This is a genomic window from Neobacillus niacini (genome assembly GCF_036961885.1).
GTDB classification, from domain to species: Bacteria; Bacillota; Bacilli; order Bacillales; family Cytobacillaceae; genus Neobacillus; species Neobacillus niacini_H.
Genome location: NZ_JBALNQ010000084.1, coordinates 1 through 47,551 on the forward strand (window position 1 = coordinate 1; position 47,551 = coordinate 47,551).

At 38.4% G+C, this 47,551-nt stretch carries 46 protein-coding genes; 40 read left to right on the forward strand and 6 right to left on the reverse strand.

Annotated features, from left to right (window positions below; all coding sequences use genetic code 11):
- The first annotated feature begins 203 nt into the window (after window positions 1-203).
- The 4 genes from V7124_RS25275 (at window position 204) to gatB (ending at window position 4,075) form a co-directional block, all read left to right on the forward strand.
- Entirely contained in the window at window positions 204-635 is a 432-nt protein-coding gene (locus tag V7124_RS25275) for a YueI family protein (RefSeq protein WP_335408568.1), read from the forward strand.
- A 237-nt stretch (window positions 636-872) separates the two neighbouring features.
- Window positions 873-1,166, forward strand: coding sequence for an Asp-tRNA(Asn)/Glu-tRNA(Gln) amidotransferase subunit GatC (gatC, locus tag V7124_RS25280; RefSeq protein WP_335494512.1), 294 nt, complete (start codon window positions 873-875; stop codon window positions 1,164-1,166).
- A gap of 11 nt (window positions 1,167-1,177) precedes the next feature.
- On the forward strand, window positions 1,178-2,635 hold the full coding sequence (gatA, locus tag V7124_RS25285) for an Asp-tRNA(Asn)/Glu-tRNA(Gln) amidotransferase subunit GatA (protein ID WP_335494514.1): 1,458 nt from the start codon (window positions 1,178-1,180) through the stop codon (window positions 2,633-2,635).
- Between the two features lie 12 nt (window positions 2,636-2,647).
- A complete protein-coding gene (gene gatB / locus V7124_RS25290) occupies window positions 2,648-4,075 on the forward strand; it encodes an Asp-tRNA(Asn)/Glu-tRNA(Gln) amidotransferase subunit GatB (protein ID WP_335494518.1) in 1,428 nt (475 codons plus the stop codon).
- 530 nt (window positions 4,076-4,605) lie between these two features.
- Here gatB and putP read toward each other — a convergent pair.
- The gene (gene putP / locus V7124_RS25295; protein WP_335494522.1) at window positions 4,606-6,084 is read right to left on the reverse strand and encodes a sodium/proline symporter PutP; all 1,479 of its coding nucleotides are present in this window, start codon (window positions 6,082-6,084) and stop codon (window positions 4,606-4,608) included.
- A 220-nt stretch (window positions 6,085-6,304) separates the two neighbouring features.
- Between putP and V7124_RS25300 the strand changes: the two genes are divergently transcribed.
- Window positions 6,305-6,856 (forward strand): thioredoxin family protein, encoded by a 552-nt coding sequence (locus V7124_RS25300; protein WP_420490604.1) that lies wholly within the window; start codon window positions 6,305-6,307, stop codon window positions 6,854-6,856.
- A 36-nt stretch (window positions 6,857-6,892) separates the two neighbouring features.
- Here V7124_RS25300 and plsY read toward each other — a convergent pair whose 3' ends face one another.
- A complete protein-coding gene (plsY, locus tag V7124_RS25305) occupies window positions 6,893-7,519 on the reverse strand; it encodes a glycerol-3-phosphate 1-O-acyltransferase PlsY (protein WP_335408581.1) in 627 nt (208 codons plus the stop codon).
- A gap of 109 nt (window positions 7,520-7,628) precedes the next feature.
- On the opposite strand from plsY, the gene V7124_RS25310 reads away from it, so the two are divergent.
- From V7124_RS25310 to V7124_RS25345, 8 genes are all read left to right on the forward strand, one after another.
- Window positions 7,629-8,411 carry a class I SAM-dependent methyltransferase gene (locus tag V7124_RS25310; RefSeq protein WP_335494527.1) on the forward strand — a complete coding sequence of 261 codons (783 nt, stop codon included), beginning with the start codon at window positions 7,629-7,631 and terminating at the stop codon, window positions 8,409-8,411.
- A gap of 189 nt (window positions 8,412-8,600) precedes the next feature.
- Window positions 8,601-9,116 carry a sigma-70 family RNA polymerase sigma factor gene (locus V7124_RS25315; RefSeq protein WP_420490605.1) on the forward strand — a complete coding sequence of 172 codons (516 nt, stop codon included), beginning with the start codon at window positions 8,601-8,603 and terminating at the stop codon, window positions 9,114-9,116.
- Window positions 9,113-9,577, forward strand: a complete 465-nt coding sequence (locus V7124_RS25320; RefSeq protein WP_335494533.1) for an anti-sigma factor family protein — start codon at window positions 9,113-9,115, stop codon at window positions 9,575-9,577. Before V7124_RS25315 ends, V7124_RS25320 begins: the two co-directional genes overlap by 4 nt.
- Window positions 9,577-10,653, forward strand: a complete 1,077-nt coding sequence (locus tag V7124_RS25325) for a hypothetical protein (RefSeq protein WP_335494536.1) — start codon at window positions 9,577-9,579, stop codon at window positions 10,651-10,653. Before V7124_RS25320 ends, V7124_RS25325 begins: the two co-directional genes overlap by 1 nt.
- A gap of 85 nt (window positions 10,654-10,738) precedes the next feature.
- Window positions 10,739-11,650 (forward strand): LiaF transmembrane domain-containing protein, encoded by a 912-nt coding sequence (locus tag V7124_RS25330; RefSeq protein WP_335494539.1) that lies wholly within the window; start codon window positions 10,739-10,741, stop codon window positions 11,648-11,650.
- A gap of 180 nt (window positions 11,651-11,830) precedes the next feature.
- The gene (locus V7124_RS25335; RefSeq protein ID WP_335494543.1) at window positions 11,831-12,772 is read left to right on the forward strand and encodes a diacylglycerol kinase; all 942 of its coding nucleotides are present in this window, start codon (window positions 11,831-11,833) and stop codon (window positions 12,770-12,772) included.
- Between the two features lie 95 nt (window positions 12,773-12,867).
- Window positions 12,868-13,419, forward strand: coding sequence for a cysteine hydrolase family protein (locus tag V7124_RS25340; protein ID WP_335494546.1), 552 nt, complete (start codon window positions 12,868-12,870; stop codon window positions 13,417-13,419).
- Window positions 13,420-13,477: 58 nt separating this feature from the next.
- Window positions 13,478-14,944, forward strand: coding sequence for a nicotinate phosphoribosyltransferase (locus V7124_RS25345; protein ID WP_335494549.1), 1,467 nt, complete (start codon window positions 13,478-13,480; stop codon window positions 14,942-14,944).
- Between the two features lie 291 nt (window positions 14,945-15,235).
- On the opposite strand, the gene V7124_RS25350 is transcribed toward V7124_RS25345, so the two are convergent.
- Window positions 15,236-15,565, reverse strand: coding sequence for a hypothetical protein (locus tag V7124_RS25350; protein WP_335494553.1), 330 nt, complete (start codon window positions 15,563-15,565; stop codon window positions 15,236-15,238).
- Between the two features lie 175 nt (window positions 15,566-15,740).
- Between V7124_RS25350 and rlmD the strand changes: the two genes are divergently transcribed.
- From rlmD to V7124_RS25380, 6 genes are all read left to right on the forward strand, one after another.
- Entirely contained in the window at window positions 15,741-17,111 is a 1,371-nt protein-coding gene (rlmD, locus tag V7124_RS25355; protein WP_335494556.1) for a 23S rRNA (uracil(1939)-C(5))-methyltransferase RlmD, read from the forward strand.
- A gap of 226 nt (window positions 17,112-17,337) precedes the next feature.
- Window positions 17,338-17,730 (forward strand): YidH family protein, encoded by a 393-nt coding sequence (locus V7124_RS25360; RefSeq protein WP_335494559.1) that lies wholly within the window; start codon window positions 17,338-17,340, stop codon window positions 17,728-17,730.
- Window positions 17,731-18,633: 903 nt separating this feature from the next.
- A complete protein-coding gene (locus tag V7124_RS25365) occupies window positions 18,634-19,026 on the forward strand; it encodes a hypothetical protein (protein WP_335494561.1) in 393 nt (130 codons plus the stop codon).
- Between the two features lie 190 nt (window positions 19,027-19,216).
- Window positions 19,217-19,546, forward strand: a complete 330-nt coding sequence (locus V7124_RS25370) for a hypothetical protein (protein WP_335494564.1) — start codon at window positions 19,217-19,219, stop codon at window positions 19,544-19,546.
- Between the two features lie 622 nt (window positions 19,547-20,168).
- Window positions 20,169-20,888, forward strand: a complete 720-nt coding sequence (locus tag V7124_RS25375; RefSeq protein ID WP_335494567.1) for a hypothetical protein — start codon at window positions 20,169-20,171, stop codon at window positions 20,886-20,888.
- Window positions 20,889-20,890: 2 nt separating this feature from the next.
- Window positions 20,891-21,640 carry a hypothetical protein gene (locus tag V7124_RS25380; RefSeq protein ID WP_335494571.1) on the forward strand — a complete coding sequence of 250 codons (750 nt, stop codon included), beginning with the start codon at window positions 20,891-20,893 and terminating at the stop codon, window positions 21,638-21,640.
- Window positions 21,641-21,895: 255 nt separating this feature from the next.
- On the opposite strand, the gene V7124_RS25385 is transcribed toward V7124_RS25380, so the two are convergent.
- Entirely contained in the window at window positions 21,896-24,595 is a 2,700-nt protein-coding gene (locus V7124_RS25385; RefSeq protein WP_335494574.1) for a putative bifunctional diguanylate cyclase/phosphodiesterase, read from the reverse strand.
- A gap of 418 nt (window positions 24,596-25,013) precedes the next feature.
- Here V7124_RS25385 and V7124_RS25390 point away from each other — a divergent pair, with 418 nt between their 5' ends.
- The 16 genes from V7124_RS25390 (at window position 25,014) to argH (ending at window position 40,368) form a co-directional block, all read left to right on the forward strand.
- Complete coding sequence (locus tag V7124_RS25390) at window positions 25,014-26,393, forward strand: rhodanese-like domain-containing protein (protein WP_335494576.1); 1,380 nt, start codon at window positions 25,014-25,016, stop codon at window positions 26,391-26,393.
- 14 nt (window positions 26,394-26,407) lie between these two features.
- Window positions 26,408-26,872, forward strand: coding sequence for a hypothetical protein (locus V7124_RS25395; protein WP_335494579.1), 465 nt, complete (start codon window positions 26,408-26,410; stop codon window positions 26,870-26,872).
- Between the two features lie 128 nt (window positions 26,873-27,000).
- The gene (locus V7124_RS25400; protein WP_335494630.1) at window positions 27,001-27,672 is read left to right on the forward strand and encodes a TVP38/TMEM64 family protein; all 672 of its coding nucleotides are present in this window, start codon (window positions 27,001-27,003) and stop codon (window positions 27,670-27,672) included.
- A gap of 53 nt (window positions 27,673-27,725) precedes the next feature.
- The gene (locus V7124_RS25405) at window positions 27,726-28,481 is read left to right on the forward strand and encodes a glycine/sarcosine/betaine reductase selenoprotein B family protein (RefSeq protein ID WP_335494582.1); all 756 of its coding nucleotides are present in this window, start codon (window positions 27,726-27,728) and stop codon (window positions 28,479-28,481) included.
- Between the two features lie 224 nt (window positions 28,482-28,705).
- On the forward strand, window positions 28,706-29,983 hold the full coding sequence (locus V7124_RS25410; RefSeq protein WP_335494585.1) for an ABC transporter substrate-binding protein: 1,278 nt from the start codon (window positions 28,706-28,708) through the stop codon (window positions 29,981-29,983).
- Between the two features lie 4 nt (window positions 29,984-29,987).
- Complete coding sequence (locus V7124_RS25415) at window positions 29,988-30,869, forward strand: ABC transporter permease (protein ID WP_335494587.1); 882 nt, start codon at window positions 29,988-29,990, stop codon at window positions 30,867-30,869.
- Window positions 30,857-31,666 carry an ABC transporter permease gene (locus V7124_RS25420; protein ID WP_335494589.1) on the forward strand — a complete coding sequence of 270 codons (810 nt, stop codon included), beginning with the start codon at window positions 30,857-30,859 and terminating at the stop codon, window positions 31,664-31,666. The genes V7124_RS25415 and V7124_RS25420 overlap by 13 nt, the downstream gene beginning before the upstream one ends.
- 5 nt (window positions 31,667-31,671) lie before the next feature.
- Window positions 31,672-32,682: an ABC transporter ATP-binding protein gene (locus V7124_RS25425; RefSeq protein WP_335494592.1), complete on the forward strand. Its 1,011-nt coding sequence runs from the start codon at window positions 31,672-31,674 to the stop codon at window positions 32,680-32,682.
- A 33-nt stretch (window positions 32,683-32,715) separates the two neighbouring features.
- Window positions 32,716-33,309, forward strand: a complete 594-nt coding sequence (locus V7124_RS25430; RefSeq protein ID WP_335494595.1) for a CDP-alcohol phosphatidyltransferase family protein — start codon at window positions 32,716-32,718, stop codon at window positions 33,307-33,309.
- A gap of 344 nt (window positions 33,310-33,653) precedes the next feature.
- On the forward strand, window positions 33,654-34,634 hold the full coding sequence (locus tag V7124_RS25435; RefSeq protein WP_335494633.1) for a tRNA dihydrouridine synthase: 981 nt from the start codon (window positions 33,654-33,656) through the stop codon (window positions 34,632-34,634).
- 193 nt (window positions 34,635-34,827) lie between these two features.
- Window positions 34,828-34,986 (forward strand): DUF1540 domain-containing protein, encoded by a 159-nt coding sequence (locus V7124_RS25440; RefSeq protein WP_335494596.1) that lies wholly within the window; start codon window positions 34,828-34,830, stop codon window positions 34,984-34,986.
- Between the two features lie 90 nt (window positions 34,987-35,076).
- Entirely contained in the window at window positions 35,077-35,859 is a 783-nt protein-coding gene (locus tag V7124_RS25445) for a transporter substrate-binding domain-containing protein (RefSeq protein WP_335494599.1), read from the forward strand.
- 35 nt (window positions 35,860-35,894) lie between these two features.
- Entirely contained in the window at window positions 35,895-36,560 is a 666-nt protein-coding gene (locus V7124_RS25450; protein WP_335408634.1) for an amino acid ABC transporter permease, read from the forward strand.
- Between the two features lie 12 nt (window positions 36,561-36,572).
- Window positions 36,573-37,316: an amino acid ABC transporter ATP-binding protein gene (locus tag V7124_RS25455; RefSeq protein WP_335494601.1), complete on the forward strand. Its 744-nt coding sequence runs from the start codon at window positions 36,573-36,575 to the stop codon at window positions 37,314-37,316.
- A 194-nt stretch (window positions 37,317-37,510) separates the two neighbouring features.
- A complete protein-coding gene (locus V7124_RS25460) occupies window positions 37,511-39,040 on the forward strand; it encodes a Na+/H+ antiporter NhaC family protein (RefSeq protein WP_335494606.1) in 1,530 nt (509 codons plus the stop codon).
- The gene (gene argH, locus V7124_RS25465; RefSeq protein ID WP_335494610.1) at window positions 39,040-40,368 is read left to right on the forward strand and encodes an argininosuccinate lyase; all 1,329 of its coding nucleotides are present in this window, start codon (window positions 39,040-39,042) and stop codon (window positions 40,366-40,368) included. The genes V7124_RS25460 and argH overlap by 1 nt, the downstream gene beginning before the upstream one ends.
- A gap of 116 nt (window positions 40,369-40,484) precedes the next feature.
- Here argH and V7124_RS25470 read toward each other — a convergent pair whose 3' ends face one another.
- Window positions 40,485-42,458: an alkaline phosphatase family protein gene (locus V7124_RS25470; RefSeq protein ID WP_335494613.1), complete on the reverse strand. Its 1,974-nt coding sequence runs from the start codon at window positions 42,456-42,458 to the stop codon at window positions 40,485-40,487.
- A 132-nt stretch (window positions 42,459-42,590) separates the two neighbouring features.
- Entirely contained in the window at window positions 42,591-43,106 is a 516-nt protein-coding gene (locus tag V7124_RS25475; RefSeq protein WP_335408643.1) for a type 1 glutamine amidotransferase domain-containing protein, read from the reverse strand.
- Window positions 43,107-43,361: 255 nt separating this feature from the next.
- On the opposite strand from V7124_RS25475, the gene V7124_RS25480 reads away from it, so the two are divergent.
- The 5 genes from V7124_RS25480 (at window position 43,362) to V7124_RS25500 (ending at window position 47,410) form a co-directional block, all read left to right on the forward strand.
- Entirely contained in the window at window positions 43,362-44,459 is a 1,098-nt protein-coding gene (locus tag V7124_RS25480; RefSeq protein ID WP_335494615.1) for an ABC transporter ATP-binding protein, read from the forward strand.
- Window positions 44,449-45,252 carry an ABC transporter permease gene (locus tag V7124_RS25485; protein ID WP_335494619.1) on the forward strand — a complete coding sequence of 268 codons (804 nt, stop codon included), beginning with the start codon at window positions 44,449-44,451 and terminating at the stop codon, window positions 45,250-45,252. The genes V7124_RS25480 and V7124_RS25485 overlap by 11 nt, the downstream gene beginning before the upstream one ends.
- Window positions 45,253-46,053, forward strand: coding sequence for an ABC transporter permease (locus V7124_RS25490; RefSeq protein ID WP_335494622.1), 801 nt, complete (start codon window positions 45,253-45,255; stop codon window positions 46,051-46,053). It begins immediately after the preceding gene.
- The gene (locus tag V7124_RS25495; protein ID WP_335408651.1) at window positions 46,050-47,126 is read left to right on the forward strand and encodes an ABC transporter substrate-binding protein; all 1,077 of its coding nucleotides are present in this window, start codon (window positions 46,050-46,052) and stop codon (window positions 47,124-47,126) included. Before V7124_RS25490 ends, V7124_RS25495 begins: the two co-directional genes overlap by 4 nt.
- Window positions 47,127-47,230: 104 nt before the next feature.
- On the forward strand, window positions 47,231-47,410 hold the full coding sequence (locus tag V7124_RS25500) for a CBS domain-containing protein (RefSeq protein WP_335494626.1): 180 nt from the start codon (window positions 47,231-47,233) through the stop codon (window positions 47,408-47,410).
- Window positions 47,411-47,551 lie beyond the last annotated feature (141 nt).

Consider the following 47,551-nt stretch of genomic DNA (forward strand, 5'->3'; position numbering starts at 1 on the left):
GCGAGAAATACTGGCGTATAGCGGGAATTTACTCTCGTATAGCGAAGTTTACTCTCGGATGGCGAGGGTTTACTCACGTATAGCAGAATTTACTCTCGGATAACGTGAACTCCCTTAAAAGGAGAAGCCGGTTTTTTGGATATGAACATTTTTTAGGGTAATATCATAGATAATAATAGCCCTTTTAATGGAGTTGATCTAATTTGAAAAAGCCGAGTGTGGAGGAAGTCCTTCAGCAGGGGATTCTTGGCCCTTTGGAAACGAAACCAGATGAAAGGCGGAAGTTTTTAGGAACATTACGTGAGCGAATTATTGTTTCCCTTAAGAAAAGCCAAGTAATAGAAGCAGATATATACCCGCAGATTGAGCAAGAAATGAAAAAAAATCCTCAGGCCAATTTGTTTTTAAATGGAAATATCGACTATTCCGCCCTGTCAAAGTATGTGAAGCTCGCAGCTAAGCACAATCTTGAGCATACAATCGTAACCAATAAGGAACACGATTCAGAAATTGGTTTAGTGCTAGCTATGGACCATGCGATTGACAAAAAAGAAATTTATATTACAAAAAAAGAAATCCATTTACCAGAACCACCAAAGAAAAAAGGTCTTTTCTCGAAACTATTTAAAGCATAATAGCTAATAAAAAGCAGTCTAATGAAAAATTTAGATTGCTTTTTCCCTATCATTAGGAAAAAAAGATTCCAATCAGCACTTTACTAGATTTAACTTCTATCCTTTTTTTCTAACTAGCAATCTAAAAAGTACTTATTTTGCCAATACTGATGAGGGAATCATTGCGGTGAAGCGGAATAGTTTGGTATCATCAGTATTAAATTAACTATTGACTTTAGGGATTGGAGGTAAGTAAAAATGACAAGAATCTCGAATGATCAAGTTAAGCATGTAGCGAACTTAGCTAGATTAGCGATATCAGAAGAAGAAACGGAAATGTTCACGAAACAGCTTGATGCGATTATTACATTTGCAGAACAGTTGAATGAATTAGATACGGCAAATGTTGAACCAACCTACCATGTGCTGGATATGAAAAATGTCTTCCGTGAAGATATTAAGCAAACAGGATTGCCACGTGAAGAAGTTTTAAAAAATGCACCTGATCATCAAGATGGTCAGATTAAAGTTCCAGCAATCATTAGCGAGTAGGAGGAAAGAAAGTGAGTTTATTCGATTATAAAGTTTCAGATCTCCATGAACTTTTACATAAAAAAGAACTAAAAGTCGCTGAGCTCGTTGATGAGTCATACGGACGGATTGCTCAAGTTGAGGATAAGGTTCAGGCTTTTTTAACATTGGATGAAGATAGGGCTCGGCAAACAGCGAAATCCCTTGATGATAAGCTTAGTACGGACTCAAAGAAAGGCATGTTGTTTGGGATGCCAATCGGTCTTAAGGACAATCTGGTGACAAAGGGACTTCGGACAACCTGTGCCAGCAAGATTCTAGAAAATTTTAACCCCATTTATGATGCGACTGTTGTTCAGAAGTTGCAGCAGCAAGAAACGGTAACAATCGGTAAATTAAACATGGACGAGTTTGCAATGGGCTCTTCAAATGAAAACTCCCATTATCAGAAGACGCGCAATCCATGGGATTTTGAACGAGTACCAGGTGGATCCTCAGGCGGATCGGCAGCTTCGGTCGCAGCTGGCGAAGTGCTATTTTCTTTGGGTTCAGATACTGGGGGATCTATCAGACAGCCTGCATCATTTTGCGGAGTAGTAGGGTTGAAGCCAACATATGGACGGGTGTCCCGCTTTGGGCTAGTTGCCTTTGCGTCTTCCCTTGACCAAATTGGACCGATTACAAGAACGGTTGAAGACAATGCGTATCTCCTGCAAGCAATTTCTGGATTAGATCCAATGGACTCCACATCCGCGAATGTGGATGTACCTGATTTCGTTGCAGCCTTAACAGGTGATGTGAAAGGTTTAAAAATTGCTGTACCTAAAGAGTATTTAGGTGAGGGTGTGACAGAAACGGTCCGCCAATCCGTGCTGGATGCTTTAAAGGTGCTTGAAAAACAAGGAGCAGTTTGGGAAGAGGTAAGTTTGCCGCATTCAAAATATGCATTGGCAGCTTACTATTTACTATCATCCTCCGAAGCGTCTGCTAATTTAGCCCGCTTTGATGGTGTTCGCTATGGCTATCGGACTCCAAATGCGGATAATTTACTTGAGTTATATAAGAAATCACGAGCTGAAGGCTTTGGTGACGAAGTAAAACGCCGGATCATGCTCGGTACATTTGCGCTAAGCTCTGGTTATTACGATGCCTATTACAAAAAGGCGCAGCAGGTCCGGACGTTAATTAAGAGGGACTTTGAAAATGTATTTGAAAAATATGATGTTATCATTGGACCAACCACTCCAACACCAGCATTTAAAATTGGTGAAAAAATGGATGATCCGTTAACGATGTATGTGAATGATATTTTGACGATTCCTGTGAACCTAGCGGGAGTACCTGGGATTTCCATTCCATGTGGATTTGATAATGGTCTGCCACTTGGTTTACAAATTATCGGCAAGCATTTTGATGAAGCGACGGTCTATCGGGTAGCACACGCATTTGAACAGGCAACAGATTTTCATAAACAAAAGCCAGGAATATAGGGGGTGAAGACGATGGAATTTGAAACAGTAATTGGTCTTGAAGTGCATGTAGAGTTAAAAACGGAATCAAAAATCTTTTCGGCCAGCCCAAACCATTTTGGTGCCGAGCCGAATTCCAATACGAGTGTGATTGACCTTGGTTATCCAGGCGTGCTGCCAGTACTAAACAAAAAAGCGGTAGAATTCGGAATGAAGGCAGCAATGGCCTTGAATTGCCAAGTGGCCACCCATACGAAATTTGATCGTAAGAACTATTTTTACCCAGATAATCCGAAGGCCTATCAGATTTCGCAATTTGATAAACCGATTGGAGAGCATGGCTGGATTGAAATTGAGGTGAATAGTTATACGAAACGGATTGGCATAACTAGAATTCATTTAGAAGAAGACGCTGGCAAACTGAGTCATGGGAATGGCTATTCATTAGTAGATTATAATCGCCAGGGAACTCCTTTAGTAGAAATCGTTTCTGAACCTGATATCCGCACACCTGATGAAGCCTATGCTTATCTTGAAAAATTAAAATCGATTATCCAGTTTACGGGAGTATCGGACTGCAAAATGGAAGAAGGGTCACTTCGCTGTGATGCCAATATCTCGATTCGACCCGTTGGCCAAGAAGAGTTTGGAACGAAAACAGAATTAAAAAACTTAAACTCTTTCAACTTTGTCCGCAAAGGCTTGGAGTTTGAAGAGGAACGGCAGCGAGAGGTTATCACGCAAGGTGGAAAAATCGATCAAGAAACACGTCGGTTTGATGAAGCGACCGGGGCTACATTACTGATGCGTGTAAAAGAGGGATCCGATGACTATCGTTACTTCCCTGAACCAGACTTACTTGATATTTATATTGATGAGGAATGGAAAGCAAGGATTGCAGCTGAAATCCCAGAGCTTCCGGATCAACGGCAGAAGCGCTATGTAGAAGAACTAGGATTACCTGTATATGATGCCAAGGTACTAACGGGAACAAAAGAAATGTCAGATTTCTTCGAAGGTACTGTAGCGGCGGGCGCAGAGGCCAAATTGGCTTCGAACTGGATGATGGGAGATGTGTCTGCTTACCTGAACGCTGAAGGGAAAGAGCTTCATCAAATTGCCCTAACACCTGAAGGGTTAGCAAGTATGATAAAGCTGATCACTAACGGAACCATTTCTTCAAAGATTGCTAAGACTGTTTTTAATGAGTTGATTGAAAACGGCGGCGACGCTGAAGCAATCGTTAAAGAAAAAGGTCTTGTTCAGATTTCCGATGAAGGGACACTTCTTAAGATTATTTCTGAGGTGCTTGATGCGAATCCACAATCGATAGAGGACTTTAAAAATGGTAAGAGTAAAGCAGTAGGTTTCCTCGTTGGGCAGCTAATGAAGGCGACAAAGGGTCAGGCCAATCCACAATTAGTAAACCAATTATTGAATCAGGAATTAAGCAAAAGATAAAATACGAAGCTGGCAGATATATACTGCCAGTTTTTTTGTCGAAAAAAACTCGACAAATATTTTTGAAGATTTCCCAGGAAAATTCACTAAATATACGGGTTTGAAAAAGACTAATCAAACGTTTGATTAGTCGACATAATTCATCCCTGTTTTCATACGAAAGCTGTTAATAATAAAGGGTTGAAGTACTTTTTAATCAAACGCTTAATTAATAATTACGCTGGCGAATATTGTCGGATGTTTCCTGATTCACTGTTTAGAATGATAATGGACCGATTTTAGAATGATAAATCGACAATAAGTTTATTAGGATTTGAGCAGAAAGCCTATCTTTTAAGCATTTCCTTACTATTTATTCAAATGATTAGTTAAATGACATAATTCTACCCTTTTCAAATGAAAAAACCTTTATTATTAAGGGGAGGATCAAAACTAATCAAACGTTTGATTAACATGCAAAAAGAAGAAATTTGTCAGTCAGAAAGATAAAAAAATACCCAGATTTTAATATCCGGGCATTTCGAAAAATTCTATTCCTTTTCTAATAGGCTGACACTTTCATTAAATTCTTTTTCAATGATATCATTTTTCCTATACGTAATTAAGCTAATGATATAAGAAACAATTAAATTTAAAACAAAACCTGGTACGATTTCGTAAAGTGTTTCACCAAGTCCAACGTTTTTCCAAACAATAACCGTAACAGCACCTACAATCATACCGAAAAGAGCACCCCAGTTGGTCATCTTCTTCCAAAATAAGCTTAGAATAATGATTGGACCAAAGGCAGCTCCGAAGCCTGCCCATGCATATGCTACAAGGTCTAGGATGGTGCTGTTTTGATCAAGAGCTAGGATGGCAGCGACAACAGCTACCAAAAGAACCGCCATTCTTCCTAAGAAGACTAGGTGTTTGTCAGATGCCTTTTTGTTCATAACCACTTTATATAAGTCTTCAACTAATGCACTCGATGTAACGATTAATTGTGATGAAATGGTACTCATAATAGCTGCAAGAATGGCTGCTAAGGCAAATCCAGCGAATAAGGGATGGAATAGAATCTGACTTAGTTCAATAAATACGGCCTCTGGATTCTTTAATACATGCTGTGGATTATTATGGAAGTAAGCAATTCCAATAAATCCAGTACAGATGGTACCAATTAGCGTGAATATCATCCAGCTCATTCCGATGCGACGGGCACTTTTTATTTCTTTTATAGTTGTAATAGCCATGAAACGTACAATGATATGCGGCTGACCAAAATAACCAAGTCCCCAAGCCATAGCAGAAATAATCCCTAAAGTTGTTGTTCCTTTGAAGAAATCAAGGTATGTTGGATCAATAGCACGAATCGTATCGAACGTTTCTGCAGGACCCCCTCCTGCGAAAACTCCAATTGCTGGAACCAGAAGCAGGGCAATCAGCATCATTAATCCTTGAATAAAGTCGGTGTAACTAACAGCAAGAAACCCGCCAAATAATGTGTAAGCAATGGTAACACCACCGACAATTAAAAGGCCTGTAAGGTAGCTTGTTCCAAAGGAACTCTCAAAAAAGACTGCTCCAGATACTAACCCTGAAGAAACATAGAAAGTAAAGAAGACCAGAATAACGATACCGGATACAATCCGTAAGAGTTTGGTGTTGTCTTTAAAACGGTTTTCCAGGTAACTTGGAATCGTTATGGAATCGTTGGCAATCTGAGTATATGAGCGAAGACGAGGTGCAACCAATAACCAATTAAGGTATGCTCCAATTGTTAAACCAATAGCAATCCATGCATCTGCTAAACCAGTTAGATAAATTCCTCCTGGCAATCCCATCAATAGCCAGCCGCTCATATCAGCAGCTCCGGCACTTAATGCTGTTACAGCGGGTCCTAAAGACCTTCCTCCAAGCATATAGTCTGTTAGATTGCTAGTTTTTCTATAAGAATACCATCCAATAAATAGCATCATCGCCAGGTAAATTCCAATGGTTACAAGCTGTAGTATTTCATTGGACATACTATTTCCCCCTTTGTTATGTTAAAATAAAATTAAAATAATATTTTATATATATGAAATATTCTATCAACTGAATTTAACTATATCTACTGCTAATTTTTAACTTTTCTAAAATAGGTTAAAATACTCTTGGAATAGTAGTACAAAAGGTATGAATTCTTTCATTTGTAAGTAGGAAATGAAAGGATTATGATAATAGGCATAGAAGGGAGTGTTTAACTTGAATTTAAATTCTTGGTTTCAAAAAGGTTTAACAAAAGATGAATACATTGGTCAAATGACAAAAAATAAAGAAGGAATGGTTTCTATTTTTGAGCGCTTTGAGTTAGACAATAAGGATAAAAAGAAACTTGAAGCACTCCAGTCAAAGAACCTGAAAGCGATTGTTCTAACAGAGGATTGGTGTGGGGATGCCATGCTAAACAACCCAGTGTTACTAAGAATAGCTGAAGCTGCAAACATGGAAGTTCGGTTTGTACTTAGGGACCAAAATCTAGAGTTAATGGATCAGTATTTAACAAATGGAACCTCTAGAGCGATTCCAATTTTTATTTTCATTGATCAAGAAGGAAATGAAGTGGGAGTATGGGGCCCGCGAGCGACAGAAATACAAGCTCTTGTAGATAAGGGACGGGCTGAACTACCGGATAAGGATGCTCCGGATTTTCAAGAGAAACAATTGGCTTTTTATAAGAGTCTCGGCAAGTCTTATCAGAACGATGCATCGATATGGCAAACCGTTGCCAACAGCATTATACCCGTTCTATTATAATGTAAAAAGAATCCCTGGACAGCAGCCAGGGATTCTTTACGTGTTGAGGTTATTATTTTTTGGAGGAATCCGATCATTAATTAGGTTGCTATCATTGATTTTTGGTTCAATTCCTAAAATGAAGTTTCGAATGTTAGAGCGGTGAAGATAGATTAAAAATATAGTGAAAAATAAAAAAATGAGTTCAAATTCAAGTTCTTGCGAAATAAACGAGTAAACCAACAAGCTTAGACCAACGGAAATGGACCCTAAAAACACGTACTTCGATAAAAAAATCACCAGAAAAAATGTTCCAAAAGCAATTAAAGCCAATGGAAAATTTGCTACTGCAAGAGTTCCAGCAGTGGTAGCAATGGCCTTACCCCCGCGGAATCCAGCGAAAATCGGAAAGCAATGACCTATTACGGCAGCTAGTCCAAAGTAAAGTGGATCAACATCAAGGTTGAAGTATAAAGGAAGTGAAGCAGCGAATGCTCCTTTTCCAATATCAACGAGTACGACGATGATAGCGGATCCTTTGCCAAGGACTCTTAATGTGTTGGTAGCGCCAGGGTTTTTGCTTCCATGATCACGAATATCAACCCCAAAAACAAGCTTGCCCACAATTAGCGCAGTAGGAATACTGCCAATTAGGTAGGAGGAAAGGATTAGCAACCAGACCATATCATCATTCCTTTGTGAGAGTGTTTACATTTACAATAGCATTTTATCATACTTCAATGGTATCATTTTAGTAATTCCTGAAAAAGGAAATATTAAAGGGGCGACCGACATGGAACAGATAAATTTTGGTCAAGTTGCTAAAAGTTATGCGAAGGCAAGAGAAGATATTCCTGCAAGTTTAATGGAAAGTCTGTTTATTCGTGGAATTTCTTTTGATGGAAAAAAGGTGGCAGATATTGGATGTGGAACAGGCGCATTAACAAGAAAAATGTCAATGAGGAAGGCAGACGTTATTGGCCTGGATCCGTCTAATGAATTACTTCAACAGGCATTAACTTTAAATGTGTCAAAAAGTTATAAAATACCTTATGTACAAGGTACCGCTGAGGATACAGGTTTACAAGAATCACAGTTTGATATGGTAACTGTCATGCGCGCCTGGCACTGGTTTGACCGGGAACAGGCCATTCATGAAATAAAAAGAATCCTTAAACCTAAAGGGTTATTACTTGTGATCGATTCGGGTTTCCTTGCAGGTCCACTAGTGGTTGATAAGACATTCGATGTAATTTCTAAATATGTTACCGGTGGATTAAAACCTGCTGGAACAAAAGCGGAATCAAAGCAGAGGATTAATGGCTTCCCAACTGAATGGTTCGGTGAATGGCAAAAGAATGGTTTCGAGCTAAGGGACTTTTATAAACTTAACTATTCCGTTTCCTATACAACAGAGACATGGGTAGAAAAGGTTGAATCGCTCTCCTGGCTCGCAGGATTAGAAGAGAAGGCTAGAGCGAATGCTTTAGTGGAATTAGCAAATTCATTACCAGATACAGACCAATTTGTAATCCCGCATGATTGTAATGTAAGCATACTAAGAATGCTAGATTAAGTCCTAAATAGATAAGTACCAAAACGTGCGTCTATAGCGCACGTTTTTTTATGCTACTATTTTAATTGTGAAAAGAAATTTTTATTAAAGTGTAGGGGTTATTTCAGGTGACATCGTCTATTAAGGTAGAAGGTCGCAGATAGAAAGGGGGAGAGAGCGATTAGTGATTCAGCTTTAATACAAAAAGTGTTGGACGGCAGTGATCATGCCTTTCGCCTTTTGGTAGAGAAGTACCGTAATGATGTGTTCCGGACCGTCTTTGCTGTACTTCGCGATCAAAAGGAAGCAGAAGATGCCGCTCAGGAAGTATTTATAAAACTATATTCCTCTCTCTCCCAATATGAGAATCAAGGTTTTAAAACGTGGATGACCCGGATTGCTGTTAATCATGCCATAGATATTAAACGGAAGCTGGCAAGACGGAAGGAAGAATCAGTCGAGTCCTTGGAACATCCGGCATTAGGGACACCGAAGGATAGTGTCGAAAAGGAATTATTTGAAGGTGAAAGGGTTACTCAGGTTAGGAAACGACTTGAGGAGCTCCCAGAGAATTATCGTGATGTCATTTACGGATTTTATATAGCGGAAAAGAGTTATCAGCAAATGGCTAAGGAACAAAATGTTCAGGTGAAAACAATCGAAACAAAGCTTTACAGGGCACGTGTTTGGATGAAAAAGAATTGGAAGGAGGACGATTTTTCATGAAGCATTTTAGTTATGATGAATGGCTCAGTTACGTTAAAGACGAAATTAATGATCAGGCCCGTGAGGAACTTGAAGGTCATTTGTATTCATGCGACCAATGTCTGGAGCATTATTTACAAGCTCTATCGGTACATGAATCATCACTTCCAATTCTTTCAAATGAGTCAAGCTTTACCGACCTGGTGATGGCTGAAATTTCGAAACAAAAAGAAGTTGTTACAAAACCATTAATAGAGTCGAAAAAGCCATTTTATCAACAGGTTGCTTTTCACTATTTGATTGCAGCCGCTGCAACCCTATTGCTTACTTTTTCAGGAGTGTTTCAATCGCTTGCAACCTATGCAAGTGCTGTCGAGGCACCACAGCATAGTAAGGAAATAAAACCTTCGATAACAGATGAAGTTATTGATAAAACCTTTGCATGGATGGATTCTTTGGAAAAAAAGGAGGCAAATAAATAATGAAAAATTCAACTAAGGCGTTGACGCTATCGCTCTTTCCCGGCCTCGGTCATATTTATTTCGGCAACATGTTCAGGGGGGTGCTATACCTACTAGCCGTTATAGGATGTGCCTTTATTACAGTTGCAGGATTATTCTCTGGCAATGAGGAAATTTCCATTCTTGCCTTTATGGCTGGTATTTTTCTCTACCTAATTAGCTTTATCGACATGGGTGTTCAAATTTCCAAACAGAAAAAGATACTTAAAGCTGCGAATCCGGATGTTCCACCATTGCAAGTAACCCAGGAGTCAGAAAGATTTCATACGATTGTGTTGTCGTTTGTTCCAGGTTTAGGTCATTTTCAGCTTGGACTAATGAACCGTGGGTTGACACTGTTAGCATCATTTTTAGGACTCGCCGTAATGGTGATTTTTATAACTGCGCTGAGTGGCCGTGGTGAGTTTATGGTGTTCCTGTTAGGGCTGCCAATCATTTGGGTGTACGGATTTTTTGACTCGGTGCAACAGGTAAATAAAAAGCAGCGTGGTGAGGAATTAATCGATAAAACGATATTTGAAGACTTTGAAACACGAAGAGAAGATGGAAAAAAGAGCAAATCCATTGCCACTTTCCTTTCCATTTTTCCTGGTGCGGGGCACCTTTATCTTGGCTTGCAAAAACGTGGAATTCAATTAATGGCGGCTTTCCTGTTTTCGATCTACATCTTAGATATTTTACGCCTTGGAATCTTCTTGTTTCTGATCCCGATTATCTGGTTCTACAGCTTTTTTGACGCTATGCAGAAGGTATCCAAATATGGTGAGGAAGAAATCGAGGATGTTCCAATTATTTCTTATTTGATCAATCATCAGAAGTGGGTGGGAATCGGTTTAGTTGTAATGGGGCTGTATTACCTATTCATGAATGTGTTAATTCCTGTTTTCTCTCCGATGATCTCAAATGTTATTCAGATCGATTTAATGTATTGGGTACAAAGATATTTTCAGACGGGGCTTGTCTGTGTGCTGTTAATTGGCGGCGGTATTAGGCTTTTATCTGGCAGTAAGCGAAAAGGGGAGGCAAATAAATCATGAAAAGGTGGAAAAACACACTAACAGGGGTACTCTTAATCGGAGCTGGAATTGGGTTCCTTTTAAGAAAAGGAAAGGGGGGGCAGGAATGAGAACTTGGCGTGTTGGTACGTTTTCGATGGGGGCCTCACTCGTTTTTCTTGGCCTCTTCCTTTTTCTTTCGCGATTTATGGGATTTGATCTTGTCCATGTGATGACGGCTTGGTGGCCGTTACTATTGATTGTTCTAGGGATTGAAATTCTCTTATACTTGTTTTTCTCACGGCAGGAGAAGCCGATTTTAAAATATGATTTTGTTAGTATCCTGTTTGTTGGGGTGCTAGGAATGGTAGGAATCTTGTTCGCGACGCTTAGTGCTACAGGTATTATGGGCAAGGTTGAAGAAGTGGTTGCAAGGGAAGAGCGGTCGTTTGAACTTCCTGATTTCTCCTATCAAATGAATGATAGTATCAAACGGGTAGTGTTACGAACAACAGGCTACCAAACAACAATTGAAGCAACAGATGAAAAAGAAGTATCGATGTTTGGAACGTACCGGACACAAACAGCGAACAAGGAAAAGCTAATTAAGAGTGCGGACGATTATGTGTATGCAAATAAAAAGGGAGATACACTTTATGTTAATGTAAAGACTCTGCCAAACGAGTTGGGACCTTTTTATAGTCATCAAGAAATTGCTTCAACCATTCTTATTCCTAGTGGTGTACAGCTTGAAGTCATTGGAAATGGTAACGATATTACCTTAAATCCACGGTCTCTTGAAAATGATTGGAGTATAAATGGTGCGTCATTCATAGATGTGAAGACTGCTGAAAATAGTAACTTGAAAATTTCTGCTGTTGGTGTAGATGTGGTGAATGGTAAGGATGGAGCGTGGCAAGTAACCGAAACCGGTGACCAGAATGAAGCAATACAAAGAAACGCCGTGTACCAGTCTGGTGAAGGTAACTACCATATTAATATTATGAATACCCATAGTGTCAGTTTAAACATACAGTAATTCGCATCTTATTTTTTGCAAAAAAATAAAAAAAGGGTATGATAGTAGACGGCAGTAAGTTGGATAGACTAATATACATTGCTTGGGTTAATCATTGTAAGCCAAGGTGTTAATTGGTAGAATATAGAAGAGACCCATCATATACCATTTATTGATTTCATAAAAATAGGATGATGAATGATGAAACGTGCACGATTGATATATAACCCGACATCAGGGCGGGAAATTCTTAAGCGCCATCTTGCTGAAATTATGGAGAAGCTTGAAATGGCCGGATATGAGGCATCTTGTCATGCGACAACGGGTGCTGGTGATGCAACGGCTGCTGCTAGAATTGCCGTTGAAAGACAGTATGATATTGTCATCGCAGCAGGCGGAGATGGTACGATAAATGAAGTGGTAAATGGCCTTGCAGAGCAGGAATTCAGACCAAAATTAGGAATTATTCCGGCGGGTACGACGAATGATTTTGCCCGAGCGCTGCACATTCCAAGAGACATTGGGGCAGCGGTCGATATTATCACAAAAGGTGAACGGATACCTGTGGATATTGGTCGAATTAATGATCGATATTTTATAAATATTGCGGGCGGCGGAAGAATCACGGAGCTTACATACGAAGTTCCAAGTAAATTAAAAACGATGCTTGGGCAGCTTGCCTATTATTTAAAAGGAATGGAAATGCTGCCTTCGATTAAAGCAACGGACCTTACAATCGAGTATGATGGAAAGCTGTTTGAAGGGGAAGCGATGTTATTCCTTGTAGGATTGACGAATTCAATTGGCGGCTTTGAAAAGATTGCTCCGGATTCATCGATTAACGATGGTTTATTTTCCTTGCTCATTTTGAAAAAGATTAATTTGGCGGAGTTTGTAAGAGTCGCCACTTTAGCTATTCGTGGTGAACATGTGAATGATCCGAATGTCATTTATGCAAAAGCGAGTAGAATTAAAGTACATTCTACTGAAAAGGTTCAAGTAAATCTTGATGGTGAATTTGGTGGGTTGCTGCCAGCGGAGTTTGCAAACTTGTACCGTCATTTAGAGGTGTTTGTGCCACTCGATGATATTCGCCCTCTTGATAAACCAAGCGATTGGGTACCTGGAACAAGATATAGCTGAAAAAGGCGCGTTCCATTGCGGAGCGGGCTTTTTTAGTTTAAAGGAATAAATGGTTCCTGTAGAGAAATAGTTATAAATGAAGGGGTGGTATCGAAATGAGTAAAAAAGCATTAATTAATATCGATTATACGGTTGATTTTGTAGCGGATGCCGGGGCTTTAACTTGTGGTGTGCCGGGGCAGGAAATTGAGAAGAAGATTGTTCAATTGACGAAGGAATTTATTGATCACGGCGATTATGTTGTTTTTGCTATTGATGTTCATGATGAAGGGGATTCCTATCATCCAGAAACAAAGCTGTTCCCTCCGCATAATATTCGCGGGACTTCAGGCAGAAATTTATATGGCAGCCTTCAAAAAGTTTATGATGAGAATAAGGACTGTGAAAATGTGTATTACATAGATAAAACACGCTATTCTGCTTTCGCTGGAACAGACCTTGAAATCAAACTGCGAGAGCGGGGAATTACAGAGGTGCATCTCGTTGGTGTTTGTACAGATATTTGTGTTCTCCATACGGCTGTAGACGCCTACAATAAAGGCTTTTCGATTGTTGTTCATAAAGAGGCTGTTGCTTCATTTAATCAAAAGGGCCATGAATGGGCATTGGGGCACTTTGTGCAATCGCTTGGAGCTATGGTTAAATAGATTTTATAATGTTAAAATTGGTTAATATGTTGAAAAAGAAGTTTTTCGGAGGGGTATGATGAAAAACATTTATCAGGATGATAGCTTAACGCTGCATACGGATCTTTACCAGATCAATATGATAGAAACGTATTGGAGAGATGGTATACATAATAAACGCGCAGTGTTCGAATTATTTTTCCGTAAGCTCCCATTTGGGAATGGGTATGCAGTTTTTGCTGGTTTAGAAAAGGTGATTCAATTTATCAAGGGCTTCCGTTTTTCTGATGATGATCTGGAATATTTGAAAAATGAGGTCGGTTATGAGGATGACTTTTTAGCTTACTTAAAAGGCTTGCGTTTTACTGGAACAATTTGCTGTATGAAAGAAGGCGAGCTGGTTTTTGGAAATGAGCCGATTTTAAGTGTAGACGCACCGCTGGCTGAAGCGCAGTTGGTTGAAACAGCACTATTAAACATTATTAATTATCAAACATTGATTGCTACAAAGGCATCGCGAATTAAGCAGGTTCTAGGTAATGAAATTGCGATGGAATTCGGTACACGTCGAGCGCAGGAAATGGATGCGTCGATTTGGGGAGCAAGAGCATCTTACCTTGCAGGCTTTGAAGGAACAAGTAATGTAAGAGCAGGAAAGTTGTTTCAGATTCCTGTTTCCGGTACACATGCCCATTCGATGGTACAGGCCTATAAGGATGAGTATACGGCGTTTCGTAAATATGCAGAAACCCATAAGGATAGTGTCTTTTTGGTTGATACCTATGATACACTTCGCTTGGGTGTTCCGAATGCAATTAAAGTTGCCAGAGAGATGGGGGATTCTATCAATTTTATTGGGATCCGCTTGGACAGTGGTGACCTTGCCTATCTTTCAAAGGAAGCACGGAAAATGCTGGATGATGCAGGCTTCAAGGATGCGAAAATCGTTGCTTCAAGTGATTTAGATGAGTATACGATTCTAAATTTGAAGGCACAGGGTGCGAAAATTGATAGTTGGGGAATTGGGACTAAGCTGATTACCGCCTATGATCAAGCGGCTCTTGGGGCAGTATACAAGATTGTCTCGATTGAAGGTGATGACGGTAAAATGGAAGATACGATTAAAATTTCTTCCAATCCAGTGAAAGTCACAACACCAGGAATTAAGAAAATTTATCGAATCATTAATAATAAAAATCACCATGCGGAAGGGGACTATATTGCGCTTGCGGATGAAAAATGCCCGGAGAAGCGGTTGAAAATGTTCCACCCTACGCACACGTATATGAATAAAGTTGTGACAAACTTTACGGCAAAAGAGCTTCATGAAGTGATTTATTCAAAAGGCGAACTTGTTTATGAAACTCCGTGCCTAGAAGAGTCTCGTGAATATTTGAAGCAAAACCTTTGCGCTCTCTGGGATGAGTATAAACGGACCTTGAATCCAGAGGAATATCCAGTCGACCTTAGCCAAAAATGCTGGGATAACAAAATGAGGAATATTGAAGAAGTAAAAGAGAAAGTTGCGGAAATGCAGGCAGAATAGATTTTTGGGAGGCACCCGGATTGGGTGTCTTTTTGGTGGTTCGCGGGATTATTGTGGAAACGTGCGGGATTAATCCGAATTCTCGCGGAATACCACACGAAATCCCGCGGGATTATTTCTAAGATCCGCGGGATTCAACCTTAATATTTTATTTATTTTTAAAAAAATCGATGAAAGCATGGTAAATTTCAATTCCTTGATAGGTCAACATCCCTACAGCAGTTAATGAAAAAACACCGATCATCAAGAAGCGAATCCACATTGATTATTCCCCCTTTTGTAAGATTTAACTTAAGCATCCAGGGGGGAGATAACATAATTCGATTGATGAAAAACAGGTAGAAGGAAAATAAAGTTTTTGTGGTGAATTCTAGAAAAGAATCTTCGATTGGTGATTACGATCGATGACAGTAGTGCTAATACTCCGATTATATCAAACTGAAAAAAATGTTTCTGGTCATCACCAGATTGTGATTTCATACTCCAATCATCAATGACGAGTACTGCTTTATTAGAATGATGTAATTGAATGGATAAATTGGAAGTATGATGAACGGAAAAGAATATGAAGGCAAGCAGCAATGCGATGGGAAGAAAAGATACATTCTTTATCGTAACCACCTCCTTCGAATGGGATTGATATTATTATAAACACTTTTGTTATATTATTAAATCGAAATACTCCGACAATTTGTGCAGGTATAAATGGTATACAATCAATTTATGGATAATTTCGCAATTAGACTGGGTTTATGATACAATCTTGCTAGTCAATTCGGTGTAAAGGAAGTAAAACATGACAAAAACAATACCGGTTAAAAAGAATGATTTTATAGATGTAGTTTTTGAGGATTTAACCCATGATGGTGCTGGGGTCGCAAAGGTTGATGGCTTTCCGTTGTTCATACCAAATGGGCTGCCTGGCGAAAGGGCACAGGTTAAAGTCATTAAAGTGAATAAAGGTTATGGTTTTGGACGGTTAATGGAACTTTATGAAAAAAGCCCATACCGTGTAGAATTACCTATCAGCGAGCTTCATAAGTATGGCGGCTGTCAGCTTGAGCACATTAGCTATGATGGCCAGCTGAAATATAAAGAAAATCAAGTTCGTCAAGTGCTTACCAGGATAGGAAAGTTGGAGGATGTAATCGTGCATCCAATTTTAGGGATGGAACATCCGTGGCACTACCGAAACAAAGCTCAGGTCCCTGTCGGTGAAAAAGATGGTAGGCTGATTGCTGGTTTTTTCAAACCAAGAAGTCATGAAATAGTAGATACAGATGAAAGTCTTATTCAGCTTCCGGAAATTAATGACGCGGTCCAGGTGGTAAAAGAAATATGCAGTGAACTCGGTGTACCAGCGTATCATGAAGAGTCACATAAAGGTGTTCTTCGCCACATCATGGCAAGGTACGGTCAGCAAACAGGTGAGCTAATGATCGTGCTTATTACAAGGACGTCTGATATTCCAAACAAAACGAAATTAGTTGAAGAAATTATTGCGCGGCTGCCAAAGGTGAAATCGATTATCCATAACGTTAATTCCAAACGAACGAATGTAATCCTTGGCGAAAAAACAACCGTTCTTTGGGGAAATGAAGTAATCTATGACTACATTGGTGATGTTAAGTTTGCCATTTCTGCACTATCTTTTTATCAGGTGAATCCTGTTCAAACAAAGGTTCTTTATGATAAAGCACTGGAATATGCAGGTCTCAGCGGCGATGAATCAGTAATTGATGCCTATTGCGGAATTGGAACGATTTCCTTATTTTTAGCGCAAAGTGCGAAGAAGGTTTTTGGCGTAGAAGTGGTTCCAGAGGCAATTGAAGATGCGAAACGGAATGCAGAGCTAAATGGGTTCACAAATGTAGAGTTTGCTGCCGGGGAAGCGGAGGTTGTTATTCCAAAGTGGTATAAAGACGGGAATTCTGCGGATGTACTGGTCGTGGATCCACCACGAAAAGGCTGTGATGAAACCTTTTTGCAAACCATCATCGAAATGAAGCCGAAAAAGGTCGTTTATGTATCCTGTAATCCAGCCACACTAGCGCGTGATTTGCGAATACTAGAGGATGGCGGATATAAAACAGTAGAAGTGCAGCCTGTTGATATGTTTCCGCAGACGACTCATGTGGAAGCTGTCGCAAAAATTGTATTAGCATAAATAAGAGAGCCTTATCCATTGGTGGATAAGGTTTTTTCAGTAATGATAATTTACTAATTAAACTATATAAAATTTACCAATAGGAAATTCGAACGAGAGATTGAGGAATTAGCAGTTTCTGGACAGTGTAAAGACTGGGGAATCAGGATATCGACTCTTTTGAGGTATAAAGACGATATAAGGGTATAAATTAAAAAGGAAATCCTAAATTAAGGAGGAGGAAGCAATGAGTATCGGAAAAGAAATAGAAAAAGAGAAAGACAACATACCAACACTCGACTCGAGGTATATTCAGCAGCATTTAGCAAATGAAAGAACATATTTAGCTTGGATTAGAACAGCTATTGCAATCATTGGAGTGGGTTTCTTAGTTACGAATTTACATTTTAGTATGAAAGAAAGTCTTTCATCCGTTGGGGATTTACTTGCAAATATGATAGGAATTGCTTCAGTTGGTATCGGAATCATTACAATTATTATGGCAACCGTTGTTTATCTAATAAAAATCAATACGATAAATAACCAAACATATACAGCATCAAAAAAATATATTATTACTCTTAGTGTATTAATAATTGTTATTGCCTTATTATTTGGTTCATATTTCTTACTGATATAATAAATAATCTATTAATAAATGGTTTGTTAAATAAAAATATTATTTTTAACTCTTTCAGAAGATTTTTTCCACTAATTTGGAAGGGTGAAAGAGAGATGGGGTATGAGAATGATAAGATAGATTTGCAGAACAGAGTATAGATTTCGATTTCACTTTTACCAAAACCCAAATCTTCCACGACAATAAATTTACTCGAAAAAACTAAAGTTTCGTATTTTAAATGGGTTCAGAGTATTTTTAATCAAACGTTTAGTTGGAATTACAAACTGTAGACATCTGTAAGTATATGTATTTTGATAGTTTCTATTGTCAGATTTGAAGATTGTTCATAACAAACACGCTTTGTATTCGACAAACTCCTTTCCTAAAAATAAGCAAAAGTTCATTTAACTAAAGGGATTTCCATTGATTTAATTAAATGTTTAATTAGTAAAATGGATGGTAACTAAACGTTTGATTAGAATAGTTGTACAGCCTGTCAAATTAGTGTTTAGCTCTTCTTCGTAGGAAGAATTTTGTCGAACAGCTGACTAAGTATTAAAGGGTTAAGGCTTGCTTGATGAATCCCATTTTTACCCAGTTACATCTTCCTAATTAACCCGGAACAGTGTGTTCACATAATTGTAGAAAACCCTTACAAAAGAAAAATTATTATGAAAAGATAGTGTGATATAATTTCATCGGAAGGGAGGTAAAAAATACCAAAGTGGTATAAATATAATCATTTCTTTAAGGTAAGATTCCTTTCTACTAAATCCGCGATTTTCCCCTTTCATTTCTCATCATTTTATATCCACTACTCGTCTTATAATAACCTCCTGTTAAAATGCTGAAGCAAATATAATAATTGAATAATTGGGGATACTGCCGGTAAAATCCAAGTTATAAAAAAGGAGCCGTACTATGCATGCAGTGCTAAATAAGATTATTGAAGGTATTACTGTTTGTTATTCAGAGGTTTTCCCGAATGAAAACAATGAATTTTTTCGCTTTGTTTATATGGGAAAGGCATTTTTGGTTGCTGACACATATTGTATGAATCCAAATTGTACATGCGAAGAAGCAGTTTTAAATTTTGTTCAAGTTTACCCTAGAGGAGATAGGAAAAAAGCTGCCAGTTTTATGGTAAGGCTTAAACTTAACGGCAGGGGATATAAAATTCATGACCGTGGCGAATATAATAGACGTGAAATAAAGGCTATTATGATGCATTTTACCGCGGGTGACACGATCCTAAATATTTCAAATGAACGATATAAGGAAATGAAGGAGAAAGCAAAAGAAATTTTAAGCTAAATGCAGGTACTACTATATCATGTGCCCTGTCTCACGATATGGTAATGCTTTAATGTATCTGAGGCAGGTAAAAAGCAAACCTGAAAGGAGTGATATACATGTAAACTATAGTAAATAGTTTTAATAAGCTCTCATAGGTTATGTATCCCAATTCTGTACGAGAAACCAAATTTGAAGGAGGATGATTAAAATGGGTCATGATATATCAGGATACAATAAAGCAGGAGATGAAATTGCATATGCTCGTTTTAGCATGGGGAATTACAATGCAACCATATTGTACAGTTTACTTGATGCAAATGATTTTTACGCAGGAGTTAGTGGGACAGGCAGGAGCACTACCTTCTCAACAGAACAAATTGAAAAGGCTTTGAAAGCCTACAAGGAATTTTTTCGTACAGGTGACTCCCTGGCAGGGATTGATTTATTGGGGATTGATCAAAAACAAATCCTGAAGTTTATACTTAACTGCTTAGCAACAGTACAAAAAGAAAACAGTGTAAATGTGTATTTTGGCTAATGTGTTGTAAAATACTGCACGGAATATTACCGCTTCAAAGCCTTTCCCAATAACTACTTACTACTTCTTCTATCTTTATTCAATCCCATAAATTGCCCATAATCTCCTAATAAAACCCTGACTCAAACCTTCAATAAACAACTTCCTTTTTGCAAAGACCAATATTAAAAAGAATTATTCAATTCTATAGGAACAGATTAATGGAATATTACTGGTGTTAGATGAAAGCGAAGTACATGGAGTATTCAATCAACGGTCATGGTTAACTTTTAAAATAGGCTCTGTTATAAATTAAAGTCGTTCTGTCTTTGTGGAAAAATAGCAACTAGTCGACCAAATCGTAAAAGATTTGGTCTTTTTGTATTTCTTGTTTATTCAATATCCTCCATTTCCTCAACTCTTTTGTTCTCTCTGCTGTTTTCTCTTTTTAATTAGTCCTTTTGTGTATTCTCTTTCTTGGCAGCTTAGTTGAGCCCCACTAATTCCAATTCTTTGAATGCACTTTTTAAGATAGGGTAGTCCAGAGATAAAAATTAAAAGATTTAGATGGGGTAACTTAATATGGTAAAATAGGGTTGAAATCCCATTGTAAGGATACTGGGAGAATGTGAAGGTGGTTGTATTGACAATAAATTTTGACTTTACTTTTAATGCCATAGCCATACTAATGGGACTCTTAGCATGCAGTGTTATTGGTTATTTTGCCTATCGAATCTATCAAAAACAAGTGGGAAAACCGAAAGTATGGAAGATTCTGATTGTAATGATTATCGGTCTCTTTTCTTTTTCAATTAATTGGAATATGTTTGATACGATGATTAAGATCCCCATTTTACCTTTGGGTGTAGGGACTTTGTATATTGTTCTAAAAGGAAAGGGAGATAGGTGGCAAACTTATCGGTCCTTTGTGTGGTTAGGATTTTTGGCGAATTTTATTTTCCTGCTGTCAACTTTAGTTGCTGTACCAATCCATCATGCCATCTATCACGAAAGCGAACTTTCAGCCTATATCTCAACTGTTGAGAATGCTTCCATTACCCCTATTCATCCTTCTGCAGAGAATCTTTCATTAAATAATAAAAAATTATTGGAGCAACTCCACGAAATGAAACAGGAAACGATCTATAGTGATCAATGGTACGAACAAACCTATATGAATGCTGATTCAACTAATAGGAAGGAACGGTTCCCGTATCAACTCATAGGCACTTCTCCTAAATGGGGAAGTGGTTTCCAAACCATTATTTATCTTGAAGAGGATGGGAAAGGGATCCTACTTTCAACATCTAAAACACAACTTTATTTTCGCTCTGAAATTTCATTAATTGAGGAGGGCGAATAAAAATGACAAAAAAAAAGACATGGGCCCTTGCAGGTTTAGGTGTACTCGGTTTACTGGCATCCTTCATGATATTTTGGTTTTATTTTGCAAAACCTGTTTCTTTTCTAACAAATGGACAACTAGTAAAAGAGATTAATAGGACCTTTCCAGAAGCGTCAGCAAGTGTCATCCAAGACTCAATCTCAGTCGATGAACGCCATGTGGTAGTTCCTTTTATATCGAATGAAGACCATTACGGTCTAAGTTACTGGGTTTGGAAAAGGCATAAATGGACGGTTGAAACGATTGATACAAAAGGGGAACCAAAGATATGGAAGATTAATAGAAAGGATCCTTCATCGTTTCATTTGGTTTGGAATATACATCCTCAAGACCAAGTGAGTTTTATTGCTTATTATTTAATTAGAGACAGAGGGTATCAAATTACAGAGGGGATAGAGAATTACATTCCAAGAGTGCAAATGGAGAAAAAAGTCTCCCTCCAAGAAAAGTCTTATGGAGTGATGGAACTTTCTGATGAATGGCAGTGGCTTATGAATGCTGTGATAGAAGTAGAATTAAAGCAAAAACCTAATTTGTTTTTCGATCCTTTTACCCCTGAACGAAATCTGTTTTTGGGTTGGATTCCATATGATCAATCGGATAAAGAAACTTTTCCAGAAGGTTCTGTAAATGGAAACGTATATTCAAATGGTAAAATGCTCATTGAACATTTGATGATACTGAGTAAAGGAGACCTGGAGATTCCATAACTTTCCTTCAAGAAGGGATTGTTAAATAAATATTATGATTGGGTGATAGAATAATGAGCAATTGGTTGTATACATTTTATATGTTTGTGGTGGGAGTAATATCTTTTATTACAGGTGAAGTTGTTACTTTTATTATGTTGGGTGTTATATTAATTAGTCTTACTAATATTCACTCAACATTAAAGGAGATATTAAAAGTAAATAAGGAAAAAAATAACTAAGAAAACGGTGCCTGACCCCCGCTGCATTAATGCTTTAGCGCGATGGGGGGCAGGCACCGTATTTTGAAGAAGCGAGTGCATTTGAAATCTGATTTTGATTAATTTCCCTTTCCCTTAACAAATTCGCCATTCCAATTTTATTTAATGGACGACTAAAAAAATAACCTTGGAGCTCATCACATCTCATGTGGATTAAGAAGTCCTTTTCGGATTCGGTTTCAACTCCTTCAGCCACAACATTCATCCGGAGACCATGAGCAATGTCTAAAATAGACTGGACAATAAGGGACTTTTTTTCATCCTGATGTATATCTTTTATAAAATGACTATCAATTTTTATCTCATCTATCGGAAGCTGCAGCAGATGAATGAAGGATGAGTAACCTTTTCCAAAATCATCAATCGAGATGTGGACCCCTAAACTTCTTAATTGATTGATGACTTCCACAACCTGGTTTGGATTTTTAATAAAGACGTTCTCCGTGATTTCAAGCTTTAAATATTCAGGACTTAAGCCAGATTCAACTAATGCACGTTCTACTAATGGAATTAAATAATTTTGTTGTAGGTTTATGGCTGAAATATTAACTGAAATGGGTACTTTTCCAAGGGATTCCTCTTGCCATAGTTTATTTTGCCTACAAGCCTCTAGTAATACCCATTCATCTATTTTTGAAATGAGTCCAGTTTCCTCGGCTATAGGGATGAAAGAATCTGGTGATAAATACCCATAGCTAGGATCATTTAAGCGTAACAAAGCCTCCATACTTGAAACTTGTCCAAACTGGAACTTTGGCTGATAAAATAACTCAAAACCGCCTTCATCAATTGCTGTGCGCAAACAATTTTCTATCATTAACCTTTCTTGGAACTTGTCTTTCATCGTTTCATTAAAGAAATGAGCGGCATTGCCACCTTTCTCCTTCGAAACATACATGGCAATATCTGCACATTTGACAAGTGTATCTAAATCCCGACCGTCTTCAGGGTAAAGGCTAATTCCAATGCTTAAAGTATTATATAGGACCTGTTCATTAACTCTGAAAGGGTCAGTGAACTCTTTTTTTATTTTTTCTATAGATAGTGCTACTTCGTCTCGACGGTTAACTACTTGGACGATAACAAACTCATCTCCACCTAGCCGAAAAACCTTTAATTTACGATTTGCTAAAGTATTTAACCTGTTTGCAGTTAACTGAAGGAAGTGGTCTCCAGCATCATGGCCCAATGTATCATTAACCTGCTTAAATTGATTTAAATCAATAAAAATAATGGCCATGCATTCCGACTGAATATGATTGATTAAATCCTTCACATAGCTTTGAAAATAAAGACGGTTCGGCAGGGAAGTTAAGCTATCATAATAGGCTAGTTGGTGGAGCTTATCTTCGGAAACCTTTAATTTATTTGTTTGATCGATAAGAAGCTTGTTCATCTCAATACTTTCTTGAAATAATTCTTTTAATTTTTGTGCCATTTTTTGAAGGTTTTGCGTAAGAGATCCTAACTCTGCAATGTTGCTCTGAGGAAAATCGACCTTTTCTAGATTGAGTAACTTCTGCGGCAAGTCTGTTGTAACGATTATTAGCCGTTGTATATTTTTCATAAACAATCGACTAATAAGTTGAACAAAAATAATGATAAAAACTGAAAAGAAAATCGATAATTTGAGATGGATTAAAAAATCCCTAAAAACCTGGTCCTGATATTGTGAGATTGGATACAGAATAAAAATCTTAATAGGTAATGTATCGATAGTATCTTCATAAACTAATAAGCCAGAACGCCACCTGATTAGTGGCAGGACATTAATATTGTCTTTTGGTAACAATTCATAAAAATGGTTCGTTGTATTGTTAATCTCATAACGATCAATCCAATTGAAGTATTCCTCTTTTCTGTTAGAGATAGTTTCTGCATTAGAGCCGATTATTTTATTTTTAGCATCCGTAATCATAATGCTAAATTGCATTGATGTATGTTTATCTAAAAGTTCATTAATGGTGGATGTATCCTTTAAAGAAGATGTTTCATTTTGGTTATTGTTAACCAATAAATGAATTTCAGCTTTTATTTGGTGAACCACAAGTTCTGCTTGTTTATATGCCTGATTTGTATAAATTTCATGAGCATTCACGGTTTTAATTAAAACACTCAAGAAAAAAGGTATCATGATTGAGAGAATCGTTAAGTGGGATAAAAACTGATGGACAGAAACATTGTTTTTGTTTAATTGGTTGGATTTCATCAGTTTATAAAAAGGAAAATAAGCTAAAAGCATATCTGCTAATAAAACATTAAATAGCCCGTTAAGTATCCCTTTAAACATTTGAAAATATAATGCATCACCGGCAAACGAAGTTTTGCTAGCCAGAAAAGTCGTTATTAGGCCGACGGTCAGCCAGAAAAATAAATCAACATAGAACATTTTCGCTCTTTTTTTTACATGAAAATAAGTACCTACAAAAATAATCTCTAATAATAAGATAACTTTATAAAATAGATTTATGAAATCAAACGGGGGAATCAAAAGGGTTATAAAAATGGCCAAAAGCGCAAAAGGAAGTCCGAATAGTCGCAACAGCAAAAATATAAAAATACTAGCATAAGTAAAAGTAATTCCATATACAAAGGTTACATTATAGAATGTGGAGAAAATGGTTAAGCCGAAAAGAATGAAAAGAAGTAAGATTTCGCTGTTTAATTGCCTTAAGTAAAATTTAATGCCGAACATTGTAATCTCCTACCCGATGGAATATTTATTCTTTAAAAATTGATATATCCCATATTTTTCCCATTAGGTTTTTTTAATAGTTTTGTATATTAGTAATCTTATCAAACTAACTAATGTTTGAGTGTGGTGATTAGGCTATCACTAATCTATATTCAAAAAGGTTTCGAAAAACGGACAAACTTCAGTCACATTAAGGCAATGAACAGCTGAGAAATTTGGGGCCTGACCCACAGTACATTAACGCGTTACCACGATGGGGGTCTGACCCCAAGGTACAAGTTATTGGTTTTTTCGATAGGTTTTCAATAATACTAGTCAAAATATCAATGTGACAAAAAGGTGAAATATCTTAGGCTGAGAATGATTCCTGATATGATAAGTAGGCATCGACGTTATAAATTAAAAGGGAGAGTTCAGAATGTTTAGAGGAAAAAGAAATCCGGTTTTACTCATCATGTTGCTGCTTTTAACTATCTTAAGTGTAACGGCCTGTAATTCAGATAAAGAAGCTCAGCCTGTAAATAAAAATAGTGATGAAGCAAAAACAGCTATTACAACGAAAGAATTACAAGAAAAACTAAATGATGATTCATGGGTAGTTGTTGACACTCGTATTAATGATGCTTTTAACGGCTGGAAGCTGGATGGAGTAGAGAGAGGCGGACATATTGCTGGAGCCGTTGATTTTTCTGCCAATTGGCTAAAAGTAGAAGCTGATAATAAAGAAAAAACATTAGATACAGCGCTTGAAACAAAAGGGATCAGTTCTGATAAAAATATCGTTTTGTATGATGCAAACGGAACGGATGCCAAAGAAGTAGCTGAATATTTAAAGGGAAAAGGCTATGAAAATGTCTTTACGTATGATGTAAAAGAGTGGACTAAAGATGAAAGTCTTCCTATGGAGAACTTTGAAAACTATCATATGATTGTACCCGCAAGTGTTGTAAATGATATTATTGATGGCAAAACACCTGAAACATTTGAAGAAGGAAAAAAAGTGAAAATTGTGGAAGCGAGCTGGGGAGAAGAGAAAGACGGGTATGCTAATGGTCACGTACCGGGGAGCTTCCATATCAATACTGACGACATCGAGCCACCACCAGCATGGATGTTAGCAAGTGATGAGGAGTTAGAAAAAGTTGTCTTAAACTATGGGTTTACGAAAGATGACTCTGTCATTGTCACTTCAGAAAGTCAAATGGCTGCCTATCGTGTAGCTGTAGCTCTTCGTTATGTAGGTATAGAAGATGTACGAGTTTTAAATGGCGGGTTAGGAGCTTGGACTGCAGCTGGCTATGAAGTTGAGACAACTAGTCATAAGCCGAAACCGGTTACTGATTTTGGTGCTCCAATACCTGGGAATCCGGATTTAATCGACACAATCGAAGAAGTAAAAACGGAAGTTCTAGCAAATCCTGAAAAGAATACATTAGTAGATAATCGTACTTGGGAAGAACGTATCGGAGAAACTTCCGGATATTCTTATCATGATAAAAAAGGTCGTATTCCGGGATCTGTATATGGATACGCAGGATTAACAGATGCGAACTCGCTTGAAAATTTCCGTAACATTGATAATACAATGCGTAATTTTGATGAAATCGTAGCTCTATGGAAAGAAGAAGGAATTGATCTAGAAAAAGATCTTTCATTCATGTGTGGAAGTGGCTGGCGTGCAGCGGAAGTCTTAACGTATGCACAAGTTTATGGACTAAACGACTCTTCTCTTTATAGTGATGGATGGATTGGATGGAGTAACAATCCAAGTAATCCTGTTGAAACAGGAGAAGAATAAAGGAATAGATAGTTATGAGTAATAAATTCCTAAAATGGCTCTTACACATTATTTTACTTATCATTCAGATTGGTTTAATAATTGCCGTTTTTGTGGTCAATTATCTGACTGGTACTAAAGCAGGCGTCTATCGCCATATTTATACGAGAAGGATGCAATATGCGGAGGGGATTTACTCACCTCCACATTTGCTACGGCAGAGTATTATTGCAGCTTGTATAGGTATACTATTCATATTCCTTTTCTACTATGCGGTGAAAAAGGGTCATAGCAGGTTTTATAAAGTCCAAATTGCGTTAGCTTCCTTATTGAGTTTCTTCGTAATCGTAGTGATCCAAAGCGGATTTTTTATCAATATGATGGCATATCCATATATCATCATGGTTTTCGAAATCATTTTGGTGATTCAAATCATCGTGGTAATCATATGGAGCTTCTATGAAAAACAATTAGGAAGAAATAGGATTAGGGCTAACTGAACTAAACCTCGAATAGGGCACTTTTTAAGTGCCCCTTTTGAGGTTTTTACATATTTACGAGAACTTAGTATATTAAGAGGAAGGGGAATGCAGTCATCAAACCTTTATCGAAATCTAGACTTGTGGGAATGATTATATTATTTGGGCTGATTGCCTTATTCCTATTGCTGTATTTAGGTCATGATGTTTTTAGAGCTAGGATTGACAACTTAATCACTTTTTTAAAAAATGCAGATGTGGAAGGACTCCGTGATTATTTATTGTCCTTTGGACCGTTTGCAGCGATTTTTTCAGCATTACTCATGGTATTTCAATCCGTCATAGCACCGCTTCCTGCTTTTGTCATTACATTCGCGAATGGGCTTATGTTTGGTTGGTTTTTAGGTATGCTCCTTTCTTGGAGTAGTGCCATGCTTGGCGCCATCCTTTGTTTTTACATGGCAAAATTTCTCGGACGCCCCATTGTAGAGAAGTTTGTATCAAAAAAAGCATTGGGATGGTGGGATCAATTCTTTGATAAGTATGGCAAGCATTCTGTCTTTCTTGCCAGACTCTTACCGATTATCTCCTTTGACCTTGTAAGCTATGCGGCTGGAACGACATCCATTTCTTTCTGGTCATTTTTTTGGGCTACTGGGCTTGGACAGCTTCCGGCCACAATTTTGTATTCCTATCTAGGTCAAAATGCTACCGGAATGGTTCAGGTTCTGTTTTATCTGTTTACCATTGTGATTGCTTTAGCTGTAATCGGAATGCTGGTACGTCCACAAATCAATAAATGGATACGAAAAGCTAAATAAATGAGGATGATTTGGATTTTTACATTTCTCATAATCAAAAGGAGAATCGGAAAATGAAGCTTTCAGGGAATAAATGGATCGAATCGCTAGTCAGTAAACGTGCGAAATACATGGTGAATCCCATTCAAGGAAAAATCCCGTTTGCAACGCTGAACAAACCGATCGGCCAGTCAGTCATTGCGTTGATTTCAACAGCAGGTGTCCATTTGAAGACACAGGAAATGTTTGATGTTGAGGCAGGGGATCCAACGGTGAGATTCATTCCATCTGATTGCTGCGCAGAGGATTTAATGATCAGTCACAGCCATTTTGATCGAACCGATGCAGATCAGGATGTTAATTGTATTTTTCCGCTATTTCGTCTAAAAGAATTGGCAGACAGCGGGCAGATAGGAGAAGCAGCACCCACCCATTACGGGTTAATGGGATACATTCCAGAAACAACACGTTTAATAGAAGAAACGATTCCGGCGATCATTAAGCGGTTAAAGGAAGAAAAAGTCGATGCGGTCATTTTGAATCCTGGCTGATATATATGTCATCAATCCGTGGGATTGATTCAATTTGGAATTGAAAAAGCAGGAATTCCGACCATATCAATATCCCATCTTCCCCAATTAACAAAAAAAGTACGGGTTCCACGGGCGCTGCATTTGCGTTTCCCATTGGGACGAAGCTTTGGGAAAGCAGGAGAGGTAGAAATTCAGAGGCAAATTTTACTGGATTGCCTGCATTATTTACAAAACATAACGGAACCGGAGAACATAATCGTGCTTCCGTATAAATGGAAAGGAAGAAAGAAGAATTGACGAGGGAAACAGCGGTAAAGTGTCAAAAAATCATTTGGCATGTAAGATGGATCATATTAGTAATCGTTATGATTTTCAATGCCTATGCTTTCACAAACGAAATGAAGCCGGGTCAGGCCATTTCAGTAAATGGATTTGGATTTGCTTTGTATTGTATACTATGGCAACTGGAAAATTATGTTGAATGCAAATCAAAGTGTAACATATAGGATGGAGGTAATTTGATGAAATGTTTTTTAAAACAAGCAGGTTTTGGCCTTCTTGTATTGTTTATTTTGATTATGACAGCCTGTTCCGCCAATGATGAGAGCACAAAAAATGAAAACAAAGAAAAACAAGATGATCAAGGCGCCATAAATGTCCTTGATAAAGATTGGGATCAAATTGTCGCTGATGCGAAGGGAACCACTGTTAATTTTTATATGTGGGGCGGGGATGAGGGGATTAACCGTTATCTCAATGAGTGGATTGCCCCGCAACTAAAGAAACAATATGATATAGAGCTAAAACAATATCCAATGGATGCTGTTGAATTTATCAATAAGCTTATGGTAGAGAAAAAGGCAGGTAAGGATACCGGTGAAATGGATGTTCTATGGGTAAATGGAGAAAATTTTAAAACATCCAAACAACAGGATTTGCTTTTAGGGCCCATCACAAGTGTCTTGCCAAATTTCAAGGCATATGTAGATGCTGATAGTTCCGATGTCCAATATGATTTTGGTTTTCCAACAGAAGGGTATGAGGCTCCTTGGGGGAAAGTTCAATTCGTTTTTTCATATGACTCCAGTAAAATGGATCAACCTCCTCGATCATTGGAGGAACTAAAAAAATGGGTGCAAGAGAATCCAGGAAAGTTCACATATCCAGCGCCGCCTGATTTTACGGGTAGTGCTTTTATCCGTCACATCTTAAATGAAACGAGTGGTGATTATCAGGCATATTTAGGTGAATTTGATGAGACGCTGATTGAAAAGGAATCTGAAATAGTGTGGAAAGCTTTAAATGAAATGGAACCTTATTTATGGAGAGAAGGTACATCCTATCCACAATCACTTGCACAGCTTGACCAACTATATAAAAATGGTGAAGTATGGATGACAATGGGATACGATGAAGCAGGAGCTTCCAACATGATTATGAGTGGAGAATTCCCGGAAACAACGAAAACCTTTATTCTTGAAAAAGGTACGTTGTCCAATACACATTTTCTTGCGGTTCCCTACAATGCTCCAAACTCAGATGGAGCACTTGTGCTCATTAATCACCTTTTGTCACCGGAGGCTCAATTAAAGAAAATGGAACTAGAATACTGGGGAGAAAACACAGCACTCACTGTAGATTTATTACCAGAGGACGTGAAGAGTAAGTTTGCCCAAATGGATAGAGGTGGGGCTACTTTGCCGGAAGAAGAGCTGTCTAAGCACCGTCTACCAGAAATCAGTGCTGAATATGTCCAATGGTTGGAGCGGGGCTGGTTAAAAAATGTGGGCAATCAGTAGATGTTTGAATTTGTTCAATAGACATAAAGGGCTTATGGGAATCCTCCCTGCCCTTTTGTTTGTTATCTTCTTTTTTGTTGGCGGGTTTGTGCAGTCATTTTTTATCAGTATTGGCGGCGAAGAAAGCTTTTATGGCAAATACGAAAGCTTTTGGGCGTATAAAGAATTATGGAATCCTTCCTTTTTTCATTCCTTGGGAGTTACCGTTGGCATGGCAGCAACCGTCTCAGTAACTGCCGGCATTTTAGGATTTATCATTGCGCTTCTGTTAGCAACGATGTCTTATCGACGAACATGGTTACAAATTTTGTTTCAGCTTCCATTTGGTGTCCCGCATTTATTAGCAGCCTATTTACTGGCACAAGTTTTTATGCAGACGGGATGGTACTCAAGGGTTGCCTTTCGTTTAGGTTTGATTGATTCCTATGAAGCGTTTCCGATCCTTCTTCATGATCAATGGGGAGTAGGTGTCCTGTTGGCTTATATGTGGAAAGAGATTCCCTTTATCGTTTTATTAATCTATCCTTTTTTAAAAAAGATCTTGGAAGAATGGAAGGACACGGTAAAAATGCTGGGCGGGAGCTTCAGTCAGATGATTCGTTGGGTCGTCATTCCTATCTTATTGCCGTTATGGGTTGGCGGCATGTGGGTTGTTTTTGCGTTTGCCTTAGGGGCTTATGAAATACCTGCTTTAATGGCAAGGACATCTTTTGGCCTTATTCCTGTACTTGCCTGGCAGGAATATACCCAGTTTGGACTGGAAAGGCAGCCGATCGCATTCGCGATGAATATAATCCTTGCCCTTGTTTCGTTTCTGATTGGATGTGCCTTATTAATGCTACAGAAAAATTGGTATAAAAAAGGTAGAAGAGCATGGAAAAGTTGAAGAAGGTCTCCATTTGGCTGTTCTTTCTCTTCATGGGCTTATTTATGATTCTACCCATCATTCCGCTTATCTTCTGGAGTTTTACAAAGCTGTGGCCGTGGCCCCAGCTTATTCCTGAAACCTTTAGCTTAGAATCATGGAAGTATCTTTTTTCGGATACGGGAAGGGCATTTGAAGGATTATTTAATAGTTTGGTCGTAATGATTTTGACGGTGGTTGGAAATATCCTCTTAGGACTTCCTGCTGCAAAGTCATTAAGCCAAAGAGAGTTTTTTGGAAGAGGCTTGGCTTTTATCGTCCTTCTCTCACCGCTTTTTATCCCTCTGACTGTATCCATAATGGGAATACACGGAATCGCCATTCAACTCGATTTCTTACCCGACTATTTTCATGTTACGATGGCACATATGTTGGTCACGATGCCTTATTTTATTGTGATGCTATGGTATCAGTACAAATTATTAGGATTAAAACTCCAAGAGGCTGCGTTCAGCCTTGGTGCGGGCAGTATGAAAACTTTCTTGTGGATTGAATTGCCGCTGATCACACCGGCTCTTTTATTAGCTTGTTTAATAGTTTCCATTATTTCTTTAAGTCAGTACTTGCCGACATGGATTATGAGCGGCGGAACATTGCTGACTCTCCCGTTAATCATTTTCCCTTATGCGAGTAGCGGGAATGCTTCAATCGTTTCGGTATATAGCATTTGGTTTTTTCTACCTGTTTTCATATTGGTCTCATTATATTTCGTATGTATGAAAATACATCATAAGAAAGTAAGCGGGCATGGGGGGTGAAAGATGTGCGGTTGGAACAGGTTAGTATCCAATATGGGCAGCAGAGAGTGCTAAAATCTATTCAATTGGAAATCAGGAAAGGCGAAATTTCAGTATTAATGGGTCCTTCGGGGAGTGGGAAAACCACATTATTAAAGGGAATAGCAGGTCTCATTCCTTTATCAGAAGGGGAAATCAAATGGGAAGAGCAAAAGGGGCAAACAGGGCTTGTCTTTCAAGAGCCACGTTTATTTCCTCATATGACGGTGTTGGAAAATATCGCCTTTGGGTTGCGTGTAAAAGGGATTTCCAAGAAGGAAAGAAACCATCGGGTAAAGGAATTTTTGAAGACTCTACAGCTTGAAGGGCTTGAAAACCGCTACCCGTATCAACTTTCAGGGGGGCAGCAGCAAAGGGTTTCATTAGGCCGAGTTCTTGTGTTAAAGCCGGAGTTACTTTTACTGGATGAACCATTTGCTTCATTGGATCAGCCTTTACGAATTCAATTAACAGAATGGCTCTATTCTTTGCAGAGAAGCTATGGGTTTTCGGTCCTTTGGATAACTCATTACGTTGATGAGGCTTTTACGGTAGCAGATCGTGTCGGTTTATTAATGGATGGAGAAATAATCCAAGTGGGAAATCCGCTTGATTTTTACCAAAATCCAAGCTCTGAAAAAGTAGCGTCGTTTTTCGCACTCTCAAACCGTTTTTCTCGTGTTCAATGGCAAAAATGGATTCCCAATCATTGTTTTACGGAGAAGACAAATGAGATGGGCTGGATTCCAGCCCGTGTGATTCATATAGAAGCATCTAGCAGTTCGAGCTATTCCGGTGGATTAGAGAATGAGGACTTTATATGGATTGAGGGAATAGTAAGAAGAGTGAAGCATGGTTCAAAGACGCAAACGGTATTGATTGAATCCAAAGGAGAATGTTTGGAAGTAGAACTAAATGTTTGGGAAAAAGCGCCGGTGGTTGGGACAGCAGTTAAGGCAGGGATACCATTCAATAAAATTGTATGGTATCCTAGATAGTTTAAGTAAAGGATTTGAAAGGAAGATAGAAAAATGCTTGATACATATGGACGGCCGTATGTGCAACCAGTTATTTGGAAAACAGCACACTGGCTTCTCAAGAAGGGACTGAAAGCTAATCAAGTAACAGTCGTCGCTTTTATGGTTGGGGTCATGGCCAGCGTTCTTATTTTTTTTGATAAACCGTATTTAGGTGTTGTGACTCTATGGCTTTCAGGCTTTCTCGATGCAGTGGATGGAAGCATGGCGAGGGAAAGTAAGACTTCATCCTATTGGGGGACTGTGCTGGATGTTACCTTTGATCGAATAGTTGAAGGAGGAATCATCATTGCGTTAGCCCTTCGACATCCTGACCCGGGAATCTTATTTCTTCTTTTGTTACTAGCGGTTTCGATTATTTTTACCATGACCATTTTTCTGACAGTTGGAGCACTTTCAGATAAAAAAAGTGAAAAATCCTTCTATTATCAGCCAGGTATTGCAGAAAGAACAGAGGGATTTATTCTTTTCTCATTAATGGTTTTATTTCAATCCAATTTACAATTCTGGATCATTGTTTTTCTCATTGTCGAGGTTGCTACCGGTTTGCAGCGACTTCGAGAAGCAAGGTTAATCTTGAAGGATTGATGATGTTGGCCAATCGATAGATAGTGGTACAGACGTTAAGGCACTACCAGAACCATTTTACACTCCACAGATTGTGAAGCGGTCGCGTGGTTGGAGTTGGTATAATAGAAAAGCAGATGATATAGAAAAAATCTATACTTCTGCTTTTTTGTTTATAAAAATACCATTCAGGACCAATTTTCGTTAAAATAAACATGGTTGATTTTCACAATAGTTTTTTATAAAATATAATGTCTAAATGTACATGTGTTTGATAATTAGTTATTAAGCATGATATAAGTGTAAAAGAAGTGGAACATTTAGCTTTATATTTTTTTGAATCAGAATTTGAAGTTGTATCCATAGTGAGAGGATTTGAGTTTGAAATGATAGATAATTTTTGGCGTGATTTACCACGACCATTTTTTGTACTTGCACCAATGGAAGATGTGACAGATCTTGTTTTTCGCCATGTAGTAAGTGCAGCCGGTCGACCGGATGTATTTTTCACCGAGTTTACAAACTCGGATAGCTATTGTCATCCAGAGGGCATGAAAAGTGTCCGTGGCCGTTTGACTTTTACAGAAGATGAACAGCCAATAGTCGCACATATTTGGGGGGATAATCCCGACTTTTTCCGTCAAATGAGTATTGGCATGGCAGAGCTAGGATTTAAAGGTATCGATATTAATATGGGCTGTCCCGTACCGAATGTTGCCTCGAGAGGAAAGGGGAGTGGCCTTATTCTGCGTCCCGACATTGCGGCAGAACTTATTCAAGCAGCAAAAGCGGGCGGACTGCCTGTCAGCGTGAAAACACGACTTGGCAATAATGAGGTCGAGGAGTGGGAAGAGTGGCTAACGCATATTTTGAAACAGGATATTGCGAACCTTTCTATTCATTTACGTACAAGAAAGGAAATGAGCCAAGTAGCTGCGCATTGGGAGCTAATTCCGGAGATTAAAAAATTACGTGACCGTATCGCACCAAATACGCTGCTAACCATCAATGGAGACATTCCTGACCGTCAAACTGGGCTGCAGCTTGCTGAACAATATGGTATTGATGGCGTTATGATCGGGCGAGGTATTTTTAAAAATCCTTTTGCTTTTGAAAAAGAGCCAAAAGAGCATAGCAGTAAAGAATACCTTGATCTGTTAAGACTGCAGCTTGATCTTCAAGATCAATATGCGGAAGTCCTGCCACGTTCCATCACAGGGCTTCATCGCTTTTTCAAAATTTATGTCAAAGGATTCCCTGGGGCTGCTGAATTAAGAAATCTATTGATGAACACGAAATCCACAGATGAAGTACGTACATTGCTTGATAACTTTGGAAAAGCCTAATCCTTTGGGATTAGGCTTTTTTTTTGAGAAATGGTGAGATAGTAAAGTCCGTTATCCGAGAGTAATTCCACGCTATCCGAGAGTAAAATCATGCCATTGTTGGCAGTGGCAAAGCATGGGAGGAAAAATCTTGTTTCACCCAACTTTGAAGGGGGTATTAAATAAGAAAACCTTTAGAGGGGGTGGCACAATTATGAAATTGGATGTGAAATGTAATGTTGAAAACTGCAAGTATTGGGCTAATGGGGACGAATGTGTGGCTGACTCCATTTATGTCATAGGTCCACATGGCAGCAATAAGGCAGATACTGTGGAAGAAACAGCTTGCAAAACATTCGAACTTCGTGAATGAAACATGGGGACTGCTTTTTGTGTTTCAAAAAGCAGTCCTTAATACTGGGAAAGTAACGTATAGCTTGAAAGAGAAAGGAGAAAATCAAGCATGGGAAAACGATACATAATGATTCTATCGTGCATATTTCTGATTGGGCTGCTGACTGGTTGTATCCAAAAGGACCAGCTGGCAGATGGAACAAAGCTGATAGATAAGCAGAAATTTATTTTTGCAGCTTCAGGAGAATTTAAGCCCTTTAGCTATGTTAGCAATGATGATTTATCGATGACTGGTTTCGATATAGAGGTAGGAAACGCAGTCGGAAAAGAACTGGGTCTTGAACCAGTCCAGAAGAGGATGAAATTCAAAGGACTTATCGAGGGCATTAAAACGGGACGGGCAGACGCAGCCGTTGCCAGCCACACCATTAACCCCCAACGCGCCAAACACGTTACTTTTTCCACACCCTACTATTACTCAGGCCCACAGATATTCACAAGACCTGACAGCGAGATTAAAACAGTAGATGACTTAAAAGGAAAAGAAGTTGCCGTAGCAAAGGGATCCACCTATGCGGATACAGCCAAAAAGTATACCAGCAATATTAAAATGTACGATAGTGATATTACGGCATTAAAAGCGCTAAGTATTGGCCGGCATGACGCCGTTATTACCGATTTTGTCACTGGAAAAAGTGCAAAAAAGGAAGGATTCGAAATTCAGGGGCAGCAGTTAATCGAGCGAAGCGAGCAGGCAATTGTTATTCCGAAGGATAATCCACTCCTGCTCAAGCGGGTCAATGACGCACTTCAAAGACTTCGTAACGATGGAACACTATCTCGCATCAGCCTAGAGTATTTTGGTGAGGATATTACGAAAAAACCAGAATAATAGATGGATCACTAGAAAGAAAGGATGTCGTTATTTTGCCTAGTTTTTCGCACTTTTTACATACGTTTTTCAGTAGCAAAAACCTTTTCATAGATGCAGCTCTGTTGACGCTAAAGCTGACAGTTGTCTCCATTTTAATTGGAATTTTATTCGGATTATTTTTTGCTCTTTTAAAAATTTCAAGGATTAAAGTATTAGGCTATATTTCAAATGCCTATGTGTTCCTTGTAAGGGGAACTCCACTCATTGTCCAGATTTTCATTCTGTATTTTGGCTTCAGCGGAATTTTCCTCATTCCTGACTTTTGGGCAGCGGCTCTTGCGCTCGCCTTCCATAACGGTGCCTATATTGCAGAAATTTTCCGGGGGACGATTCAGTCCATTGATAAAGGGCAAATGGAAGCGGCACGCTCTCTCGGCATGACTAGAATACTAGCCATGCGCCGGATCATTCTTCCACAGGCCTTCAAGAGGGCACTGCCTCCCCTTGGAAACCAATTTATTATTGGACTTAAGGATTCATCACTGGCAGCCTTTATTTCCATGAATGAACTGTTCAATGTTTCGACGACGCTGGGTTCCAATAATTTTGATGAAATGACCTACTTGTTAATCGTAGCCGTTTATTATCTAGTACTTGTTGCAGTACTAACCATGCTGGTGAGCATGTTCGAAAAGAGATTGGCAGTTAGTGATCGATAGGAGGACAATAAAGTGAATGAACGAGAAATGATAAAAATAGAAAACTTACATAAATCTTATGGCAGTTTACATGTATTAAAAGATATAAATATGTCCGTGTATGAAAGTGAAGTGGTCTGCTTGGTTGGAGCATCTGGCTCTGGTAAAAGTACTCTGCTGCGATGCGTTAATTTTTTAGAAAAAAGGGAAGGTGGGAGAATTTCAATCCGCGGGGAAGAGATTAGCCCGGAAACCCACAATCTTAACGATGTCCGTCAAACCGTAGGGATGGTTTTCCAGCACTTTAATCTATTCCCACATAAAACCGTCCTTGAAAATGTCATTGAAGCACCAACTATGGTAAAGAAAATCCCTAAAGACCAGGTTATGGCCGAAGCAAAGGAGTTGCTCCAAAAGGTGGGTCTTGAGGATAAGGCGAATGTATATCCTAGCAAATTGTCAGGTGGTCAAAAGCAGCGTGTGGCCATTGCCAGGTCGCTGGCCATGAAGCCGGATATCATGCTTTTTGATGAACCGACATCTGCCCTTGATCCGCAGCTTGTTGGTGAGGTATTGGCAACCATGAAGGAGTTAGCCGATGAAGGAATGACCATGGTAGTGGTGACCCATGAAATGGGCTTCGCTCGTGAGGTTGCTGATTGGATTGTCCTCATGGACGATGGTAGAATTATCGAAAGAAATCGGCCAAATGAATTCTTTGATCATCCAAAAGAGCAACGTACAAAAGAATTTCTCCAAGCAACCATGTTAAAATAATTTGAAATACAGTTTCTGGTTGGTTGATAAGGAATAGTTAACTAAGATCGACCCGGATAATAAAATTATTGAAAAATAACTTATTGCATTTCATGTCAGTGTTCCTTATAATCTAACTTTGGGGTAAATTCTAAATATTTACCCATTTATATTTATGCAACCTATAGATTATTTATTAAAAGGAGAAATGTTTTATGGAACACATGGGCTGGATATCTTTAATCCCACCTATTATTGCGGTCGTTCTTGCAATTATAACGAAGAATGTGATCGTGTCTTTGTTCTCCGGTGCTTTTATCGGAGTGCTCATTCTTGTCGGGGGAAATCCTATTAAAGCAACAACGGAGACAATCGGAAATTACTTTTTCCCACTCGCAGCCGATGGCTACAATGCAGCTATTATCGTATTGTTATTCTTTATTGGCGGATTTGTCGGGCTTATGGAGAAATCTGGCGGTGGGGCCGCTCTTGCTGCAAATACCATTAAATTTATTAATACAAAGGCAAAAGCACAAATTTCGGCTTGGATTGGAGGAATTATCATCTTCTTCTCTGATTTGGGTACGCCGCTTATCGTAGGCCCAGTATTTGAAAAAATCTTTGATAAGGCGAAACTTTCAAGAGAAAAGCTCGCTTGGATTATTGATTCAACATCTTCTCCTGTTGCTGTATTAGTTCCTTTTATTGGATGGGGCGTATATATTATGGGACTTATTCAAAAGGAATATGAAGCGTTAAATATTACTACATCCGAATTTACTACTCTGGTTCAGGTTATACCTTTTCAGTTTTATGCCATATTGGCTGTAACGATGGTCCCTTTAATTGCTCTTTCTAAGTTAGATTTTGGACCAATGGCAAAAGCTGAGCACAGAGTTCAAACGACTGGGGAACTGTATTGGCCGACATCCAGGCCGCTAAGAAGGGCGGACACTAGTGTAGAAGAAACAAAACACCAACACGCCATCTTAATTTGGATGCCACTGTTAGTTTTATTGATTACCCTATTCAGTTTATTGATTTCGTATGGCTTCCCACTTAAGCCAGTACCAGGTAATGATTTTAGGGTTGCCTTAAGTACAGCCTATTTATTCGCAGCCATTACGATCATCATCTTAATGCTTGTATACAAAGTGAAAAAATTCAGTGATATTTTCAACATCTATACAACTGGGATGCAAAAAATGGTTTATGTTGCAGCTACATTAATCCTTGCCTGGTCTCTTGGCAAGGTTATGAAGGAAATGGGTACGGCTGAATTTATTGTTAAGGCAATGGACGGAAATGTTCCTGCATTCATTATTCCGGCCGTTTTATTCTTAGTCGGAGTTCTCATGTCCCTTGCATCCGGAACATCGTGGGGAACATTTGCAATTATGCTGCCAATCGCTATTCCGATGGCTGTTGCACTCGATGCACATTTATTAGTTTGTATCGGGGCTGTCCTGTCAGGCGGAATTTTCGGTGACCACAGTTCACCTATATCCGATACAACCATTCTATCGTCTACAGGAGCTGGGTCAGATCATATTGACCACGTGAAAACACAATTTCCATATGCACTTCTTAATGCATCGATTGCCTTAATTGGGTATATTGTTGCTGGCATTACAGGCAGTGCGTTCACGTTAATTTTAAACTTTGTCTTGCTCATATTGGCTATTTTTATATTATCTAAGATTTATAAAAAGAAGTATGGTGTAAGTGAAGGAGCTGGATTGTAGTGAAATTATGGGGCGGGCGCTTTACAAAGCGAGCAGATCAAATTATGGAGAAGTTTAATACCTCTCTGCCTGTTGATCAAAGACTTTACTCTCAGGATATAACAGGGAGCATTGCCCATGTAAAAATGCTTGTAAAATGTGAATTGCTTTCAGAGGCTGAAGGCATTTTACTTGTAGATGGCCTTAGGTCGATTTTAGAAGATATTGAGTCTGGTGTTCTACAAGTAGAAGGCAATTATGAAGATATACATTCTTTTATAGAAATGAATTTAACGGAAAGAATCGGCGAAACCGGGAAAAAGCTCCATACGGCTAGAAGCAGGAATGACCAGGTAGCTGTCGACATGAGATTATATGCTAAACAAAAGGCAAACGAAGTGATGGCTGCCCTTCAACAACTAATAGAATCATTAAATAACAAAGCTGTTCAAAATAATGTCATCATGCCTGGATATACTCATTTACAGCGTGCTCAGGTTGTCACTTTCAGCCATCACCTTGGTGCTTATGTACAAATGTTTAGCCGTGATAAAAGAAGAATCGGCAACGCCATTGATATTATGGATGAAAACCCATTAGGATGTGGTGCATTAGCGGGAACTACACATAATATCGACAGGCAACTAACTACTGAGCTTTTAGGTTTTTCTAAGCCTGTAGATAATTTTTTAGATGGCGTTAGCGATCGAGATTATTTGCTGGAACTTATGTCGAGCTTTTCCATCACAATGATGCACTTAAGCAGACTAAGCGAAGAGCTTATACTGTGGAGCAGCCAAGAGTTCCGATTTATTGAAATGGATGATGCGTATTCAACAGGCAGCAGTATAATGCCACAGAAGAAAAACCCTGACGCTGCAGAACTGATTAGAGGAAAGACAGGAAGAGTTTACGGCTCGCTTTTATCCTTATTGACAACGCTAAAGGGCTTGCCGCTCACATATAACAAAGATATGCAAGAAGATAAGGAACAATTTTTCGATGCCCTTGATACTATAATGGACTGCCTCGAAATTATGTCGAAAATGATTGATACCCTTCATGTTAAAGAAGAGAACATGAAAGCGGCCATTAAAGCAGGCTTCCTAAATGCTACTGAGGTTGCAGACTATTTAGTCAGTAAAGGAACACCATTTAGGGATGCCCACGAAATCGTCGGAAAAATCATCATCTATTGTGAGCAGTACAAAAAAAGCATTGAAGATTTATCTTTAGATGAATTGGCCAAATTCAGCAGCAAAATCTCAGATGATATTTATGAATATATCGATTACGAGAATATATTAAACAAAGGAAATAAAAAACTAATAAAGCAGATAGCAGAATAAATAATTCTTGGATCAATCATGTGATTGATCCTTTTTTTGCAAAAGCGTGCCTGTCACTCCCTGAGATATGTCGATCTTGATTAGACAAAGACGGGGAGTGATAGGCACTTTTATGATCAATTAGTGTTTTTTTTAATACTATTAATCTTTTTGCCTTCTACAAATGAAGGTATCTCTAACTCTAGTAAATCATAAATAGTTGGAGCTATATCTAAATTAGACATGGAGTTAATTTGTCTGCCTTTGTGAAAGTCTTCCCCAATAGCCATAAAAACAGGTCTAAGCGAGTTTCTCTTCGCTTCCCCTCCGTGTGTTCCTAATTCAATTGGTGGACTTACATTTTCATCAATGGAGCTGCCCATAACAAAGCCAGGAGCCCCAATCAACAGAACATCTCCTGAATGGTGATGTGATAAAAGTGTTTTATTTTTATCTGTATTTTTCATTACAGTTTCATAAGGATGAATTTTTTGTTTGAAAAGTGGTCTCCCAATATCCTTGATATGCTTTTGAAGAGTATTTAACGAGAAATTGTCCGTTTTAATGGCTGACATTATTTCTTTTATATTATGTTGAATGATTGCTCCGTTTTTATTTGTAACTTTCACTCCTTTAAAAGCTTGAATAATTTGGTCACGGACATTCTCATATTCATCGAGAGGAACAATACCTCCTTTTTCCCGGTTCTGCAGGTTAATGTAGACATGTGCCGCTGATCCGCTTGGAATGGCATATGCCTTTGATTTAGTAAGGTCAATTTTATTTTCTTGATCTAGAGTTAATAACCCCGCATCGTTTAATACTTTGTTAGGTGATAGAGTAGAATGGGCCGGCTCCATTCCATGATCGGAGACTACAAACAAATAATCATTCTTGTTTAGGGAATGCAGGACTTCACCGACTACCTTGTCTGCTAACCGGTACGACCATTCAATATAACTCATATATTTTTTTGACTTTTCAGGTGAGTATCCTGGCTGGCGAGGATCTATTAATAAATATTTATGTTGTTCATGATCAATTTGGGGTGTGTAGAACATAAGTAAATCAGGATTGTATTTCTGCTTTATGTAGAGAGAAACCTGTGTGACCCACATGACAGAACGTGTGCTTATCTCCTCATATTCCTTTCTAGTAATCCACCCCTTATCAAGGGCTAAATCATCAGCCTGAACCGGGAAAAAACCGAACTTGCTAGTAATTTCATCAGAAAATCCTTGGGGACCACTAATTAAGGTGGAGGTCACCTCCGTCCGATACAACTGTATAGGAAGGTTAAGATCTTGGTTATTTGTTTTCATTTTGAACCAAAAACCAGCAGGTTGCTGATCTTTTATATGTAATGAGAGAGATCCCCATTGATCTCCTTTTACAAGAGAGTCATCATGATCTACTTTCTTGTCTTCAGATAATATGAATGTATCAAAATTTTGCTTCTGATCATCCGTTGAGTCGATAGCTAAAATGTGGATGAGACGGTCCTCTTTATTTTTCAGCTTGATGGAAAATTTTGCTTCTTTTAAAGGAGTAAAGCTTTTGGGAGCATGTACCCATTCGGCTGCTTTCTTATAGGTTAACGTTTCTAAATTGCTTGTAGACCATGTTTTTCCTAAATAAATAGAATAATCACCTTGTTTTCCTTTCTTAGGATTAGCACCGGGAAATGCAATGGTGGCAGATATTTTCCCTAGTTTTCTAGTTTCAACCCACAACGGAGGTACCTGGCTTTTCACTTCGAAACCACTGTCATCATGAGTTAAGGTTTTATTTGGTTCGTGCCAATGATTACTTACAATCCCGGTTTGATGAGGTGCAGCTCCTGTAGCAATAGCTGCGTGTGAAGGCGCTGTTAGAGAAGGAGTAATAGTAATGGGTTTTTTCGCTGAAACCCCGTTGTCTATCAACTGTTTGATATAAGGTAATTTATTCTCTTTAACATATTTTTTAGTGTAGTCATTTTTCATTCCATCAAAAGAGACAAGTATGACCTTTCTATCAGTCTGTTGATTTTTCTCAGCTTTTACTTCATTGATTATTGTAAAAAGGCATAAATGAAGAACAATGATGCCTGCGTATAAAGGTTTTCTCATCTTTTTATCCTTTCTTACCGTTAGTTCTCTTCAAACGATAAATCTTTGTACTTCTTTCATGACTATCATTTCTGTTTGATACCAGAGAAGTGCAATGTATAAAAGGCAGAAGGAGGCCCTTCTGCCTTTTAGTTATTTTAATATTCGCAATGACTCTCGAACAAATGCCGGAATGTCATCGGGCTGCCTGCTAGTGACTAGCTGATCGTGACACACGACTACTTCTTTGTCATGGAAATTTCCACCGGCATTCTTTAAATCAATTTGAATGGATTTATATCCGGTTACATCACGTCCTTCAAGTGTTTCTGCGGTGATCAGCAGCTGAGGGCCGTGACAAATAGCTAATACAGGCTTTTTTGCATCCATAAAAGCTTTGCTAAAACGAACAAAGCGCTCATCTGCACGAAGAATATCTGGAGAAAATCCGCCTGGGATGAATAGTGCATCAAATTCCTCTGGAGAAACATCATCAATGCTTTTATCAATAACAAGTTCACTGTTACCTTGCTTTCCCTGTACTGTTTTTCCATGTTCCATTTCAATCGTTGTTACTATATGGCCCTTTTCTTTGAAGGATTTTACTGGTTCTGTGTACTCCGAATCCTCAAAATGATCCGTGATTAAGACAGCAATTTTTTTACTCATTTCCAATCAACTCCTTTATTAATACATTACCCTTTATACATGAATGAAACATATATGAATGAAATAGTTATCTCTATTTGAGGTGTAATTGCTGATTGGTAAATATTGATATTACTGTAAAGTAAGAAAAAATGATTGATTTTTAGCCTTTCTATGACTAAACTCAAGTCGATACCTTATACTATTTCGCACCATTAAATAAAATGAACAAATACCTTAGTAGATCCTAATTAATCTTTATCATAGGAGGCTTCCATGGCAAACGATATTATTATCCGTTTTGATAACGTAACAAAATCTTACGGCAGTGACACGAAAGTTTTACAAGATGTGAGCTTTGAACTTGAACGTGGAAAATTTTACACATTACTTGGTCCTTCAGGTTGTGGAAAAACAACCATTTTACGTATCATTGCAGGCTTTGAAAAACCGACAACCGGGGATGTATACCTCAATGGCAAGCGTGTTAACGACGTACCAGCAAACGAGCGTCAAGTAAACACTGTATTCCAAGATTACGCCCTTTTCCCGCACTTAAACGTATTTGAAAACGTGGCATTTGGTTTACGGATAAAAAAAGTAAAAGAATCTGAAGTTAAAGTTCGCGTCGCAGAAGCGTTAAAGTTTGTAAACTTAGCTGGATATGAAAACCGTGAAATTACAGAAATGTCAGGGGGGCAGCGTCAACGGGTTGCGATTGCACGCGCCATCGTTAATGATCCAGAAGTAATTTTACTCGATGAACCATTATCAGCACTTGATTTAAAGCTGCGCACAGAAATGCAATACGAGCTGCGTGAGCTACAGCAACGCCTCGGCAAAACATTTATTTTCGTTACACATGACCAAGAGGAAGCTTTGGCGATGAGTGATGAAATTTTTGTTTTAAACGAAGGAATTATCCAGCAATCTGGTACGCCAGTTGATATTTACGATGAGCCAATTAACCGTTTCGTTGCAGACTTCATCGGGGAGTCAAACATGGTAGACGGCGTCATGCTTGAAGATTATAAAGTTGAATTTGCTGGAAAAGTATTTGACTGTGTTGACGGCGGTATGAAGCCGAACGAAAAAATCGATGTGGTCATTCGGCCAGAAGATCTACAAATCACATCGCCAGAAGTAGGTAAAATTGTTGTACGCGTCGATACGCAGTTATTCCGCGGTGTACATTACGAGTTATCAACATATGATAAAGATGGAAATGAGTGGCTCGTACACTCGTTGAAAAAGGCTGAAGTAGGTGCACAAGTAGGTCTTGATTTCGACCCAGAAGCGATTCATATTATGCGTCTAAATGAAACAGAAGAAGATTTTGACGCACGCATAGAGGCGTATACGAATGAAGTTTAAGTCAAAACCAGCGTTTGTCCCATATTTACTATGGATTGCGCTCTTCGTTATTGCACCGATTGGGCTCGTTTTGTATTATTCGATGCTCGATCTAAACGGAGAATTTACGCTAGTTAACTATAAAAACTTTTTTACATCCGCATACTTAACGATGACGCTATCGAGCTTTTGGTATGCATTCATCATTACGTTTTTTACGCTGCTAATCTCATATCCAACTGCGTACCTGTTAACAAAAACAAAGCATAAGCATTTATGGCTGATGCTCATTATAATTCCTTCATGGATTAATTTATTATTAAAAACGTATGCATTTATCGGGATTTTCGGTTTATACGGACCGGTCAATGCAATAATCGAAACGCTGGGCTTCGACCCGACGCAAATTTTATTTACCGACTTTAGTTTCGTGTTCGTTGCGGTGTACATTTTTATCCCGTTTATGATTATCCCAATTTTCAACGCGTTAGATAAAATGAATCCGTCCTTAATTTATGCATCGCGTGACTTAGGGGCTTCACCGCTTACAACGTTCCGACGCGTCATTTTTCCTTTAACCATTGAAGGGGTAAAATCAGGGATTCAAGTAACGTTTATTCCTGCACTTTCACTTTTCATGATTACGCGTTTAATTGCTGGGAACAAAGTGATCACACTTGGTACAGCGATTGAACAGCAGTTTTTAGTCGCACAAAACTGGGGAATGGGTTCAACGATTGCGGTGTTTTTAATTTTAAGCATGTTTGCAATCATGGTATTTACACGCACAAAGAAGAAAGGAGGTCGAGCATAAATGCGATCAGGGTTAACAACTACAGCTAGAGTATATTTAGCCATCGTGTTTGTAATTTTATATGCACCGATCTTCTACTTGATTTTTTATTCATTCAATAGTGGCGGCTCAATGGCCACATTTGAAGGTTTAACACTAGAACATTATCAAGCTGTATTTGATGATAATCGTTTACTTGTTATCTTAATCAATACCGTAATTGTTGCCCTGCTTTCTGCGTTAATCGCGACCATAATCGGAACACTTGGAGCAATTGGTATTGTATCATTGAGAAATGACAAACTACGTAACACCGTACTTTCCTTAAATAATATTTTAATTGTTAGCCCAGATGTTGTGATTGGGGCAAGCTTCCTAATTTTATTTACCATGATTGGAGTTAAGCTTGGCTTTACATCGGTAGTAATTTCACATATTGCATTCAGTATTCCAATCGTTGTATTAATGGTCTTGCCAAAAATTTTGGAAATGAATACGAACTTAATTGATGCTGCACTTGATTTAGGAGCAAATCGTCGCGATGTACTAACGCGTGTTATTATTCCATATATTAAACCGGGGATTTTAGCAGGTTTTTTTATGGCCATCACCTATTCATTAGATGACTTTGCTGTTACATTTTTTGTCACAGGTAACGGATTTAGTACTTTATCTGTTGAAATCTATTCTATGGCACGTGCAGGTATTTCGTTAACCGTTAATGCAATCTCAGGGCTAGTGTTTATCGTGACAGTCGGTATTGTCGTTATGTATTACTTCATTACGATGCGGTCGAAAAAAACGGAGGGCTCTACTCAATGAAATCATTAATTCAAATCATGTTAGCAATTGTTATAGCCTGCGGTCTACTTTACTTTGTTGTTTTAAAGCTTGAAGCAGCTAGCTCAGCTGGAGGAAAGGACACGTTAATCGTTTACAATTGGGGAGAATACATTGACCCATCACTGATCGACCAGTTTGAAAAAGAAACAGGCATTACTGTTACGTATGAAACGTACGATTCTAATGAAGCGATGTTAACGAAAATTAGACAAGGTGGCTCAGCCTATGATGTGGTTGTCCCATCAGAATACACGATTGACACAATGATTAAAGAAGATTTGTTACTAGAAATCGACCATTCGAAACTTCCCAACTTGCAAAATATCGATCCTTACTTTTTAGATTTACCGTTCGACCCGAAAAACAAATTTTCCATTCCATACTTTTGGGGAACGGTTGGTGTCGTTTATAATCCTAATAAAATTCCAGAACATATCACGTTTGATTCTTGGGACGATTTATGGGATCCAGCACTAAAAAATAAAGTATTTTTAGTTGATGGTGCACGTGAAGTCATCGGTATGGGCCTAAACAGTTTAGGCTATTCGTTAAATTCACGTGACGATAACGAATTACGTGAAGCATTAGATAAACTAAAACAACTAAACGGCAATGTCAAAGCGATTATTGGAGATGAAATTACACCACTGATGATTAATAATGAAGCTACAGTAGCCGTAACCTTTTCTGGACAGGCAGCAGACATGATGTATGAAAATGAAGAGTTGAATTACGCAGTACCTTCTGAAGGGTCAAACTTATGGTTCGATAATATGGTTATTCCTAAAACCTCATCAAATGTCGAAGGTGCCCATCAGTTCATTAATTTTATGCTGGATGCGCAAGTGGCTGCACAAAATACGGATTATGTAGGATACGCGATTCCAAATAAAGCAGCGTGGGAACTATTAGATGATGAAGTGGTAAACGATGAGCGTTTTTACCCAAGCGAAGAAAGTCGTACCAACTTAGAAGTATATGAAAACTTAGGTCTTGAGCTGCTAGGAACATATAACGAATACTTTTTAGAATTTAAAATGTCACTAAATTAATTCTTCTTGAGGAATATAGTTCTCTAGAAAGATGAGAGCCAAAGATAGCAAAAAAGGGTGTCTCAAAAGTTAATCTTTTGAGACACCCTTTTTCTGCTTAATGCATGATTCGAAAAGTAATTACAGCGGAACGCTCAACAACTGTCAAAGAATTGATCTCTCTATTAGAAACGAACCGAATTGGTGGTGTATCTGTTGTTGATGATAATGGGAATTTAGTGGATATTGTGTCAGACGGAGATATCGTATGCTTTCTTTCCCACATAAAAAGAAGATTTATTTAGCTTACTATATTACCTATATAGAAGAAGCTCAAAAAATAGAAGATGTATTAAGAGACAAAATGATTACCTCTATTGAGGAAAAGTAGATGGTGCCTGACCCCCGGTATGGTAATGCTTTAATGTACCGGGGGTCAGGCACCA

Coding starts and splice junctions, on each gene's coding strand:
- gatC (WP_335494512.1), top strand. CDS start 873: ATGACAAGAATCTCGAATGATCAAGTTAAGCATGTAGCGAACTTAGCT.
- gatB (WP_335494518.1), top strand. CDS start 2,648: ATGGAATTTGAAACAGTAATTGGTCTTGAAGTGCATGTAGAGTTAAAA.
- putP (WP_335494522.1), bottom strand. CDS start 6,084: ATGTCCAATGAAATACTACAGCTTGTAACCATTGGAATTTACCTGGCG.
- plsY (WP_335408581.1), bottom strand. CDS start 7,519: ATGGTCTGGTTGCTAATCCTTTCCTCCTACCTAATTGGCAGTATTCCT.
- V7124_RS25310 (WP_335494527.1), top strand. CDS start 7,629: ATGGAACAGATAAATTTTGGTCAAGTTGCTAAAAGTTATGCGAAGGCA.
- V7124_RS25320 (WP_335494533.1), top strand. CDS start 9,113: ATGAAGCATTTTAGTTATGATGAATGGCTCAGTTACGTTAAAGACGAA.
- V7124_RS25325 (WP_335494536.1), top strand. CDS start 9,577: ATGAAAAATTCAACTAAGGCGTTGACGCTATCGCTCTTTCCCGGCCTC.
- V7124_RS25330 (WP_335494539.1), top strand. CDS start 10,739: ATGAGAACTTGGCGTGTTGGTACGTTTTCGATGGGGGCCTCACTCGTT.
- V7124_RS25335 (WP_335494543.1), top strand. CDS start 11,831: ATGAAACGTGCACGATTGATATATAACCCGACATCAGGGCGGGAAATT.
- V7124_RS25340 (WP_335494546.1), top strand. CDS start 12,868: ATGAGTAAAAAAGCATTAATTAATATCGATTATACGGTTGATTTTGTA.
- V7124_RS25345 (WP_335494549.1), top strand. CDS start 13,478: ATGAAAAACATTTATCAGGATGATAGCTTAACGCTGCATACGGATCTT.
- rlmD (WP_335494556.1), top strand. CDS start 15,741: ATGACAAAAACAATACCGGTTAAAAAGAATGATTTTATAGATGTAGTT.
- V7124_RS25360 (WP_335494559.1), top strand. CDS start 17,338: ATGAGTATCGGAAAAGAAATAGAAAAAGAGAAAGACAACATACCAACA.
- V7124_RS25365 (WP_335494561.1), top strand. CDS start 18,634: ATGCATGCAGTGCTAAATAAGATTATTGAAGGTATTACTGTTTGTTAT.
- V7124_RS25370 (WP_335494564.1), top strand. CDS start 19,217: ATGGGTCATGATATATCAGGATACAATAAAGCAGGAGATGAAATTGCA.
- V7124_RS25380 (WP_335494571.1), top strand. CDS start 20,891: ATGACAAAAAAAAAGACATGGGCCCTTGCAGGTTTAGGTGTACTCGGT.
- V7124_RS25385 (WP_335494574.1), bottom strand. CDS start 24,595: ATGTTCGGCATTAAATTTTACTTAAGGCAATTAAACAGCGAAATCTTA.
- V7124_RS25390 (WP_335494576.1), top strand. CDS start 25,014: ATGTTTAGAGGAAAAAGAAATCCGGTTTTACTCATCATGTTGCTGCTT.
- V7124_RS25395 (WP_335494579.1), top strand. CDS start 26,408: ATGAGTAATAAATTCCTAAAATGGCTCTTACACATTATTTTACTTATC.
- V7124_RS25400 (WP_335494630.1), top strand. CDS start 27,001: ATGATTATATTATTTGGGCTGATTGCCTTATTCCTATTGCTGTATTTA.
- V7124_RS25410 (WP_335494585.1), top strand. CDS start 28,706: ATGAAATGTTTTTTAAAACAAGCAGGTTTTGGCCTTCTTGTATTGTTT.
- V7124_RS25420 (WP_335494589.1), top strand. CDS start 30,857: ATGGAAAAGTTGAAGAAGGTCTCCATTTGGCTGTTCTTTCTCTTCATG.
- V7124_RS25430 (WP_335494595.1), top strand. CDS start 32,716: ATGCTTGATACATATGGACGGCCGTATGTGCAACCAGTTATTTGGAAA.
- V7124_RS25440 (WP_335494596.1), top strand. CDS start 34,828: ATGAAATTGGATGTGAAATGTAATGTTGAAAACTGCAAGTATTGGGCT.
- V7124_RS25445 (WP_335494599.1), top strand. CDS start 35,077: ATGGGAAAACGATACATAATGATTCTATCGTGCATATTTCTGATTGGG.
- V7124_RS25460 (WP_335494606.1), top strand. CDS start 37,511: ATGGAACACATGGGCTGGATATCTTTAATCCCACCTATTATTGCGGTC.
- V7124_RS25470 (WP_335494613.1), bottom strand. CDS start 42,458: ATGAGAAAACCTTTATACGCAGGCATCATTGTTCTTCATTTATGCCTT.
- V7124_RS25475 (WP_335408643.1), bottom strand. CDS start 43,106: ATGAGTAAAAAAATTGCTGTCTTAATCACGGATCATTTTGAGGATTCG.
- V7124_RS25480 (WP_335494615.1), top strand. CDS start 43,362: ATGGCAAACGATATTATTATCCGTTTTGATAACGTAACAAAATCTTAC.
- V7124_RS25485 (WP_335494619.1), top strand. CDS start 44,449: ATGAAGTTTAAGTCAAAACCAGCGTTTGTCCCATATTTACTATGGATT.
- V7124_RS25490 (WP_335494622.1), top strand. CDS start 45,253: ATGCGATCAGGGTTAACAACTACAGCTAGAGTATATTTAGCCATCGTG.
- V7124_RS25495 (WP_335408651.1), top strand. CDS start 46,050: ATGAAATCATTAATTCAAATCATGTTAGCAATTGTTATAGCCTGCGGT.
- V7124_RS25500 (WP_335494626.1), top strand. CDS start 47,231: ATGATTCGAAAAGTAATTACAGCGGAACGCTCAACAACTGTCAAAGAA.